We start from the raw sequence: 57,671 nt of genomic DNA on the forward strand, positions 1-57,671 counted from the left end.
TAGGATTCATCTGAGATTATAGAAAAGACATCTACATTACTGATTTTGGGATTAACTACAGTGGACTTTGCTTGATACTTTTCTAAAACTTCAATTTTTTCCTTTATTCGTTGGGCATCTTCAAACTCCATTTTTTCGGCATGAGTAATCATTTGTTTCCGAAATCTATTGAGCGAATCTTTAAAATTCCCTTTAACGATTTCTCGAATTGCATCTATGTTTTGATGGTATTCCTTTTCGTCTTGTAATCCTTCACATCCACCTTTGCAATTTCCTAAATGATACTCAAGACATACTTTATATTTTCCGCTATCAATTTTTTGTTGCGATAAGTCGTAATTACAGGTCCTTAACTGGTATAACCCTTTGATAAGTTCTAATAACGTATTTACTGTTTTAAAATTAGTATAAGGCCCAAAATATTCAGAACCATCTTTAATAAGATTACGGGTAGGAAAAACTCTGGGAAAACGTTCTTTTTTAATGCAAATCCAAGGATAGGTTTTGTCATCTTTAAGCATCACATTAAATCGTGGTTGATGTTTTTTAATTAAGTTGTTTTCTAATAGTAAAGCATCTGTTTCTGTTTCTACAACAATATGTTTTATTGTATTGATTTTTTTAACAAGTACTTTGGTTTTGTAGTTGTCATGACTCTTAGTAAAGTAGGAGGTAACTCTTTTCTTAAGGTTTTTAGCTTTACCTACGTATAGTAATTTATCGTCTTTGTCATAATATTGATAAACACCAGGATCAGTTGGTAACGTTTTAACTTGTATATCTAAAGAGGGTTTCTGCATATTCTAAATGTAAATTTAGTGCTTTACCTGAATTATTAAATATACTTAACGGGAATATTATGTTAAAAACAAAAAAAGTGAATTTAGCTATTAAAAGGTGTTATAGTATAAAATGCATCCGGTTTTTTATTACTTTAGTAATTATATTATTTCAAAGACGTTTTTTTGGAAGATCATAAAAAAATAATTGGTAGGACAGATAAGGTGGATTTTCCTCTTTTGGATTTACAAGATATAGATGCAAAAATCGATACAGGAGCATATACTTCCTCTATACATTGTAAGGAAATCAAGGAGGTTGGTCAGATTCTGGAATGTCGTTTTTTAGACCCTACTCACCCCGAATATAATGGCAAAAAATTTACTTTCAAGAACTACGATATAACAGCAGTTAAGAGTAGTAATGGAAAGGTAGAAGTTAGGTATGCTATTAGAACTAAAATCACATTGTTTAATAAAACTAATTCTATAACACTTACATTGTCTTCTCGTGATGATATGCGTTTCCCATTATTAATTGGGCGTAAATTTCTTAGCGGAAAATTTTTGGTAGATCCACAGTTAGAAGATCAGTCTTATAATTTAAAATCCTAATGAATATAAAAATTCTTTCTCGCAGTGCGAGTTTGTTTTCTACTGATGCTTTGGTTCAAGCTGCAGTAAAACGTAAACACAATGTACAAGTTATAGATCCACTAAACTGTGATATTGTTATAGAGAAAAAAAAACCAGAGATCTATTATAAGGGGAAAAAGCTAGACCATGTTGATGCTGTAATTCCTAGGATAGGCTCTTCTATTACTTTTTATGGTACAGCTGTGGTAAGACAATTCGAAATGATGAATGTTTTTACTACGGTTCAATCTCAGGCATTGGTAAATTCTAGAGATAAATTAAGAAGTCTTCAGATTTTGTCAAAAGCTGGATTAGGATTACCAAAAACAGTGTTTACGAATTACTCCAAAGATGTTTCTGAGGTGATCTCACATGTAGGAGGCGCTCCGCTTATTATAAAATTATTGGAAGGAACGCAAGGATTAGGTGTGGTTTTAGCAGAAACTAAAACGGCAGCAGAATCTGTATTAGAAGCTTTTAACGGACTACAGGCCAGAGTTATTGTGCAAGAATATATTAAAGAAGCCAAAGGTGCTGATATTAGAGTGTTAGTAGTAGATGGTCAGGTGGTTGGAGCGATGAAAAGACAAGGGAAAGAAGGTGAGTTTCGATCGAATTTACATAGAGGAGGTAGTGCTAAAATTATTGAATTATCTGATGAAGAAGAGAATGCTGCTATTAAGGCTGCAAAAGCATTAAAATTAGGAGTTGCAGGCGTAGATATGTTACAGAGTGAAAGAGGTCCTTTAATTTTAGAAGTTAACTCTTCTCCAGGACTTGAAGGTATACAAACTGCAACTGGTAAGGATATTGCCAAATCAATTATTCGCTTTATAGAGAGAAGTGTGTAGATCAATATGACGAAAACAGGAGAAAAAGATATCCTAAATATTTTAGGAGAGTATATTCCATTAGGTACAAGCAAAACGATTAATTTTAACATTGCCAATTTATATACTTCAACAAAGGTAGAAATCCCAATTATTATTGAACGGTCAAAGAAGATTGGCCCTACAATATTAATAACTGCAGGGATTCATGGAGATGAGATCAATGGGGTGGAAGTTGTACGCCAGATTATCGCTAAAAAAATAAATAAACCTGCAAAAGGAACGATTATTTGTATTCCTGTTCTTAATGTATTTGGTTTTCTCAGTATGAATCGTTTTTTTCCGGATGGGAGAGATTTAAATAGAGTGTTTCCGGGGACAAAAAGTGGATCATTAGCAAGCCGGTTTGCATATCAATTTGTAAATGAAATTTTACCAGTTGCGGATTTTTGTTTAGATTTTCATACAGGAGGAGCAAGTAGATTTAATGCTCCACATATAAGAGTAGATGGTAAAAACGAAAGGTTAGTAACATTAGCTAAAGTTTTTAATGCTCCTTTTACGCTGTTATCAAAAAATTTGGATGGATCATATCGTGCTACTTGTACTAAAAAGGGAGTAGATATTTTATTGTTCGAAGGCGGAAAATCTCAGAATAGTAATAGAGATATTGCAAAAGAAGGTGTTCTAGGGGTGATGCGAATACTTAGATATTTAGAAATGTTAGGAGCTTCTTTTTCAATACCTGAACCAGAACAAGACACTATTGTTGTAGAAAAGAGTTTCTGGATTAGGGCTAAATATAGTGGGTTACTTCATATTAAAATTCCTTATGGAAAACTTGTGGAAAAAGGAGAAATTCTTGCAACTATAACAGACCCTTATGGTAAAATGAGACATGAGGTAAAGGCAACCAATCCGGGATACATAATTAATGTAAATGAGGCTCCAATAGTATATAAAGGTGATGCTATTTTTAGAATTACTACACAATTAGTTTTGTAGAAAATGAATAAAAAAGAGTTGAGGATTAAGTATAAAAACGTGAGATCACATCTTAATGAAGAAGAGATTGATGATCTGAGCATGGATATCGCTAATAATCTACTGAGTTTGCCAATTTGGGAGCAATCTTTCTATCATATTTTCTTATCTATTAAGAAGCAAAGGGAAATAAATACAGAGTTTATACTTCATATTCTTCAAGGAAAAGATAAAAATATTGTGGTGTCGAAAAGTGATTTCGAAGAAAATACTTTAGAACATATATTGCTTACTGATGGGACTATTCTTAAAACAAATCGCTATGGAATTCCAGAACCCACGGATGGAATTCCTATTCCTGAGTCTAAAATTGATGTCGTTTTTGTTCCCCTATTAGCTTTTGATAAAAAAGGAAATCGCGTCGGGTACGGAAAAGGTTTTTACGATAAGTTTTTGTCTAATTGTAATCCGGAAACGATAAAGATTGGTCTTTCTTTTTTTTCGGTAGAAGAAGAAATAGGGGAAATTTCACAGACTGATATTAAATTAGACTATTGCGTAACTCCAGTTAAAATTTACAGTTTTAACGATTGATGAACCCTTATTAATTGGAAGAGTAGTTATATTGCAATAAGATTTTAAATATTACCCCAGCATGCCCCAGAATACTAAAAGTGTTTGCATCATAGATGATGACAATATGTACATTAATTTAGTGAGTAAAATTATCAAGTTAAAAAAATTATCGAAGAATGTTATAGTCTTTAAAAATGGTAAGGAAGCTTTAGATTTTTTTATAACATCTATTAATGATGATATCAATAATAGGATCCCTCAGGTTATATTCCTCGACCTTAATATGCCTATTATGGACGGTTGGGAGTTTCTTCAAGAGTTTGATAAAATCAAAGATAAAATAGAGGAGTCGATAGATTTATACGTGGTAAGTTCATCTATTGATAGTAGGGATATTAATAAGGCTAAATCAATTGATTTGGTGTCAGATTATTTGACTAAGCCTATTAAGTTAGGTGATTTCGAAAAGATCCTAGTTTAAAACCTAAGATACTTCTTCTTCTTTCTTAGGAAAAGCTCTTTTGTTAAAAATAAGTAATAAGAAAACACCAATACTAATTGCAGAATCTGCAATATTGAATACAGGATCAAAGAATGAGAAATGTTCTCCTCCCCAAAAAGGTATCCAATCTGGTAAGATGTCATCATAAAACGTAAACTGAATCATATCTACTACTTTTCCGTAGAATACGCTTTCATATCCACCACCTTCTGGAAGAAACTGAGCAATCTGTGTAGATGTACTTTCATTAAAAATTATTCCATATAGAATCGAGTCAATAATATTTCCGAAAGCTCCTGCAAATATTAAAGCAATACAAAATGTAAGAATTCTAGAACTATTTTTACGAACAGAATCATACAACCAGTACCCAATTCCAGTGATTGCTACCAGTCTAAATAATGTAAGTATAAGCTTGCCATAATTTCCTGGAAGTTCAAAACCCCAAGCCATTCCTTTATTTTCTACAAATACAATTCGAAACCAGCTAAATACTGGCACTTCTTCATGTAATGAAAAACTAGTTTTGATATATATTTTGGAAATCTGATCAATTAGCAGAACTACGATTATAACTAAAATAGACTTCTTGAGGGACATAAATTTCTCTTATTTCATACAGTGACGGACAAAAATAGTGTTTTATTTTGTTTTGTAGACACTTATATCTCCACTTATAGATTTTAACTCAATGAGATGTTCTCCAAAAATTTTTTCAGCAGAAAGAATCCCCTTTTTTGTTGATGCATTTATTGTAGCATTTTTTGTGTATATCGTAATAGATCCGTCTAAAGTATTGATTACAGCATTCCCTATAAAATCGTTCAAGAAACAATCTCCAGAATTAAGTTCTACAAACAAAGATTTGATTTTAGCGTTTAAATTTAATGATGCAAGCCTGGAAATGATAACAACATTTAGATGTTTGGGTAATTGTATTTTAACCTTTAATACAATAACTTTATGAGCACTTAATTTATCATTGTGATTTTCTGAAAATGGTTGGATGTCGTCGATTATAGAAAGTGAATTTTCGTTTCTTTTTGTGTTGATAAACACATTGTTTTGATATTCTCCCTCGGAAACAGCAGTTACTATGATTTTGTTTTCTGAAGTATTTGTAACTTCTATTTGAAATGTGTTATCTAGAGTTATAGAAACTTCGGTTAGATCCGTAGCATCAATACTTTTGTTAAAACTTGATTGTGATTGCATCCAATTAAACACAAACAAAAAGATTAAAAAGAAAAAAGACTTCCTCATATTTTCTAAGGTAGCCTTTTTCCTGATTTTAATTTATATTTTAAACTTGATTTTTTTAGAATAGAAGGTTAAATTTATAAAGCGTGTTTCATTATTGTTTTCTTATAAAAATGTCACCACTTACTGTCTGAAGTGCCAACTGACTTTTAGTATCTCCAAAAGTACCTGTTACCTTGCTTCCTACTATTCTGTTTTTTCCTTGATCAAATTCTAATTCTTTGTCAGAATAGATCATTCCTGTAACAGTTTCTGCTTTTAGTTTGGATTTTGCAATATGAATATCGATAGTACCGCTTATTGTCTTAAGACTTAAATCTCCCTGATATTTTTTAATATCAATATCACCACTTATGATATCAATTTCTAGTTCTCCTTGATAGTTTTCTGATGCAACACTTCCTGATATACTTTTAACTCTTAGGCTCATATCTTCTGGCAAGTATAATGTGTAATTGGCATCCATATCTAGATTATTACAAGGGCCCCAGTTATTGTTTTTGTTTGATCCTTTCTTTTTGTTCCATTTTTTGAATAAATCACCATAACTTGATTCGATATCCAGGACAGCATCAGCGTTGTTTATTTTTAGATCAAAATAGTCATCAAATTCTCCATCGTTAATACTTACTTCGGCTTTAAGGTAGACAGTGCTTTTATCCCAAGTTTTGATAACGATATCTTCGGCAAATTTAAATTCTACCCGAACTTCATTGGAAGAAGGAGTGATTTCTTTTTCTATTACTTTTTGTGCACTTACTTGAGATAAAGTGAAGCATACTGCGATTAGGTTTACTAAAATTTTCATGATTTTCTTGTTTTGATTGATGATTGACCTCTTTATTGTTTTCTTAGATATATATTACCGGTGGCTGACCTTAAGCTAATTTCTACTCCACCTTTATTAAGTTTTGTTTTTATTGTCCTTCTTGATCCCACAATTTTCATATTATTTTCTTCTTTAGGGAAGGCAAGTTCAAAGTCTGTAAAGATTTCACCCATTGTAGTTTTGAGTTCAAGGTTTGTTGCTGTATTTGAAGGAAGACTAACATCTATAGAACCTGCTGCAGATATTAAAGAGATAGGAGATTTTTGGCTAACTTTCTCAAAAACAACATTGATTTCTCCTGTCGCTGTTCTAGCTACTACAGGTCCGGTGATATCTTTAAGAGTTATCTCTCCTATATTAGTAGAAGCTTCAATTTCTGAGGAAAATCCAATTAATTTGATATCTCCGAGATTACTCCTTTCAATAGAAATGTTGACGTTTTTTGGAAGGTATATTTTTAGAGTATTACTATGCATACCTTTTAGGTTTTTTACAATCAATGTTTCACCTTCTCTTTTAGTAAAAATACCAACACCGGTATTGTCAGAACCACCCGCATATACTGCTTTGAGACCTTTTGCTTTCTCAGGTAAGCGTCGGTTTTCTCCGATTATTGTTATTTCATTCTTGTCGTGAGCAGTTATCGATAGGCTAGCGTCTGAACTAATTTTTACCTTTTTAACACCTTTTAAAGGTTGTGTATAGTTCTCTTGTGCTTTTAGTTGCCCTATAGTAATAAAAAGTACTATGGCGATTGCTATATTTTTCATCTGTTCTGTTTTAATGTTTTTTGATTGAAATTTTAAATTAAATTAGGGAGACCAATGTTTACTTGATCTTTTACATAACTTGGAGTTTCTTCATTTTGAAGTAACTTTTCCATAGAAGGAACTGCGCGTTTTTCCTGTATGGATACTAATATTTGAATTAATTCAATTTGCATGCCTGGATCTTGTTCTGTTTCCAGTGCATTTATAAATGATTTACGTACCATTTCTAAATCCGAAAATTTAGCAAGTGCTTCTGCTGCAGCTAGTCGCACATTGATATGATCATCATAAAACATTTTACTTATTAAAGCTTCTAATATGTCATTACCTGGTTTTTCGAATTCTTCAGCATAGTTTACAGCTTGCAAACGTTTACTTGCCGATTCATTTTCTATTAGAGAAATAGTAACTTCTTGTTTTAGTTGTATTTTTTCTTTCTCCAATACGGCCATTTCTTTATAAAAAGATGCATTGTTTTGTTGCTTTCCATAGAAATATGAAGAAATGATTAGCGCAATTGTTGCCGCGATTTGTAAAGCTGTTTTCCAATATTTTTTTGAAGAATTATGAAGCGATATTACTTTAGATTCTGACAATAACTTTTTTTCTTGCTCAAGCATTTTTTCAAAACCTTCTTTCAGGGTTTTATTTGGTAATTCTTGGTCAGTATTGTCTATTCCATTAAGAATGAGACGTAATTCATTTAATGATTCTTTACAGCTATTACAGTTTGTTAGATGAGCTGTAATAGTTTCGCGTTCTTGTTGATCTAAGTTGTCATCAAGATAATCGATGAATTTTTCTTCTATTTGTTTACAGTTCATAATACTATATATTTTGTAAGTAATGATCTTTTAATTTATGAATTGCACGATGTACTTTGGTTTTAACGGCTCCTGTTGTGGATCCTGTAATTTCTGCAATTTCTTGATACTTGATTCCTTGATATCGATTCATGATTACTAATTCTCTATCGTTAGGGTTTAGCTCTTTTAATGCGTTATCAAGTTGTTCTTTAATTTCTTCTTTTTCTATATGATCGGTTTCTTTTCGTTCTATTTTGTATTCGATTTCATCTAATCGCTGATCTTTATTTTTCTGATTTTGATAGTGATCAGAAAAGATATTCCTAGCAATTGTATAAATCCAAGATGAAAACTTACCTTTTTTATAAGACTTTCTGTATTTGATAGCTTTATAGAAAACCTCTTGAGTGATATCTTGGCTGACATCTTTATCTCGAGTCATTTTCAATAAAAAATTAAATATTCTTATATGGTATCGATCAAAAAGGATACTCATCATATCTAAATCATCATTAGATACTAGAATCATTAATTCTTCGTCAGTTAGATTTTTCAAGATGTTACTCTTTTTGGTTAGTCTCTATAAGTAATACCAGAATTTTTTAAAAAGGTTACATTAGGGTATAAAAAAAGTGCTTTCCGATTGAGAAAGCACTTTAAATTTACAATATTTTGATATTTATTTCTGCATATTCTTAGCTTCAATACTAAGAGTAGCGTGCGGAACTAGTTTTAACCTTTCGGGATTAATAAGCTTTCCAGTAACACGGCAGATACCATATGTTTTATTTTCTATGCGTAAAATCGCATTTTTTAAATCACGGACAAATTTTTCTTGTCTAATAGCTAATTGAGTGTTTGCTTCTTTAGACATAGTTTCACTCCCCTCTTCAAAAGCTTTGAATGTAGGTGAAGTATCATCTGTACCATTGTTACCGTCGTTTTTGTAAGCGCTCTGAAGTAATTCTAAATCCTTCTGAGCTTTTTCCATTTTTTCAACGATGATTTCCTTGAACATCGTTAAATCGGCGTCGCTATACCTTACTTTTACATCTTCTGCCATACTCTTATTGTTTTTTTATTACCAATTGGGTTGCAATGTCGTCAAACGCAATTTCTGTACCATTTATTACATCTGTTGCAAATTCAATTGTATCGGTTAAGGTTTCATTCTTGATGTATGCTTCATTAGTTGCAACAGCTTCTTGTATAGATTTGTTTTCTTTTATTACAACTTCTATACGATCAGTCACTTCTAATCCACTATCCTTACGAATATTTTGAATTCTATTTACAAGTTCCCTTGCGATACCTTCTTTTCTAAGCTCTGGAGTTATGGTTATGTCCAAAGCTACAGTAAGTGATCCAGAATTTGCAACTAACCAACCCTCGATATCCTGAGAACTGATTTCTACATCATCGGTACCTAATGTAATAATTTTATCATTAATTTCTATATCAAAACTACCAGTTTGTTCAAGAATTTTAATTGATTCTTGATCAAAAGATTGTATCTTATTGGCTATCAGTTTCATGTCTTTCCCGAAACGAGGACCTAGATTTTTAAAATTTGGCTTAATTTGTTTTACTAATATACCAGAAGCGTCATCTAATAGCTCAATTTCCTTAACATTAACTTCACTTTTAATCAAGCCAGCGATGTCATTTATCTCAGCTTTGTCGGCTTCATTTAATACAGGAATCATAATTCTCTGTAGTGGTTGACGTACCTTAATTTTTTCTTTTTGACGTAAAGAAAGTACTAAAGAACATACGGATTGCGCTTTTCTCATTTTGTGTTCCAAAACTTTATCTACGAAAGAACTATCATATTTCGGGAAATTCGATAGGTGAACACTTTCAGAAGATTCTTGAGCTGAATTAGAAACAAGATCTTTATAAAGACGATCCATAAAAAATGGTGCTACTGGAGCTCCTAATTTAGCTACGGTAACCATACATGTATATAGTGTTTGGTATGCCGATATTTTATCTTTCTGATAATCACCTTTCCAATATCTTCTTCTGCTTAAACGAACAAACCAATTACTTAAATTTTCCTGAACAAAATCAGATATGGCTCTAGAAGCCTTAGTAGGTTCGTATTCGTTGTAATATTCATCGACACTTTTTATTAGCGTGTGTAATTCACTTAGAATCCATCGATCAATCTCTGGGCGTTCAGATAATGGTATATCCGCTTCTGCATAAGAGAAATTATCAATATTTGCATACAATGTGAAAAAAGAATATGTATTGTATAAAGTTCCAAAGAACTTACGGCGTACTTCAGCTATTCCTTCTAAATCAAATTTTAGATTATCCCAAGGGTTAGCATTACTAATCATATACCATCTAGTAGCGTCTGGGCCGTAAGCTTTAAGGGTTTCGAATGGGTCTACTGCATTACCAAGTCTTTTAGACATTTTTTGACCATTCTTGTCTAGTACAAGTCCATTAGATACTACATTTTTGTACGCAACATCATCAAAAATCATAGTTCCAATAGCGTGTAAGGTGTAAAACCATCCACGAGTTTGATCGACACCTTCTGCAATAAAGTCTGCTTTTCTTTCTCCAGATTCTACTTTTTCTTTATTTTCAAATGGATAGTGCCATTGTGCATATGGCATAGATCCAGAATCAAACCATACATCAATCAAATCACTTTCTCGCTTCATTGCCTTCCCTGAAGGAGAAACTAAAGTGATTTTATCAACAACATTTTTATGAAGGTCTATTTTGTCATAGTTTTCTTCACTCATGTCCCCAGTCACAAAATCTGCAAAAATATCTGCTTCCAGAACACCAGCTTCTACCGCTTTTTGCATTTCAGTTTTCAACTCTTCTACAGAGCCGATCATTATCTCTTCTTTACCATCTTCCGTTCTCCAAATAGGTAATGGAATTCCCCAAAAACGAGATCTAGATAAATTCCAATCATTAGCATTTGCTAGCCAATTACCAAATCGTCCTTCTCCCGTAGCTTTTGGTTTCCAGTTGATGCCAAGGTTTAACTCATGCATACGATCCTTAAAGTCGGTTACTTTTATAAACCAAGAGTCTAAAGGGTAATATAAAATAGGCTTGTCTGTACGCCAACAATTAGGGTAACTGTGAACATATTTTTCAACCTTAAATGCTTTGTTTTCTATTTTTAATTTGATAGCAATCTCTACGTCAATGGACTTTTCCGGAGCTTCACCATCATTGTAGTACTCGTTTTTTACATATTTTCCACCAAATTCTCCAACGTGTTTTGTGAATTTACCTTGTAAATCAACTAACGGAACTAAATTGTCGTTATCATCTTTAACGAGTAAAGGTGGAATTTCTGGAGTTGCTTGTTTGGCAACCATAGCATCATCTGCACCAAACGTAGGAGCAGTATGTACAATACCAGTACCATCTTCGGTAGTTACAAAATCACCAGATATTACTCTAAAAGCATTTTCTGGATTGTCATAAGGAGTTGCATAATCTAGTAGTTGCTCATAACGGATTTCTACTAGATCAATTCCTTTAAATTCTTTAAGGATGTAATATGGAACTTTTTTATCTCCTTCGTTAAAAGCATCTACTTCGTTTTCATTTTCCACTAAAACAAATTTTCCACCAAACTGTTTTCCAACTAGATTTTTAGCCAGAATCACATTAATCGGTTCGAACGTATACTGATTGAAAGTTTTTACAACTACATAATCAATCTTGGGCCCAACGGTTAATGCAGTATTCGATGGTAATGTCCATGGAGTAGTTGTCCAAGCTAAGAAATAAATATCACCAACCACATCTGTTAAGAAAGAAGGCAGTGTTTCTTTTTTAGATTTGAACTGTGCAACTACTGTTGTATCCGTTACATCTTGGTATGTTCCTGGTTGATTAAGCTCATGTGAACTTAATCCTGTTCCCGCTTTGGGAGAATATGGTTGTATTGTATATCCTTTGTATAATAACCCTTTCTTATAGATTTCAGAAAGTAACCACCATACGGTTTCCATATACTTAGATTTATAAGTAATGTATGGATCTTCCATATCTACCCAATATCCAATTTTTTGGGTAAGATCATTCCAGATGTCCGTATAACGCATTACGGCTTTTTTACAAGCTTCGTTATATTCTTCAACGGTAATTTTCTTGCCGATATCTTCTTTAGTAATACCTAATTCTTTCTCGACTCCTAATTCTACAGGAAGTCCGTGAGTATCCCATCCAGCTTTACGCTTTACTTGAAATCCTTTTTGAGTTTTATAACGACAAAAAATATCTTTAATAGCACGAGCCATTACGTGGTGAATTCCGGGTAATCCATTCGCTGATGGTGGTCCTTCAAAAAATACAAAAGGAGTTGCATCTTCTCGCTCAGAAATACTCTTTTCGAAAATATTATTCTGTTGCCAGAATTCTAGTATATCGTCTGCCACTTTTGGCAAGTCAAGTCCTTTATATTCAGGAAACTTCGTGCTCATTTGATCGTTCTTTCTGTTAAGTCTGCGAAAATAAGGATTTTCTATAAAAAAGAAGAGCGAAACAATACATCGATATGAATTATTTCGTATCGATGTATTGTTTTTTAACACCACCTTTACTATTTGTTAAAAAAGCAGGATGTATTTATGATCTTTTTAGTCTTTTAAAAATCTATAACAATTCCAAGACTAGGTATGATTTGGCCAGTTTCTGTTTCTATCTCGGTTAAACTTCTGGGCTCTACAATAGTTCCATTTGTATTACGAGTAAGCCCAAATTGGGTAGGTTGTGGAGCTTGCTGGGCTAATATGTTTTGTGCCTCTATAAATACATTCAGGGATAAGTTTTTAAAATTCCATTTTTTATCAATTCGTAAATCAAGTTGACTAAAGACATCTAACTTTTCCTCACCTAGCCTATCATAATCTAATATAACTTCTGGATAATTGGCAAGTGTGGCATCTTGATCTGTGGGTACAAAAGGAGTTTTACCTGCAAAACGATATCGAGCACTTATTTCCCAATTTCGTTTTAGTTTATATCCTCCCGTAAATGAAACTAGATGACTACTGTCCCATACCGAGGGGAGATATACATCTCGGTTGAAACCTGTAAATTCGCTATGAAACCAGGTATATGCAAAAATTCCGTAAAAATTGTTAGAAAGCTTTTGCTGAAATTGAAGTTCTGCCCCATAGCTTCTTCCTCTGCCAACTGTAGCAACATCTTCACTTCCTAAAATTTCAAAACCTGCTCCCTTGTTGGCAAGTGACACCCCGTCTAAAACAGAAACTGGATAATCATCATAACGTTTGTAAAACCCTTCTAAAGAGATGCTTGAAGAAGGACTAAAATCGTGTTGAAGTCCTAAAACATAATGATCGCTTACTGTATATTCTACATCTTGATTTATAAGTGTATTGTCATTGTTTCTAAAGCCTAAGATGGTATATGGAGGTATTTTATAATATCTTCCTAAAGAACCATTTAGTCTCCAGTTTTCTTTAAATTGGTATGAAAAAGAGAATCTGGGAGAGAATGTGGAGAGTAAATTATCCTCTTTCGTAAAATTATCATCATCTATTCTAAAACCAAACGATAGATCTAACTTATCATTAAAAAATGATTTTGTCATATTTGCAAATAGACCATATTTAAAGAAGTCAATTTCTGTATTAAAAATATTATTATCTGTTAGATTTATTGTTTCGTTACTATAATCAGAATATTGTGCATTAAATCCTGTGGTTAATTTCCAATCACCAAAAAATTTCGTTAATTGATATCTAAGTTTTGTTTCAGATTCAGTAGCATCATTGCTAAAAATTACACCCGTTTCGTTTTCAGGATCTTCATATCGGGTAAATTTATTGATTAATGTATTGTTACTTAGGGTAGTTTCCATAAAACCAGAGCCATCTTTAAATCTATTTTTCCAGGATAACCCAATCGCATTAGTGCGTTGGTCAATAAATGGAGCTTGTTCTAACTGAGCTTGTTGTTCAGCATCAAAATCTTCAGGTGATTCGACAGAGAAGTCATCGATTGATCCTAAGCCGATAAGACTGATATCATTGTATTTATTAATCTTATGGTTTATTTTATATTGATAATCCCAATAATTAGGTCTAAAAGGAAGTCCAATCACTTCGAATAAAAATTGAAGATAACTTCGTCTTGCAGATACTAAAAATGTAGTTTTTGATTCTTCATTTTTCTTTCCTTTAAAAAGAGGCCCCTCTAGTGTTAGTGCTGCCTCACTAGCACTTATTCTAAAATTACCACTAAAATCCTTGCTGTTTCCTTTGCGTTGACTGAATTGTAATACGCCAGAAAGTGGGTTGTCATACTGAGCACCAAAGGCAGAAGTAGATAAGGTGACATTGTCTATAAAAGATACATTAATAAGCCCCACTGGACCTCCAGAGCTTCCTTGTGTGCTAAAATGATTAATATTTGGCACTTCCATTCCGTCTAGATAGTAAACAGTTTCATTTGGAGCACCACCGCGAATTATCAAATCATTACGAAAGCCACCAATGGAAGGAGAAACACCTGGAAGTGTTTGAGCAACCTGCACAACATCATTATTACTTCCTGGATATGTAGCGATTTCTACTGCTGAGAGCGTTTGAATGGAAAGCGGTGTTTCTTTTGGTCTACTAATTCTATTTATGTTGCTGATTACAACTTCATCTAAAGCTTCTGCGGACTCCTTTAAAACGAAGTTATAAGCAGGAGTTCCTTTTGATTTAACAATGATATTAAATTTTGTTTGTGTTTGAAACCCGATATAACTGATGGTTAGGTTATAGGAACCAGGAATAATGTTTTCGATGCGATAATTACCATCAAAATCTGTTTGTGCACCTTTTTCAGTACCTTCAATAAGAACAGAAGCCCCTAGAACGGGTAGGCCTGTTTGATCTACAACATTACCGGATAGTTCCCCATATACCTGAGCTCGTATCTGATTTATAAATAGTAAAGAAAGTATTAAAGCAGTATTTTTGATATTCATGACAATAGGTTTAAAATGTTTTAAAATACATTTGTTTAATTTTTTAATACAAATATTAAACAAATAGGTATTATATAATAATAATTTTACACAATTTGGTGTTAAAAAATAGTTTTAATGAAAATTTACGAATTAATTAAGCAGTTGATAGATCTAGTAGGAGAGTTTGTGAATGAGCGAAAAAGCAATGATATACATCTAAAATCCTTTGTGAATTGGATGTCTAAGCGTATGGATCAAACTAGTGCTTCGGAAAATTATACTATTACGGGGCATAGTAGAGAAGCAGAAATAGCCGCACACATTGGTAGATTAAGTAGATATTCTAATACGTATATTAAATCGGCATTAGTTGATTTGCCATTTACTACTGATATGGATTTTGCTTTTACTGCTATTCTTCATCGATCGGGAGAGATAGGAAAAACGGATTTAATAAGAAAAATGGTGTATGATAAATCTTCTGGAATGGAGGTAATTAAGAGACTTCTCAAAAATGAAATCATAGAACAATTTCCAAATCCCGATGATAAAAGAAGTAAACTTTTGCGTCTTACAAAAAAAGGAGAAGAATATGTAATTATGGCATATGGTGAAGCAAGTAAAGCTGCAAAGGTAGTAAGTGGTTGTCTTACAGAAAATGAACAGATATCATTATTGAATACTTTGAAAAAATTAGATGATTTTCATTTACCTATCTATCTGGAAGAAGAAAAGGATTTAGAAATAATTAGGGGGAAGTATTTTTTATAAAGTAAGATAAATCTAATCTTTAAAAATCTTAGTTGTAATATCCTAATGAATTAAATGTGTAAAATCTAAATCAGTATGTTTATCGTTCCAAATGAAAAGTTATTTTTGAAATCTAAATTATAATGATGGGTTTAAAACATTCAATTCTTAAAGTACAAGCTGCCTTGGGTAATGTTAGGGCTATGGAAAAATTACACGTTGATAGCCATACAGAGGATATAATCATTAAAGTTGAAGGTACGCGGTTTGCTACCTCACAATTAAATGAAATCTATATGGACATTGTGGAGTTGGCAGGTTATTATTATGTAAAGACTATTGTCTTAGGTAGTTTTCATATTAAAACTTGGAAAGGAGCTAATCTGTTAATTGGTGGAAGGGATTTTGAGTTGAATTTGGTTTCGGATATGCAGGAGATAGAGTCTGATTTTTCAAACGTATCGAATAGAAGTATTACCCAAATAGATTTTATTATTGAAGAACAGGATCTTGATAAAATCAAACCATCGAAAATAAATTCAATAACGTTAACCTCAAAAAAGAAAACTGCTCATTTTGAAAACATTGTAATTCACGATGAAGAAGAATAGTTCGTTAAATCTTTTTTGAAAAAATGTGATTTCACTATTTTTAAACTATGAATACTACCTTAAATGTTGTTTTAATCCAATCTCATTTGGCCTGGGAAAATCCCATACAAAATAGAGCTGTTTTTGAACAAAAAATAAATGCTATTGATCAGGAAGTAGATTTGATTGTTTTGCCAGAAATGTTTACTACTGGGTTCACAATGAATGTTATCGATGTTGCTGAGTCTATGAAAGGAGAAACAATCAGTTGGCTCCAGAGGTTAGCTAAAGAAAAAGAGAGTGCAATTGCAGGGAGTATTATTGTAAAGGATGGTGAAAATTATTTTAACCGTTTTTTGTTTGTAAGTTCTGATGGGACTATTCAGAAATATGATAAGCATCAATTATTTACCCTGGCTAAAGAACAAGAAGTTTTTACGGCAGGTAATGATGAGGTAATTATCACATATAAGGGTTGGAAGATTAAACCACAAGTATGTTATGACCTTAGATTCCCTGTTTGGGCCAGAAATACTTCTGGATATGATGTGTTACTTTATGTAGCAAGTTGGCCAAAGCCGCGAGTAAATGCTTGGGATGCTTTATTAAAAGCTAGGGCAATCGAAAACATGTCATATTGTATAGGTGTTAATAGGGTAGGTCTTGATGGTAAAGGATATGAATATAATGGACATTCTGCAGTCTATGATGTGTTAGGACATTCTGTTTTAGAAGAAAACCCTGTTGAAAAAGAAACTATATTATATACAACTTTAAGTAAGTCTTATATAGAGAGAGTTCGTGAAAAATTACCATTTTTAGAGGATGCAGATTCCTTTCAGATTACTCCAAAATAAAGGTTTGTTTTAACTCCCAATTAGCTCGTACTTCTATTGCTTCTGGGAAATAAACCACTTTTTCTGGCTGGATTCCTTTAAGAAAATTACCAGTATCCCATATTCCATTTTTATTGGTATCTAAGATTACTCGTAAGTTATATTTTCCAGGGTCTAAGTTATCAAAAACAGTAGTCTCTTGTTTTGCAACTATTTTTTCAGATATAAATTTTCCTTGTTCATCAGTAACTTGAATCAATACGGGATACTCCTTTACATTTTCTAATGTAAAAAATATAGTACCATAATCTGCCAATTTCTTAGTTCTGAAATTAATACTGATAGTGTCGTTTACATTTCCTATAAAATCTTTAACAGCTTCTGGTAGTAATTGAATATTATATGCATTGCTCTCTGTTCTTTCGAAAGAAAACCTCGCCTCATTATTAATTTTATCTACTTCCATAGAAAATGGAACTTCTAAGGTATCTTTATCGGTTAATTTAATTAATTTCTCATTAACGGTTTCTATAGGTGTACTAGAATAAAGCGTAAAATCTTGGTTAAAAGCTAGGTTTCCTTTAACATTACTGCTAAGCTTTATAGAATCTTTATATTGATCTTTAAATCTTGCAACAAGGGTATCTCTGTAATTTCTGGTATTAGTCACTTCAAAAAGTAAAGAATCGGCTTCAAAAAAAGGTCTAAACCAGTAGTTCATTGTATCCTTTACTTTATCAGGAAAAATTCTAGTTTCGAAATTTTCGGGTGCCTTACTTATTAGATTAATTTTCATGTCTTCTAATTCACCTTCATATCCAAAGATAAATGCGTTTTTAGAAACTTGTTTTGGTTTAAGCGCTTTGAAATCCAAAACTTCTTCGAACAAATTTATCTTAAATGTTTTTGCTGTATCTGCAGGCAGTGAAATAATTTCATCATAAAAACCAATTTTATCTTGCTTAGGTTGATAGGTATAATTAGTAGCCGCGTCTTTAATCGCAATCAATTTATATGTTCCTTCTTTTAGGTTTTCTAAATCAAAATTAATGCTATCTAAAGTACTTGTAATATATCTTGGTACTTCATTAAAAACTAAAGAATCAGAATATTGTTCGTTTACTTCATACAAGGCAACTGTAATAAAAGGGTCTGCTTTTTTTTCTAAGGCATCTGCAATAACTCCTTTTATACTAAGTGAATCTAAAGAATCTCCTGTAGAGAATACATATTTAAAAAAAGGATTAGGATTTCCCTCATTATTGTCAACGATACTTTGACCAAAATTGATACTATATGTTGTGTTTTCTAATAAAGTATCTAAAAATTTAATTTTAAGGTATTTACTAGCTCCTCCCAAAGGTGTTATTTCTGGTTTAGGATCCATAGGAGGGGATATGATGATTTGTTTTTGTGGATCCTTTAGTTTTACATACTCATCAAAATAAATTCTAATTTCATTTCTATTAAAATTGGTTGAGTAGTTTGGAGGAATGGCTTTTACAAATTTTGGAGGGATTTCATCCTTTTCTCCACCTGTTATGGTACCCTTTTTGGCACAACCAACGATCAATAAGAAAGAAAAAGCAGTTAGTAATAACGTGTGGGATCTTTTATACATAGCTCCGTTACAATTTTTAAAGACACAAAGAAACGACTATTTATAACAAACAAAAAATCTATAGAGTGATAGCCATAGTCGCAATGCTTATTTTAATACCAGGTATTGATTTAAGAACTTGTATGCAAGCTTCTAAAGTAGCACCTGTAGTTACAATATCATCAACAATCAAAATATGTTTGTTTGCCAATAAAGACTCATTTTGTATTCCAAATGTTTCAGAAGTGTTTATCCAACGTGTATTACGACTATTTTTTGATTGTTTTTTATTGTAGGAATTTTTTTTCAAAACAAAATCAACATATTCTGCATTCAATTTTTCTGCAATCTCTTGTCCAAACTTTTCCACCTGATTGAACCCTCTTTCGCGTAATCTCTTTGGATGAAGAGGTACTGGTATTACAGTATCAATATTCTGATAAACAGAAGATTGACTTAGTTCTTGACCTAGCCAAACACCGAGTTCTTTTCCTATTTCCTCTCTACCTCTATACTTAAGATTATGAATCAAATTTTGTACTAAACTATCCTTCTCAAAGACCAATAAAGAGGTTGCATTTTCTATTTTAGCACGCCCATAAAATACTTTTTCGATCTTTTTAGCGTTAACCTTATGGAAATTACCTAAAGGAAGTTTATGTCTACAAGAAGTACATAAAATTCTTTCGTTTTTGTATAACGGGTTGTCACAGGCAGCACAATATATAGGATAAAATAAATAAGCTAAGTCGCTTAACATATTAGGTGAATTAACATTAATTATTATATTTAACTAAATTTACTATTTAACGTAACCATCAAAAATTAGAAATTTATTATGACAACTCAAAACAATAACTTGACCCTTAAGATACTAATCGGTGTTCTGGGAGCTCTTTTATTAATTCTGGGGATCTTCACGTATAAGTTTTACAACGAAGAAAAGAGAGAAAAAGCAATTTTGCAACAGGAAAAGGATTTAATTGAGAGTGAGCTTGGGGAATTAATTACAAAATATGATAATGCTATTGCTCTAAATGAAGTAATGGATGATCATTTATTAAAAGAAAAACAGCGTGTTGTTGTTTTGCTAGATAGTTTAAAAGACTATGATGCTAACGTAGCTTTGATCGCAAGATATAGAAGAGAAGTTAGTAAGTTGAAAAAAGAACGAGAAAGGTTATTTAAACTAGCGGATAGTTTAACAACTGCAAATGCGCAGTTAGCTACCGATTTAGATAGTACTTCTACAGCATTGACAGAAAGAATTGTTTTTTCCGATTCTTTAGCAACACAGAATAGTAAATTAGCTGAAATAGTAGAAAGAGGTTCTGCTCTTCAGGCTTCAGGAATTAAAGCCGAAGGAGTTAGAGTTCGTAATAGTGGAAAAATCACTACTACTTCTAGATCTAGTAGAGCAGAGAAGGTAAGAGTTTGTTTTACACTTTCACCAAATAAGTTAACCGAAAAAGGAGATAAAGAATTATTTGTTCAGGTAATCAATCCAGAAAATAATCTAATTGGAGATAAAATTTCTGTAAATTTTGACGATGCTGTATTAACATATAGTGGTCGTAATAAGGTATTTTATGAGAATGACGCCTTAGATGTGTGTGTTTTAGTAGATACTGCAGAAGGTGAATTGATGAAAGGTAATTATGTAGTAAATTTATTCTCTGGACCTAGAATGATATCTAATACACAGTTTGAATTGAAATAAGATAGTTAAACATATAAAAAATGAACCACCATGTTATTATTGATATGGTGGTTTTTTTATGTTTTTGTCAGAAATTACTTTATACGGTCATTAATTAAATAAATTCGTTTCCAATTCTTGTAAATTCGGTTATTTTTGCGCAATGGCAAATCAAGAAGATAAATTTAAAAAAGTTATAGCCCACGCTAAGGAGTATGGGTATATTTTTGGTTCTAGTGAGATCTATGATGGATTAAGTGCGGTATATGATTACGGGCAAAATGGAGCAGAACTTAAAAAGAATATTAGAGAATATTGGTGGAAAAGTATGGTGTATATGCATCAGAATATTGTAGGTTTAGATGCAGCCATATTTATGCACCCTACAACATGGAAAGCTTCAGGGCACGTAGATGCATTCAATGATCCATTAATAGATAATAAAGATTCTAAAAAAAGATATAGAGCAGATGTATTGTTGGAAGATTATGCAGAAAAACAATATCAAAAGGCTCAAAAAGAGATAAACAAAGCTAAAAAGCGATTTGGAGATTCTTTTGACGAGGAGCAATATGTTACAACGAATCCTAGAGTTGTAAAATATCTTTCGGAACAACAAAGAGTGTTGAAACGTATGGCGAAGTCTTTAGAAAACGAAGATTTAGCTGATGTAAAAGCATTGATAGAAGAGTTAGGTATTGCAGATCCCGAAACAGGATCTAAGAATTGGACAGATGTTAGACAGTTTAATTTAATGTTTGGGACAAAACTAGGAGCATCTGCAGAATCTGCTACAGATTTATTTTTAAGACCTGAAACTGCTCAAGGTATTTTTGTGAATTTTTTGAATGTTCAGAAAACTGGTAGAATGAAGATTCCTTTTGGAATCGCACAAACAGGTAAAGCATTTAGAAACGAAATAGTAGCACGACAGTTTATCTTTAGAATGCGTGAGTTTGAACAAATGGAAATGCAGTTTTTTGTTCGCCCAGGAGAAGAAATGAAATGGTATGAGTACTGGAAAGAAACACGTTTAAACTGGCACTTATCATTAGGATTAGGAAAAGAAAATTATCGTTTCCATGATCATGATAAATTAGCGCATTATGCAAATGCGGCAGCTGATATAGAATTTAATTTTCCATTTGGGTTTAAAGAATTAGAAGGGATTCATTCTAGAACTGATTTTGATCTAAAAGCACATGAAGAATTTTCTGGTAAAAAATTACAGTTTTTTGATCCTGAATTAAAAGAAAGTTATGTGCCATACGTGGTAGAGACTTCTGTAGGATTAGATAGAATGTTCTTGGCTGTTTTTTCTACCGCTTTACAAGATGAACAACTAGAAGATGGATCTAGTAGAGTAGTATTAAAACTACCTGCTGTTGTTGCACCTGTAAAGGCTGCAATTTTACCACTAGTTAAAAAAGATGGTTTACCAGAGGTTGCAGAGCAAATTGTAAAAGATCTTAAATGGAAATTCAATGTTGCTTACGATGAGAAAGACGCAATAGGACGCCGTTATAGAAGGCAAGATGCTGCAGGAACTCCAATATGTATTACTATAGATCACGATACTTTAAATGATCAGACAGTAACTATAAGAGATAGAGATACTATGGAGCAGAAACGTGTTCCGATTTCAGAACTTAAATCTATTATTTCTGAAAAAGTTGATGCAGAAAATTGGTTGAAATAAGAGTTTAACATAAGACATTTCAATACTGGAATTAAATAAATAAAAAGAGGTCTAAAAATTCAATTTTCAGACCTCTTTTTTGGGTTATAATGTAACTACAATTATCTAACTATAAATCTTTTTATTTTAGATTTGTTTTGCTTGTCTTTAATTCTTACCAAATATATACCAGCAGAAGCATAAGACATATTAAGGTCATATACATAACCAATGTTGTTTGTTTTATTTAGTCTATAATTTAATAGCCTTTGACCATTTAGGTTAAAAATATCCATTTCTAATTGATCTGTAACAGCGTCAGAATCAAATCGTATTTCGAATTGATTATTTTCTCTATAAATAATTTTTAAGTCAGTATTTGGATCTAGGTTTTCGTTAATACCAAGTGTAATATCTTCAACTTCACAGAATTCAATAGCCCAATCTAACAATTGTCCACCATCCTGATTTGCTCCATCCGCTATGGTAAGTGTCCAAGTTCCTGCAGAAGATAATCCGTTAAAATCGGCAAGATTTCCTTCTGGCTGAAAGGTTCCTGTAAAAGGTCCCGTTCCTCCTGTAATTGGATTTCCTGCTTGGTCATCAAACATAGTATTTGTGTAATTATCACTATTACCTCCGTTAACACTTGTTAATTCAACTATAGTTGTGTTATCTGGCGCTGTTAATGTAATAGTAAGATCTTCATTCCAAGTGTGTTCTATGTTAAGAGATACATTTATGTCAGAAATTATAACACTCTCTGTTATTTCTATTTCAGAAGTTATCGTTGGAGTACCACTTTCACTTATCGCAACAGGTGTTGTATTGTTTTCCGAGTTACAAGTGAAATTTTCTACAGTGGCGGTAAAACTATCATTACTAGTATTAGTGTCATTCGATAGCACTGTAGTAGCAACTATTTCATAAGACCCTGATTGTGATAGATCTGCAGTTTCTGTAAAAGTATAATCTATTGTGCTATCCGCTGCAAGTGGTCCTGCTACTGTTTCCGTAACCACAGTTCCACCGTTAATAACATAGGATACATTAAAATTTGATTGTTCTCGAGTACCGAAATTCTCTATAGTTATTGTTATTGCTTCTGTTCCCAATCCATCACTGGATATAGGTGCTGGTATGGCGATAATTCCTATATCGTTTTGAGCTAAATGATTAACTACAATAGAAGTTTGATCATTTGTGTCTAATTCATCGTTTGTTAAATTCGTAGATGCTGTGATTGTGTAAGTCTGACCTTCAGTAGATAAATCTGCTGTTTGCGTAAATGTATAAGTAGCTATACTGGAGGATTCGATAGTGCCAGTAAATGTTTCAGTTATTATAGCACCACTATCCACTTGATAAGTTACATCGAAATTAGAAATTGGAGCACTTCCGAAATTACGAATTTCAATAGTGATATCTTCTGCGTTAGTGAAGCTTCCCTCCTGAGGTATATCAATTGATACTACGCCAACATCATTTGTGTTGCTAGGAGCAATCTGAAAAACACCTGCAACATTAGCTCTATTACCTGTGGTATTTACATATTCAGTTACAAACCAGAATTTTTCTCCATTGGATGGATCTAGATCAATTTTACTGTAATCCCCATATCTTTCGGAACCAGGTATGTTTCCACCACCAGCTGCAATTAATGTTTCATCTATGGTCATTGTCCCTAAGGGATCATCTGCAAACCTTCCAGTATAATAGGAGCTTACAAAGGTATCGGTAGTACCACCCATACCAGTGTATCCCATTCCTATATTTCCGTTGTCATCCATAATTAAACTAGCGTTCCAAGCATTTTTCCCATCAGGTGAAGTATAGGTGCCTTCTTGGTAGATAGTCCACGGTTGACCATCACCAGATTGCCTTAATTCGAACCAACGTACTCCAGCAATTTCTCCAGCTCCACCATCTGTATCTACAACAAAATTGAATAAGGCCGAGTTATGAGTAGGAAATTTTCGAAACTGTGCTTGATTCATGATTGTATTTTGTAAAGCATCGATATCTTGTCCACCTGGCTGAGTAAGATTTGCAAAGGAGCCTCCATCAAAAGCTCCAATGAAAGGCGTAGTAGTTAATTCCGTGGGTTGAGAAATAGTAGAATTGGCAGGAGTTGTAAAATCTACATTAATTGTCCATATTTTGATATGATCTTCTGTAATTCCATTAAAAGCATCATCCTGCATATATACGATTGGTGCGTTTCCTGTTGCAGGTAAGTTATCATCACTAATATTAAAAGCTTGAGGAGCGTAAAAACCATCAGTAGCTATTCCTGGTAAAGGAAAACCAATAATCTGTGCGCTGGTTGCTCCCGCTAACATAGCATCTCTTTCTAGAGCAAAAACTGAATTTTGAGTATCTGCAGAACCGGAGTTTACGTTGGCAGTCATATAATAACCATCTGACCATACAGATACTTTTTGGTAATCGTCAATACCTGCGAATGAATATACAGACCAAGCGTCATTAATAGGATCTGGTCCTTGAGATACAGCGACTTCTACTGATCCATCAAAAAATAATATAGACATAACCCATCGATCAGCTGCGTTGTCATAGGATATAGTAAGGTCACAACAAACATTAGCTGCTGTAAAAATATTATTAGAAGATAAGTTACCTGTAAGTGGATTACCATCTTTATCAAAAATTCGATAACCAGTATTAAATACAGCAAGTACATGATTAGGTCCAACTGCTAGAGATGGGTCTGTAGGTTGACTATTTTGTTCTGTGGTATCAAAAACAATCTCAGGATCAAATCCAGGAACACGGGTTGTGTTGGATTTTTGTACTTTAGCTAAGATGTCATCTCCTGTAGATCCTTTACCGATAATGATTTTACCTTTAGAAGATCTGTTATCCTTGGAATATCTACCATCTCTAATCTCTTCATTTGAGTCTTTAGCTGGGATAAGTGTTTTTTTTGATCCAATAGGGGACACCACTCTCATAGAGGTGGATTTTGAATAAAAGTTAGGTTTTGCACTAGGTTTTGTTTGTGCAAAAGTCCCAAAACTAAAAAGTACGAGTAATGGGATTAATAAGAGTGAATTTTTAAACATGATTTATATTTCGTTTGATTTGTTATATAATAAACACGTATGTTGTTAAAATCCCTACCCCAGTTTTGGTTTTCATTGAAAAAATATTCTCATTCTATAATGTTTGATTATAATTATTAGGAATATGATTATTACGAGTTTTTTACATTGATAATTATAGGGTGTGGTGAAAATATTTGCACTAATGTATTCGTTAAATAAAATAGAGGCTTTATATTATTAATATCAAATATTGCAGTATTAGTTGTATTTTGACTTAAAAATTAGGATATTCCGTCATTCAAATCTTGTTATTATGCTATTGAAAAGGATCATTTTCTTTTCTTTTTTCTTTTTTTGTATAGTTGGTTTTTCTCAAAATAAAAAGACCGCTAAGGCAACTTTGGTTACTTCTTCTAATTATATGAAAGAAGTAGAGCCTTTGATTGGTAAAAAACTAATTCCTGAGATACCAAGAGAAGGAGAAGTAAATCCTAAGAGAACGGATGCGAATAAAATTGTACCCGGTAAAGGACTTCCAAAAGGACAAGACGCGCTAATAGTAAACCAAAAAAGTGCAAGTAATACTAGAAGTAATAGATCACCTTCATTGGTTTTTGAAACCAATTCTAGTACAACTTCACCATCAGATCCTACGGGAGCAATCGGTCCTAATCATTATATAAGTGCTAAAAATTCTGCTTTTGCTATTCATGATAGAAATGGAAATGTATTAGTACCTTCTACTTCTTTAGCAAATATTTTTCCAGGAGAATCACTGGGAGATCCAATAGTATTTTATGATAATTTTGCCGATCGATTCGTTATTACTCAGTTTAGTGATACACCTAATGGTTTTTTGGTTGCTGTATGTAGAGGGTCAGATCCAGTAAATGATGGTTGGTATACCTATCGTTTTAATACCGGTAGCTTTCCTGATTACACGAAATTTTCAATTTGGTCTGATGGATATTATATAACTGCTAATAAAGATCAAGGTCAACAAATGACAAGTGAAGTAGTATATGTTATAGATAGAGAACAAATGCTTGCTGGAGTTGATACTGCACAAATGGTTGGATTTCCTCTTCCAGGAGCAAGAATAGGTGGTTTTTATAGTCCGGCGTCATTCAATGCCATAGGAAGCACACTTCCTCCCGTAGGAGATGCTAAAATTATTTATTTTCAGGATGATGATTGGCAAGGAGTAAATGAAGATGCATTAAAGTTATGGACTATTAATGTGGATTGGATTAATCCACAACAATCTACAATCTCAGAGGCCGAAGAGTTAACCGTAAGTAATGGTAATATCACTTCTTTTGATTCTACATTTGATGGAGGCTCCTTTGCAAATCTTCCACAACCAGGATCAGATGGTCAAAATATTGATGTATTACAGGGAACTGTAATGTTTGCTACTAATTATAGAAGATTTTGTGATTATAATTCAGTAGTATTAAATTTTCCAGTAGATATTGATAGTCGTCAGGATTCAGATAATATAGCTGCGATCAGATGGTATGAACTTCGCCAGAGTGGTGATAATCAACCATGGTCTGTTTTTCAAGAAGGAACCTATACTTCACCTGATGGGAAAAGTGCTTGGTGTGCGAGTATGGCGATGGATATTTTTGGAAATATTGGAATGGGATATACTACTATGGGGACCATAGATAATGGAGCAAGCCAAAATAGTTTTGCTTCTATTAGGTATACTGGTCGATTAGCAGATGATCCTTTGGGAACCATGACTTTTGCCGAAGAAACAATTGCCATAGGTACCGATGTTGATAGAACTACAAGAAATCGTTATGGGGATTATGCACAGATGACTGTGGATCCATTAGATGATCAAACCTTTTGGCATATTGCAGAGTATTTTGAGAATTCAGGAAATAATGCAAGAAATATTGTAGGGGTTTTTAAAATTGCAGATAATATACCAAATGATGTCGGAGTTGTTAGTATTGATGCTCCAGAAGATGCTACTTTTACAACATCTGAAGTTATTACAATTACAATTAAAAATTTTGGGACAACAGCACAAAGTAATATTCCAGTAAGTTATTCGGTTAACGGAGGAAGTACAGTGGATGAAATTTTTACAGGATCTATTGCAGCAGGACAAACTGCATCATTTACATTTAGTGCTACGGCCGATTTAACAGTAGGAAATAGTTCTTTTATTTCTGCAGAAACGAATCAAGTGGGTGATGTAACTCCAGAAAACGATTGTACAACTAAAGAGGTTTCTAATTTGTTTTTGAATGATGTAGGAGTGATAAGTTTGGTTTCTCCTGTGTCAGGAGGAGGTCTTTCTTCTACAGAAACTGTTACGGTTTTAATAAGAAACTATGGAGGTTCTCCGCAATCTAATATTCCTGTTTTTTATGCACTTGATGGAGGAACTCCAGTTAATGAGGTTTTCACTGGAACTATTGCAGTAGGAGAATCGGCAGAATATACGTTTACAGTTACCGCTGATTTGTCAGAATTTTCAAATTATTCATTTGAAATTGGTACTGCTTTAACTACAGATGAGGATACTCTTAATGATGCCATTACAAGAGAAGTTGTTCATCAACTATGCTCACCAACATCAGATTGCTTGAGATTTGGAGATGGTTTGTCTTCTTTCGAGCTTTCTAATATATCAAACCAGAATATTGAATGTGGAGATGGTTATGAAGATTTTACCAGTATGGTAATTAATCTTGATAAGTCTATCGGTGTATACGCGCTTACTGTTCAAGCAGGTTTTGCAGAAGGTGATGCAGAACAATTATCGTTATGGATAGATTTTGATGATGATACGGTTTTTGAAGATGAAGAATTAGTAATTAGTAATCAAGTGATTTCTGAAGAAAATGTAAATCAGACTTTTCTTTTTTCATTAAATAATGACGCGCCATTAGGCACCCATTTATTAAGAGTTAGAGCTGGAGATACGAATACAAATAATGGATCTGATCTTAATGATCCTTGTGGTTCTATGCAGTTTGGTACAACTCATGACTATACTGTAGAAATAGGAGAAAATACAAACCCAAATTCTGATCTTATAGTGATTAGTCAGCCTAATAATCAATTTTTGATTACGATGAGTGATGTTAATGCAGATGATATCCTTAGGCTGAGTATTTTTACAATTACAGGAAAAACAATTGCTTCTAATCTAGTAGAAAAAGATGCTAATAGCAGATTTACGTATTTATTGGATATGTCATATGCTAGCACGGGTATTTACTTTGTTAGATTAGGAGGTGGCAAAACTGGAAAGTCCGCCAAGTTTTCTGTAAACTAATCAGTACGCTTACTTATTTCCTGTATTGATACAGGTCTTGCTTCCTTACATCTGCTTTTCATTCTTAGATCACTATATTTAACCCATACTTTTTCTGGCATGTCGTCGGTTTTAAAGAAATCTTGAATATTAATTGGATCTAACTTATCCGCATATTTTTCTACTGTAAGAATATATGAGCAGTCTTTTGATTTATTGATAGACAATGTTCCTTTGATAAAACCTTTTTCAATCATTTCTTTAGAATCTATAATTTGAGCACTTTCTTTTCCATCTTCACCTTTTTTTCCATCTGCTCCTTGAGTTGTAACGCAGCTATACGAAAGTAATGAAATTAACACGACACAAATTTTAAGAATATTTTTCATTGTTAAGTGGTTTTAGTTTTAAGAATTACAAATTAGATTTTTTTATTTAAAAGATGAACAAAAAATTAGAAATATGCTCTAAGTTGCACGCTTCCTGTATGAATTGTACTGGTTGTTTCACTTTTTCTACCTAAATAAGATATGTTAAGATCGAGATATTTAGTTAATTTTTTTTGGGCTAACATAGACCAGGTGTAATTATCTCCCGGTTGCAAACCATTAAGTAATTGATAGCCCACCGGAGAGAAAGCATTTCCTGTAAAATCATTATTAAAATAGTTAAATTCACCAGAAATGGATATCTGTTGTTTATTTGCATATGCAAAAGAAACACCTAGTTTTTGTTGGGTCAGTACTTCTTCTCCAGAATTGTTTTCTTGATCATTTAAAAGATAAAAAATGCTAAACTGTGTTTGGGGAGATAATAAGTAGGATAATTTGGGTTCTATTTTATAACCTTCGAGAAGGTAGTTTCTATTGATAAAATTTTCTGAGATACTTTCGGTTTTAACAAGTTCATTTTTTAAATCAAAAAGCCAAGTCTTTGCCATTTTATGTGCAAATGTTAGTTGGTGACTATCTATAATATTTTCCTGAAGTCCGGTAACCTGTAAATTAGTGTTTTTAGTAGAAAGAAAAGTGTATGAAGTTGTGTAACGTTGTTTTCCTCGATTAAAGAATAAGGTATTTCTAAAACTTAGGTTTAATGCTAATTCGTTATCATTTTTTTTAAATGGGTTGAGATCAAAAGAACTGTCATCTCGAAGGTTTTTTCGATCAATGATATAAGATGTTTGATTATAAAAATGTGATAATAACTTCTTTGTTTTGTTATCTGATCCAGACCAAGAAAGAGGATTTAGAGTTATAATCTGGCTTAGTCGATTTTGGTGAGTTTTTATAAAGAGCTGGTTGGGGAGTAATACTCTTAGGTAAATGGCTTCATCTGTAAACTGAGCAATTTCAAACTCTTCTAATTCTTGTATGCCATTATTGTTGTAATCATTCCACGTATACGTTCCTTGTCCTGGATCTACTTGGACATACGTAAATTCTTGCTGAGGTAAAGTTCCGCTATTTGTTTCAAAAACCGTATTCCAATTTACTTTACCATTAAAAAATTTCTGATTGTATAATAATCTCGAATTTAGAGACTCTTCATTTTCTCTATTTTGATCTTCATTATTTAATGTTCTATAGTTAATAAATAAAGATAATTGAGTATTTGTTGTATTTAGTAGGTTGGATTTAAGAAAATAGGTATTAGAGGTACTTACTTTATTTAAAAGATTATTTCTAACACTATCATTAATACGATGCCTATATCCAATTTCTGTATATATTTTTGTGCTATCGCCTACTCCACTGTAGATCTCATATGATTTAAACCGTTGCGTATTTAATGTAAAAGTTTGATCACTTAGATTGATTTCTTTATTTTCCTCGATTCCTATTTTGGTTCCGATCCAATTTTTTGGAAAGCTATAGGTTAGAATATTATAGATTCTGAAGAATCTTGAATCTAAGTTCGAATTCTTACTATTTAATAAACTAGAATATAAAGAAACACCAAGTTTATTTAATTTTAGTTCTGTACTTAGTAAATGTCGATTTCCATTATAGTTTTCAGAAAAATTAAGATGCTGAAATGAGTATCGAGTAAACCCTTTTTGGGGATGAAGTAGCTCCAAACCAGATGTAAAAAACTGCTGGTCTCCTAGAGGGTTGTTTAAATTCCAATCACGGTTAAATTCTACATTATAAATTCTTTCTATACTCTTAAACTCTTTCTGGATATAATCTCCATTTGCAAACGCATTCATGGTCCAGCTACTATCTCTAGAAAAAATATTTTGCCTTAGTTGTAATCTCCCTGCTACTCCATCATTATCATTATCATCAATATCAGAAAATAGATTCAAATCATTTTTACTTCCTGAAATTTCAAATGCTACAGATGTTTTTTCGTTTGGAGTATAAGAACCTTGAACCACAGCTGTTTGAAGTTTGGTAGGAGCGACTAATTGAATTATTGGTGCATAATTACCTTGACGTATTCCATTAACAGGTGCAACGTATTCAAAAATTCTACTAATTGTGGTTACATCTCCTACAATATAATCACCTTGATTATCTCCAACCAAAGAGAACCTAACATTAAATAATTCATCCTCTGGATTACTAGAAAATACAAAAACTTCTTGACCGTTTATCATATCCCTTCTATAAAGAATTTTGTTTTCACTAAAAACATCTGGAACAGCAGATGGTGAAATCATTTGAGAAGTGTCATCACCAGCATTGGATAGCGTTTCTTTTTGTTCATCGCTTAAGTTTTGCTGTAGTGGTTGGTTTTTAGCATCATTTTCTGAGTATACAAAAGCCCCAATTTTTAGTTTGTCACTTTTGTGTTCGCCTCCACCATAAACGATGATTCTAGAGTAATTACGTTCTGTGGTCTGATATTCTATAGATATTCTCATATCTGATGTAATAGGATATGTAGGATTAAATCGAACTTCTCCGGCATTGTAATCAATAATATAATCTTTATTCTCACCTCTTTCTAGGAGTAATCCATTTACATATACACGTTCACTTCCAGAGACTATGAGAATAAATAATTCTCCATTAGGACCAGTTAATTTATAAGGTCCTTGATTACCTTCTTGGCCAGTAAATTGACTTCTGGTAAAAACGCCTCGTACCAAAGCTCCAGAGGCAAATAAATCGGTCTTAGATTCGGGATGATTTAAAGTTCCATTAATGGATATACCTTGTACGTTTTTAGTGAATCTATTAAAATAACTCGTGGTGTTTTGCAGTTGCACATCACCTGCTCTTACATTCCAATTTTTGCTATATAATTCTATAAAAACTTGATCAAATTCATCTAAATTTTGTGAATATCCACTTTGCTGTACTGGTACGTTTGCGTCTTGTATTGATGCACGTAAGGATATATTATCACTTATTTTACCAGAAATCTGTAAATCTAGTTCAGAGTTTAAAACGGTATTTTGATTACTACCTACGGTAACACCTCTTGATATACTTCCGTTGGTGGTAAGTCCATCAAAAGGAGTGAACTCTTTTTTATTATTGGCTTCCGATAAGCTATATAGTTTTTGTAGGTTACCATTCTCTTCAACAATGATAGAAGAATCGAATTCAAAATACTTTTTAGTTAAAAAATCAGGATAGCGAAAATAATGTATGGTAATTGAATCATTTTGTGATTTTACTTGTGATGATAAGACAACAGAGGCATCTTTAAAACTTACGTCATATAATGTACTGTCTATAGCAATTCCTTTTTTGGAAAGTAATTTGAATTTAAATGAGTTGATACTTACAGAATCAATACGGATAGTATCAGTAACATGTACTTTTTTACTTCTGAAATTACCAAAAGTATCTTGACCTAGTAAACTACTGGTGCTAAAGAATAATAAAAAACCTAAAACCGTAAAAATACGCATCGATACAAAACTAAAGTTTTTCACTTACAGAGACTTGCTAAGCTTCTTAAATTACTATGATTTATGCAACAACTATTGATTGGAAAGGTTTTTATAATAGCAATAACGATAAAAGTAAGATTAAGTTTTATTAGTCCGAAATAATTTAAATAAAAAATTTATGACTGATTATATAGATAAAAAAAGTTGGTGGCATAAGAATAGAAGTTGGTTTTTAGGGCTTTTAGCATTGATTAGTGGATTTGTCCTGACCTTATTGGTGCTTTTAGGGAAACCAATAGGTGATTTTACCAAAGCTATGGTAGATCCATCTGTATATGATAATGCTTTTGATATGGTACAAGATGACGAACGTGTTATTGCACTCTTGGGAGAAGTACAGCCAATTAGTGTTTTTGAGCTTCTGGAAGGGGAAGTTCGATATGCCGAAGAAGGTAAAGCGATTATAACGGTTGGGATAAAAGGATCTAAGCAAAAAGGAAAAATGGATGTCGTAGCAAATAAAAGAAATGATGGTTGGCAATACCAAACGATCAGAATACGAACTAAAAAACCAAAGAAGACTATTGAGGTGTTGGATGTCTATTAATAAGAAGTCTATTTTGTAGTTTTTAATATATGTTAGAATCTATATTTGTGTAGGTATCATTACCAGAAAAAGTAATTTTAAAATATCTTAGCTAATGTTTTTTAAAATATACTATGAAAATAATATCATACAACGTAAACGGAATCCGTGCAGCGCTAAAAAAAGGATTTATAGAATGGTTGATACAAGCAGATCCGGATGTGATTTGTTTACAAGAAATCAAGGCAAATAAGGAACAATTAGATCTCGATGTTTTTGCAGATGCAGGATACAAATATAATTATTGGTATAGCGCACAGAAAAAAGGATATAGTGGTGTCGCTATTTTATCTAAAACAGAACCAGATCATATAGAGTACGGAACAGGTATCGATTATATGGATCATGAAGGTCGTAATCTTAGAGCCGATTTTAATGGTGTTTCTATTATGAGTTTATATCTACCAAGTGGAACGAATATAGAACGTGTAGACCATAAACTTAAGTTTATGGATGACTTTCAGGAATATATTAATGAGTTAAAAAAATCACATCCTAATTTAGTAATTCTAGGAGATTATAATATTTGTCATCAAGCAATTGATATTCACGATCCGGTACGTAATAAAAATGTATCAGGGTTTTTGCCAGTAGAGAGAGAATGGATCGGTAATTTTATAGAAAGTGGATTTATAGATTCTTTTAGGCATTTTAATACTGAACCTCATAATTATTCGTGGTGGAGTTATAGGGCAAATGCTAGAGCTAATAATAAGGGTTGGCGTTTAGATTATGGTATGGTCGCGCAATCATTGCAAGATAAATTAGAAAGAGCCGTTATTTTATCAGAAGCAAAGCATAGTGATCATTGTCCGATCATGGTAGAATTAAATATGTAAGAAATTGTCAAACTGAGCCTGTCGAAGTGTTAAGACCTGTCTAGTTTTCGACAAGTTCAGAATGACTTAAACAGAAAAAATTATGATAAAAAGAATTGCGATACTAATGTGTATAGGAGTTTTTGCAACTTCTTGTGTTTCTTCTAAAGTACATAAGGAATTAGAAGGTAAATATGCTCGATTAAAAAGAGATAATAGAAAGTTGCAGGATACCTATAAAGCTTTACAAAAAACTAGTGATGCGGATAAATTGGCATTGGATCAGCTCAATAAGGAGTATGAAAAGACAAGGGTAGAAAGAGATGAATTACGAACCAAATATGATGCGCTTTCTACGAATTATGAAAATCTAAAAAACTCATATGATGCATTAGGAAAAAATAGTGCAGAAGCTCTAAATGCAAATAATAAGAGAAATAGAGAATTATTAGCGCAACTAGAGGAAAAAGAAAAAACCTTAGCTGCAGAACGAAATCGATTAGAAAAACTGCAGAGAGATTTAGAGAGTCGTTCTAAAAGAGTAGATGAATTAGAAGGATTGATTGCAGCAAAGGATGCTAAAATGCAAGCTCTAAAAAGTGCTATTTCTAAAGCTTTACGAAATTTTGAAGGAAAGGGATTAACGGTCGAAGAACGAAATGGTAAAGTGTATATCTCTATGGAAAATAAACTGTTATTTGCTTCAGGTAGTTGGGCGGTAGGAACGCAGGGAAGACAGGCGGTAAAACAATTAGGATCTGTTTTAGGAGAAAATAATGATATTGCTGTACTTATAGAAGGTCATACGGATAATGTACCATATACGGGTAATGGCCAGTTAAAAGGAAACTGGGATTTATCTACCAAGAGAGCAACGGCGATTGTAAATCTTTTATTAGAGAATCCACAAATAGATGCACAGAATCTCACCGCTGCAGGAAGAGGAGAGTTCTCTCCAGTAGCATCTAATGAAACATCAACAGGTAAGGCAAAGAACAGAAGGATAGAAGTAATCTTAACTCCTAAGTTAGATGAAATATCTAAATTGTTAAACGATATATAATAGTAAATAGAACGTATAAAAAAAGCGCTCAAATGAGCGCTTTTTTTATATAAAGTACTTAATAGGTTTAATTGAATAAACTATTAAGTATATTTTCTACGTCTGCATCTTGATTCACTCTTAATTCTTCTTTTAGTTTTAAAAGTTTAGATTGAAATGTCTCAATTACACGTTCAGCATTCATTTTATCTAAAGCAACTACTTTCCCAGCAGAAGTTAACAGGTTGTAGTTATAATGTTTTAATTCTTTTGCTTTCTTAGGATCTAGTTTTCTTTCAACAGATACGGTACCTTTTCCTGTTACAATAGAAATTACACTTCCTTGAGCGGTAACTTTTTCAGTTTGTTCATTAAGATCTGTAGCAAGACTATATACCTGATCGAATATCTCAGTCATTTTGGTCCAATCTTCCTGAGCTTGGGTGGTTAATCCTGCGCCTACCATAAGTAAAAGTAGAAATAATTTTTTCATAATATTTGGGTGTTATAATAATTTAGTATCAAAACTACGTATTTGATTTCACGTATTCCAAAACGGAATAAATATAAATTTAGTATTAAAGTTATCTTAAAAACCGCTTTAAAATAACTATTTTAATTTGAAGTTTCCAAAAAGTATGCCACGAATTTAGGAAACAAAAATAAAATCCTTAATTATGCATAGCGTAAAATTCTTAAAAATAAAGGAGATAGATAACAAAAGAACATTCTCGTACGTTTATAATACCCAAAATTAATTTAAAACCATACAGCAAATGAAGAGGTTATCCATTTTTATAATAGTAGTATTATCTGTGATTAAAGGTGTGAGTCAGGAAAGCGAAGAAGAATACTACGAGGAAGAAGAAACGCAAAGTGATGAGTACTCAGAAGATGGTGAAGAGGAGGAAGAAGACCAAGGCACTTATTTTGATTTTTATCAATATTTTGATTTCACCAATGATCAGTATTCCAATGTTTTGGATAAAGTGAGTGATATGGATTCTGAAGAAGAGAATTTATTATATGAATTTGTGGTAGCGGTTAATCAAGATAAAGTACTAAAAGGTCGTTTATTTGGCGAATTGGTTACGAAGCCTAAAAAAAAGAGTCATTATAAAGGTAAAGACAGTCCTGGTTTTATTTGTGTTTTACGTGGTCTTATAGAAAATAAAACTGTGTATGATGCAATAATTAATGATGGTCGCGCCTCTGAGAATCAGGCAAGAAATGCAGCGGCACTTTCCGAAAGAACGGTTCGCAGAAAATGCGGTGTAACCAAAAAAGTAAATGAAGTAGAAGAGCAATAAGGATTATTAAAAAACACTTATCTTTGTGATGTACTTAGGTACATGTTCTTTGTAAAGCCATACTCCATAGTTTTTGAATTAAATATTAATTTTTAAAACTATGATTATGAATTGGAAAATTCAAAAGCTATTGAATGGAGAGACGATTGTCTCCAAAGAACCAGGTAATTCTATGTTACCAATCTTACGATCAAAACAACCCGTTGTATTGGAACCCGTAAACTGGGAAGATTGCGAAGCGGGAGACATTGTTTTCTGTAAAGTAAGAGGAAATTGTTTTACACATTTAGTCAAAGGCAAAAATGTAAAACGAGGATTATTGATCGGTAACAATCGAGGTCGCATCAACGGATGGACCAAAAATGTATATGGTAAAGTAATAGAGATATTACCGATATCATAAGAGCAGCGCGGTAAGCGCTTTTTTTGTTTGTAAAAACAACCTCTATAAAATATCCTAAAAGTCATTTTCAATTAAAATTAGAGTTTGATTGTTTTCTAAAATCGATTTTAGAAATACTAGCTTCTTTTCACTACGACATATATTACTGCATAATAAAACTGACTATTTCCCTAATTAAAAGCCTTGCTTCCCTCATTATTGCTTTTATCAATCACAGAAAGACAATACTTTTATATCAATCTAAAGAATAATAAGTGTTGGATGTGTGAGGAATTAATTTTTAGGTTGGTTAGTTGTGAAACGGATGTAGTAATGGGGTAACTGCATCCGTTTTTTATTTTGCTAAGAGATGTTCTTTGCGTATTTCGCGAATAAGTTTCTGGTAAGAATTACGATTAATTACAATTCTGTTTTGTTGTATTTCCATTAAGGGGTTATAACGTTGTAATACTTTTTGAACTATTTTTGTGGTAAAGAGTGTTTTAGCGGCAATTCTGTGGACTGCAAACTGTTTGTTTTCTTCACTAAGATCCTTATAATGAGTGTTTAACATGAATTTGTATTAATGATTATGCATGAGTTGTGTTAAAATGTATATAAAAATATACAAAATGCAATTAAATATATATAAAAATATATGATTTTTTAAGCTAAGAATGATTTTATATAAAAAAAAGAGCTCCTATTATAGAAGCTCTTTTTCCGGTTAAAAAAGTATAGGGTGACAAAAATGGACCCTTATTTTGAGGTTGTCAATAAACCTCCTTTTGGTTGGTGTAAATTTGTTTAGTTGTTTTATTCATCATCTCAAGAATTTACTGCTTTCTTGGATATATAATCTACTGGAATAATTATACCACAAAACAAAATTTATCATAAGTATTTAATAATCAATATGTTGATTATTTGCAAAGTGTTTTTTGACTTATAATTATGTAGATGTTTTAAATCACTACTGTGGATAATGTTCTCGCATTACAGTTTTATTAAGATAATTTTTTGAATAACTAAAAAGAGAGTTTTTATTTTTGAGTCTTTATGTATCTAGAAAATTAGCCACAATTAGAGAATGAAGTATACAACGTTACCAAATACAGATATTAAAGTTAGTAAAATATGTTTAGGCTCTATGACTTGGGGCGAGCAAAACACCGAGTTAGAAGGTCATCAGCAAATAGACTACGCAATTAATCAAGGAGTAAATTTTATAGATACTGCTGAGCTTTATTCTGTACCTGCCAAAAAAGAAACTCAAGGAAGTACTGAACGAATAATTGGTAGTTGGTTAAAAAAATCAGGAAAAAGGGATAAGGTAGTAATAGCTTCAAAAATTGTTGGTCCTGCGGATTTTTCTAAACATATTAGGAATAAAGGTTTTACTAAAGAAGAAATTAGAGATGCAGTTCATAAGAGTTTAGGAAGATTACAAACTGATTATATTGATTTGTACCAGTTGCATTGGCCAGAAAGACATACTAATTATTTTGGGCAACTCGGATATACACATGATGAAGAAGATGCTTGGAAAGATAATTTTGCTACAATTTTAGAGAGCCTTAATGATTTTATAACAGAAGGTAAGATAAGAAATATTGGTGTTTCTAATGAGACTGCGTATGGTATGATGCGTTATACCGAAGAAGCTAGAAAAGGAGCACCTAAAATGATTACAATACAAAATCCATATAACTTATTAAATAGAAAAGATGAAATAGGACTTGTAGAAGTTTTACATCGCGAAAATGTAGGACATCTACCGTATTCTCCACTAGGATTCGGGATGCTTACAGGTAAATATCTAGAGGAAATACCTAAAAACTCTAGAGTTGACCTTTTTCCTAACTATAATCGATATATGAATGAGAATAGTTATAAGGCAACTAGATTGTATAATGAGATTGCTAAAAAACATAATATTAGTCTGACACAATTATCACTAGCATTTGTGAATCAGCAACCTTTTGTAACTAGTAATATTATTGGTGCAACTTCTATCGAGCAACTAACCGAAAATATTAATAGCATCGATGTGATTTTATCAAACGAAATAATCAATGAAATTAATGAAGTTCACGCGCAAATACCCAATCCAGCTCCTTAGTGGTTGGATTTTAACCAAATAAATACTCAACTACATCTTCAATTTTGGCAACAAGTTGAATGTTGATTGCGGTATTTTGATTAGAAATTTTATTGTATTTAGAAACGAAAATGGTCGCAAAACCTAATTTCTCCGCTTCCTGAATTCTTTGTTCTACTTTATTTATAGGTCTAATTTCTCCTGCTAACCCTACCTCTGCTGCAAAGCAAAAATCTTTAGCTATAGGAATATCTTCATTAGAAGATAATATGGCTGCAACTACAGCTAAATCAATTGCTGGATCATCTACAGAAATACCACCAGTTATATTTAAGAATACATCCTTAGCTCCTAATCTAAATCCTGCACGCTTTTCTAATACAGCAAGGATCATGTTTAAACGTTTCAGATTGTAGCCAGTAGCACTTCTTTGCGGTGTTCCATAGACTGCAGTACTAACTAGTGCTTGTATTTCTATCATCAATGGTCTCATGCCTTCGACTGTAGCGGCGATTGCAGTTCCGCTTAGCTCTTCTTCTTTTTTAGAGATCAGAATTTCACTAGGATTGGAAACTTCTCTTAACCCACTTCCTAGCATTTCATAAATTCCTAATTCTGATGTAGATCCAAAACGGTTTTTTAGAGCTCTTAAAATTCTGTACACGTGATTTCGATCCCCTTCAAACTGAAGTACAGTATCTACCATATGTTCGAGAATTTTAGGTCCTGCAATATTTCCGTCTTTTGTGATGTGACCAATTAGGATAACAGGAGTAGCAGTTTCTTTAGCAAACTTTATTAGTTCTGTGGTACATTCTCTAATTTGTGAAATACTCCCAGCACTGCTTTCTATATAGTCGCTATGTAGTGTTTGGATTGAATCTATAATTACGATATCCGGTTCAGTAGCTTCAATCTGTCTAAAGATATTCTGAGTTTTAGTTTCAGTAAGAATTAAACAATTATCTGTTTTAGATCGAATACGTTCTGCACGCATCTTAATTTGTTTCTGACTTTCTTCTCCCGAAACATATAAAGTTTTATATGGTAGTTTTAAACTAATCTGTAATAATAATGTACTTTTTCCTATACCAGGCTCTCCTCCCAATAAAGTAAGTGAACCAGGTACAATCCCGCCACCAAGAACCCTATTCAGCTCTAAGTCATCAGTATTATATCTTGCTTCATGACTAGTATCAATTTCTGAAATTTTTAATGGTTTAGAAATTCTATTTTCTTTGGAAGATGTGTTAGGGTCTTTCCAGTCATTTTTTGAAGCTTTCTGCACTACTTCCTCTGCGATGGTATTCCATTCTTTACATGATGTGCATTGCCCTTGCCATTTGGCATATTGAGCACCACAATTTTGACAGAAAAAAACAGTTTTAGTTTTTGCCATAGCTTATTAATTGGAGTAAAAATACTATTATTTAAATTGGTTTTCTAACGATGTAGAAAACAAAAAGATCCTAGTTTAAGGATCTTTTCTAAGATATTTTAAAAAAAGAAGGTATCTTAATTAGTAACCAAAATCTTCTTTAATTTTATTCACCTTTTCCAGCATATAGTCTTTAGTAAGAAAAGCTATTTCATTTAATAAGAATCCATTCTCGTATGCTCTCATTGCTTTTTTAGGTTCTCCAAGTTGTTCGTATCCTAAACCAAGATAATAGTATCCTAGCATAGTTTCTGGATGTTCTTTGATAGCTAATTTTCCTAAAGGCTCTAACTCCTCCCATAATTCCTTTTTTTCTATCGCGGTAGAAATAGCGATAAAATCATTTACTCTTATCTGTCGTTTAAACCCGTATAATTTTTCTGTAGTATCGTATATATCTACTAGATAATCATAGAGCGATGTTTCTAAAGTAAGAATGTCTTCTTTATAAGTTTTCTTACTAATCGGGCGGTACATTTCGAAAATTGTTTCTAATGCCTTTGGAATAGCACTACCTACTAGAGTATAATGAGAGGATTCGTTAAAGTTATCAAAGAAATAATTAACTTCTGGATTTTCAATAGTAGCTAATTTCTCGTCTACAGCTATCAGGTTTTTCTTAATATTATCGGCATCATTTGTAGCTGTGGCTAGGTAGTACCATACATCTGATTTTGCATTGCTAAGTACATTAAAAATTCGCTCTTCCATTGGAGGGGTTAATTCTGGACTTAGATTTATATATGCTTGAAAAATCGGGTTATCTTTAAATAAGAAGTAATTAATAAAATTAGAAGTATAATCGTGACCAACGATCATTTTAAGTTGAGCTGTTCTATATGTCTCGTCAATATATGGTAATAATTCTTGGCCAATAAACTCAAAAAATGCAGCTCCTTTTCCTTCAGGTAGGTAGCTAGCTAAGTCATATCTGCAATCATCCTCTCTTGTTTTTCTTTGTAAAACTCCTACTACGATTGATTCTGGCATGTCTTCCCAATAGGAAAAATAATCAACATTACCTGCTACGGGTTCAAATAAATGATCTCCATCTAAAACAATGATAACAGGATATATTTTATCCTCATTTTTCTCATAATTTCGAGGTAGTTGGATTTTTAAATCGCGGTTTTGATCTAACTTTATAGATCTAAATGTTTCGTATTTTACCTGGCCAAACGATATGGAGGTAAAGAAGGATATAAGAATTAAAAATATACTTTTCTTCATAAGTAGTAAGATTAAGGTTAAGCGAGTGACAATATATAAATTATTTTAAACCTTTAAAATTTGATAACAATAAACAATTAATACATTGTTTATAAAGGATTTAATATTTTTCTTTTTATGTTGTTTTTCCTCTGTTTAAAAGGGGGAGGAATAAAAACGATAACGCTCCAACAATAATATTTATTGCTGTTTGCGAGCCCCAAAGAATCCATCCAAAAGCTTCTCCATCACTTTTTTCGAAGCTAAAAAAAACGAAAACAGCACCAACTACAATTGGAAATGGTAAAATACCAATCCCGCCATTAGTAGTAGACATCGAAAAAGAACCAACTACAAATGCTACTAGAATTACTCCTAAGGAAGCACTGTGTAAATTAGGGACAGCAAATTTTACTACATAAAACATTAATATATATAGGAACCATATTAATAGTGTATGAAATAGAAAAGCCCATTTTTGTTTCATTTTGAATATACTTTTCATTCCGTCTAATAAACCCATACCAAAATCTCTAATTTTAACTATCCACTTATTAGATGATTTATGAAGGATCTTAAGTCCTAAAATTCCTAAAAGAATTAATCCTAATATGATTCCTAGAGTAAGTAAAGGATTAATATTTTTCTCTTCTAGAAAATTAAGTAAATACTCAGTTTGCAAAATACCAGCTCCAGTGGTTACAATAATTAGCATGATAAGGTCTATTATTCTTTCGGAGACGATGGTTCCAAATGCTTTTTCGAAAGGAATTTTTTCATAAGTTGATACAGTAAAACCTCGTAGTACTTCTCCTGATCTAGGTACGCCTAAGTTCGCTAAGTACCCAGCCATTATTGCCATAAAACTATTGTACAGTTTTGGGTTGTACCCTAATGGATTTAATAGAAACTTCCAACGATACGCTCTGGAAATATGGGAAATAATACCAAGTCCGAGAGATAATAATACCCAAATTGGATCAGCATTCTTTATGTTTTCCAATAATTCTTTTCTGTACTCTGGAGTTGCAGAGCTTAGAAAATACCATATTAAAAAAACTCCCAACATAAATGGGAGTATTATTTTTAAGATTTTTATAAATTTAGGGTTCACTCTTTTACTTTAGTAAATTATTTTCCTCATTAGGAAATAAAAGAGATGGTTTAAATTTTTTAGCTTCTTCGATATCCATCATTGCATAAGTAATAAGGATTAATATATCTCCTTTAGCTACTTTTCTGGCAGCAGCTCCATTAAGTGTTATTTCTCCACTGTTTCTGGGTCCTGGAATTGCATAGGTTTCTAGTCGTTCGCCATTGTTATTATTGACGATCTGGACTTTTTCACCTTCTACTATATTAGCAGCATCCATTAAATCTTCATCAATGGTTATGCTTCCTATATAATTTAGGTCTGCGCCAGTTACCTTGACGCGGTGAATTTTTGATTTTACAACGTGTACAAACATGTTACAAATTTAGTTATTTTTAATTTAGGGCTATGTTATCAATAAGTCTAACTTCTCCTGCAAAAACTGCTATAAAAGCTCGATATTTAGTGTTCTTCCGTTTTCTTCGGATTGATTTCAGGTCAGAAACTTTAGCGATCTCAAAATATTCTAGTTCTAGAAGATCATTGTTTTTAAATTGTTTCGAAACCCAATCTGTTAATTTCTTTACACTTTTTGTGCCAAAATCATTTTTGATTTGACTTAATGTTTTGTAAATCAAAGGAGATGTTAGAAGTTGTTCCTGGGTTAGTCTTTTGTTTCTAGAACTTAGCGCTAAACCACTTTCTTCTCTATAAATTGGACAACCTATAATTTCTAATGACATTTTTTCGATTGCAACTAATTTTCTGACAATTTGTAGTTGCTGAAAATCTTTTTCGCCAAAATAGGCTCTAGTTGGTGAAATGATAGTGAAAAAATGTTTAAGTACGGTTCCTACTCCATCAAAATGACCTGGTCTAAATTTACCTTCCATTTCATTTTCTAACCCTTTAAAATCATAATTAATGGATTTTGTTTCCTCTCCGTATATTTCCTTCGGTAGAGGAGCAAACACAATAATATCATCAGATACTTGAGATAAAAGTGCTATATCAGACTCCAAAGTACGTGGATAATTTATTAAATCTTCAGAATTATTAAATTGAGTAGGATTAACAAATATGCTGACTACTACAATTTGATTTTCATCAATTGCTTTTTTTACTAGAGCAAGGTGGCCAAGGTGTAAAGCTCCCATTGTGGGGACAAAACCAATGCTTTTTTTTTGTTTATGTAAGTCTGCAACATCTTGTTCAACGTCCAGTCTTTTCTCGTATACCCGCATTTATCTAAAAGTTAAAGGCGTGCAAAAATAAGATATTACTGGCAGACTACATAAATTTTCGTAATTTTGCAAAAATTTATTCCGAAGGAGACGAGAAAAGTAGATCATATGAAAGACAAGAGGATATTGTACGTATCATCAGAAGTAATACCTTACCTACCAGAGACAGAGATTTCATCTATGTCTTTTGAAGCACCACGAATGGTAAATAGTAAAGGCGGGCAAATTAGAATTTTTATGCCTAGATATGGAAATATTAATGAACGAAGACACCAGTTACACGAAGTAATTCGTTTATCTGGGATGAATCTAGTCATTAATGACCTAGATATGCCTTTAATTATCAAAGTTGCTTCTATTCCTAAAGAAAGGATGCAGGTTTATTTTATTGATAATGAAGATTATTTTAAAAGAAAGGCAACGCTAACTGATGAAGAAGGAAACTTGTTCCCTGATAATGATGAACGAGCAATATTCTTTGCAAAAGGTGTAATTGAAACAGTTAAGAAATTAAATTGGTCGCCAGATGTAATTCATGTTCATGGATGGCTAGCGTCAATGCTGCCTCTATATCTTAGAAACTATTATGCGAATGAACCTTTGTTTAATGATAGTAAGATTGTAACTTCTGTTTATGATCATGGATATAAAGGAACATTGGATAAAAACATGCTGGAGAAAGTAAAATTTGATGGTATTGATGAAGATAAGATCACTGATTTAGCAAAACCAACGTATAACAATGTTATGAAAGTTGCGATTGATAATTCTGATGCGATTATTATTGGGTCTGAAGAAATTCCAGCAGAACTTTCTAAACATTTAGAAACTATCGACCAACCTGTATTAGAATATAAAAAACCAGATGAATTTGCAGATGCCTATGAAGCCTTCTATCAGACAGAGGTGTTGGTATAGCAATAGGAACTATTATGAATTTGAAAAATGTATTGATCAAAATAACAGTTATAGTAACTGTTATTTTTACTATTGTATCTTGTGACGATGATTTTAATTCGGTTGGAAGTGAGGTGATTGGAGATGTGAACTTCGAGGATAATGAGTATAATGCGGTTCCTGTAGCCTACAGTAAGAGATTCGAAAGAGTACAAACCAGTGGTTTGCCTAACTATTTACTAGGTGTTTACAATGATCCTATATACGGACAATCTACATACAATGTGTTATCACAGGTATTGCCTGCTAGAGTAAGTCCTACTTTTGGAGATAATGCAGTTTTAGATAGTGTAGTACTTAGACTGCCTTATTTTAGTGAGTTAGTAGAGACAGTTACAGATGATGATGGAGAAGTAACGAATACATTTGAAGTTGATTCTATTTATGGATCAGGAACTGTGAATTTATCACTTTATAGGTCTGAATATTTTCTAAGAGATTTTGATTTAGAAGAAGGATCGGAACAAAGACAAGTATATTATTCTAATGATATAAGAGAAAATTTTGGGCCAACCGTAGAGGGTAGATTGTTGTTTGAAATTAATGATTTCAGACCAGATGAAAATGAAGTTTCGCTTCTTACAGAGGATAACGATACAGATGAGGATACAGATCCTCAAGTAAGTACTACAATACCAGCATTAAGACAAGTATTGATTTCTGATGCAGCTGCCTTAGAGGCGACAGAGCTAAATCCAAGTAATGCTAGAGTGGGTAATCAAGAGCTTATAGATTATTTTACTACTGTATTTTTGGATATGGAGGGTAGTATTGAGTTAAGTAATGTGAATAATTTTAATAATTATTTTAGAGGTGTTTATTTTAAGGCAGAATTAAATAGTCTCGACGGAAGTCTTGTGTTTTTTGATATAGCTGATGCAAATATTACACTTCATTATTCTTTTGATAAAGTTGATACTTTAGATGAAGACGAGGATGACGATACAACGGATTTAGTAAAAGATACAGGAGAGTTAGCGTTGAACTTTTCTAATAATATAGTTAATGGTATTAATACAGATTTTAATACTACTATTGAAGATGAGTTAGCTGATCAAGATGAGATCAATGGGGAAGAGAATTTATATCTTAAAGGAGGAGAAGGATCATACGCTATTATAGATTTGTTTTCTGGTACCGTAACTAATGAAAACGGAGAGTTAGAAAATGAGTTAGATTTTTTAAGAAGACAGGATTGGTTGATTAATGAAGCAAGTATTAAATTTTATATAAATCAAGATGAAGTAGCTTCGGGAGATGCAGAGCCGGAAAGGATTTATATTTTCAATTTGGATACAGGAACGGTTCTTATTGATTATCAAGCTGATCCAACTTCTAACCAAGCCGAGCCTATTATTTCCGTTACAGAACATTTAGGAGTTATTTCCAGAGATAGCGACGAAAATGGTGAGTTTTATAAAATTAGATTAACAAGACATATAATTGATGTTTTAAATGAAGGTGATGATAATGTTAAATTAGGATTGTCAGTTTCTCAAAATGTTAATATTACGGCAAATGCCGAAGGATTTACCCCCACGAATACTGAAGATGAAATTATCCCCTTTTCATCTATAATATCCCATGAAGGAACAATTCTTTATGGAAATGGAACCAATGTTCCAGAAGAAAAGCGTTTAAAGCTTGATATTTTTTATACAGAATCAATAAGTAATTAACTGACAAAAAAATTAAACCATGTGTGGAATAGTAGGGTATATAGGTCATAGGGAGGCTTATCCAATTGTGTTAAAAGGATTAAAGAGATTAGAATATAGAGGGTACGATTCAGCAGGAATCGCTCTGTACGATGGAGAGGATATTAAATTATCTAAAACCAAAGGTAAAGTTGCTGATCTGGAAGAAAGATTAGTGGACGAAATTTCTACTAATGGGAGTGTTGGTATTGGCCATACAAGATGGGCTACTCATGGAGTGCCAAATGATGTGAATTCTCATCCGCATTATTCCAATTCTGGTGATTTGGTAATCATTCATAATGGTATTATTGAAAATTATGAATCTCTTAGAAAGGAATTAATAAATAGAGGATATACTTTTACATCAGAAACAGATACAGAAGTATTAGTAAACCTGATAGAAGATGTAAAAACTAAAGAGGGTGTAAAATTAGGAAAAGCAGTTCAGATTGCTTTAAACCAAACAGTGGGGGCGTATGCAATTGCTGTTTTTGATAAAAGAAAACCAGACGAAATTGTTGTGGCTAGATTAGGAAGTCCCTTAGCTATAGGAGTTGGAGAAGATGAGTTTTTCATTGCATCGGATGCATCCCCATTTATAGAGTATACAAACAATGCTATATATCTTGAAGATGGCGAGATGGCAATAGTTCGTAGAAAAAAAGGTATAAAAGTAAGAAAAATAAAGGATGATAGTCTAGTTGATCCTTATCTTCAGGAGTTGCAAATTAATTTAGAGCAAATTGAAAAAGGTGGTTACGATCATTTTATGCTTAAAGAGATTTATGAGCAACCAAGTGCAATTAGCGACACATATAGAGGTAGGATAAGAGTTGCTGAAGGGATTATTAAAATGGCAGGAATTGATGATAATTTGGCTAAATTATTAAATGCCAAACGTATTATTATCATTGCATGCGGAACCTCATGGCATGCTGGTCTTGTAGCGGAATATATTTTCGAAGAGTTAGTACGAATTCCAGTGGAGGTAGAATACGCTTCTGAGTTTAGATATAGAAATCCAGTAATCCATCAAGATGATGTTGTTATAGCAATATCCCAAAGTGGAGAAACAGCTGATACTATGGCTGCTATTAAATTAGCCAAAGAAAGAGGGGCTTTTGTTTTTGGAGTTTGTAATGTGGTAGGATCTTCTATTTCTAGAGAGACCCATGCAGGTGCATATACTCATGCAGGACCTGAGATAGGTGTTGCTTCCACAAAAGCATTTACCACTCAGATTACCGTACTTTCTTTAATTGCGCTAAAATTAGCAGAAAGAAAAGGAACTATTTCTAATAGTGACTTCCATTATTATCTTCAGGAGTTAGAGCGCGTTCCAGAAAAAGTAAAGATTGCTTTAGAGTCCAATGAACATATAAAATTAATTGCAGATACGTACAAAGACGCTAAGAATTTCTTGTATTTAGGAAGAGGATATAATTTTCCAGTAGCTTTAGAAGGTGCTTTGAAATTAAAAGAAATTTCATATATCCACGCAGAGGGATATCCTGCTGCAGAAATGAAACACGGTCCTATAGCATTAATTGATGAGCAGATGCCAGTGGTAGTGATTGCAACTAAAAAAGGGCATTATGATAAGGTTGTTAGTAATATTCAAGAAATTAAATCTAGAAAAGGAAAGATTATTGGAATCGTAACTGAGGGTGATGAGACTGTAAAAGGACTTGCGGATCATGTAATTGAGATACCAGAAACTATTGAGTTTTTGACTCCCTTACTGACTACAATACCACTTCAATTATTGTCATATCATATTGCAGTTATGTTGGATAAGAATGTAGATCAGCCAAGAAATTTGGCAAAATCTGTAACCGTAGAGTAGTAGATGTAAATAGACGAAATACATATTTTAAATGCAAAAAAGTACGATATATCGTACTTTTTTGCATTTAATCGATAAAAACTAATGCAAAAATTGTTATTTGACAACTTTTTTTAGTAGTTTCGCGGCCGAAATTATAAAGATTTCGTTTTTACAAATTTAAGTTGCCCCAACAAACTTAAGCCTTAAAAATAACCTATTTATGAAAAAAATTACTTTTATAATAGCGCTATTTACATGCGTTATTAGTAATGCTCAAACTGCAATTAGCGGTAGAGTAGTTGATGAATTTAATCAACCAATTCCAGGAGCCAATATCTCGTTGAAAGGAGATGCAATAGGAACAGTTACAGATTTTGACGGCCTTTTTACGTTAAAAGTAACAAAAAAACCACCTTTTACAATTATAGCAAGTAGTATTGGATATGAAGCTAGTTCTGTAGAGGTAACTTCAGAATCAGAAGAAGTGGTTATAGTTCTAACGGAAGGTAACGTTCTTGATTTGATAGTAATATCGGCTTCCAGAGCACCAGAACGTTTATTTGAATCACCAGTAAGTATTGAAAGATTTGGTGTTAAAGAAATTAAAAACACACCATCTGTTGATTTCTATGATGGTTTGGAGAATTTAAAAGGAGTAGATGTAAATACAAATAGTTTAACTTTTAAGTCTATTAATACCAGAGGTTTTGCTTCTTTTACGAATACTCGTTTTGTTCAATTAATTGATGGAATGGATAATACTTCTCCATCGTTAAATTTCGCATTAGGAAACCTTATCGGAATGAATGAGTTGGATGTGGAAAATGTCGAGCTTCTTCCTGGAGCCTCTTCTGCATTATATGGAGCGAATGCCTTTAACGGTATTTTATTTATGACTAGTAAAAGTCCTTTCGAGAAGCAAGGTATTAGTGCTTATGCTAAAGGAGGTATTACATCTCAGGATGCTGCGGGTAATAATGAATTTTATGATGTAGGTGTAAGAGTAGCTCATGCTTTTACAGATAATTTTGCAGCTAAGGCAAACTTTTCATATTTAAATGGTACAGATTGGTTTGCAGTAAGTCGAGATAATATAGAAAACCCGGGATTAAGTAGAGAATTAGATCCTGCTTATAATGGATTAAATGTATATGGTGATGAGGTAAGAGCACTTCTTCCTGGAGCAGGAGTTGTTACCAGAACTGGATATAATGAATCTGATCTTACTGATTACAACGCTGAAAGTATTAAGTTTGACGGAGCGGTTCATTACAAACCTTTTAATGATGATTTTGAGATTATTTATGCAGGTAAATTAGGAAAAGGACAAACGATTTTTCAAGATTCAAACAGGTTTTCTTTAAAAGATTTCTTTTTTCAGCAACATAAATTAGAGGTAAGAAATGATAACTTCTTTGTAAGAGGATATATTTCTGCAGAAGATGCTGGAGATACTTACGATTTAAGATTTACTGGTATTAATATTAACAGAAGCTGGAAAAGCGATGAAGATTGGTTCGGAGAGTACGCGACTACATTTGCAACGGCAGTGGGTACGGATCAGGAAAGACATCAAGCTGCAAGAGCTTTTGCAGATAGAGATCGATTAGAACCTGGCTCAGTTGGTTTTGAAAGTGCTTTTAATGAAGTAACTAGTACTCCAGATTTTCAAACGGGATCAAGATTTAAATCTAAAACGGAGTTAAGACATGTAGATGCTAATTATAATTTAGGTCATATCACAAATAATTTTGCTGATATCCAAGTTGGAGGATCGTTTAGAGAGTATTCCTTAAACTCTGCTGGTACGTTTTATACTGATTTTGATGGAGCAATTAACTACTCAGAAATTGGTGTGTATTCACAAATTCAGAAAAAATTATTAGACGATAGATTAAAGTTAACAGGGTCGGTTCGTTATGATAAGTCACAATTATTTGATGGTAACTTCTCTCCAAGATTTTCAATAGGATATACGCTTGGTAAGAATAGAAATCGTAATCTTCGTGCTTCTATCCAAACAGGTTTTAGAAATCCAACTACTCAGGATTTATATTTGGGACTTGATATTGGTGAGGGAGCAATTGTAGGTTCTGCACCGGATAATTTAGATCGTTTTACAAGGACAATAAATGGTACGGCGATAACAGGTCGTGCAGCTTATGAAAATTCGTATACCGCAGAATCTGTAGAAGCATTTATCAGGTCTGGTGGAACTGCAGATTTAGAAATCGCTAATCCAGATATTGTACAGCCAGAAAGAGTAACAGCTATTGAAATAGGATATAGAGCGGATTTTGGTAAATTTTTATTAGATCTAAGTGGTTACTATAATATGTATGAAGATTTTATTTCTACAATTGATGTAGTTAGCCCTTTAGCTGGGGACGTAGGTACTCCAGAAGCTGAAGGAGCAATCGGAACAGGAAACTTCGCAGGTTTTCAAGCGATTACTAATTCTGATGTAGATATTAACTCTTATGGTGCTGTATTAGGTGTTAGTGCTAAAGTATTTGGAGATTTTGATTTAGGTGCAAGTTATACCTATGCTAAACAAGATTTTGATCAAAATGAAGATCCAGGTTTTAGAACGAATTTTAACACACCTGAGCATAAGGTGAAATTAAATTTCGGACATGATAATTTATTTAGAAATTTTGGTTTCAATACAGCTGTTAAATGGAGTGAAGAGTATGTTTGGGAATCTGCATTTGCTGTAGGTGATGTTCCATCATTTACTGTTTTTGATGCGCAGGTTAATTATAGAATACCATCATTAAAAACTACTCTTAAGCTTGGTGGAACTAATATAGGAGGTAGTGAGTATTTTACTGCGGTGGGAACTGCTCCAATTGGTTCACTATATTACTTTGGATTGACAATTAATAATTTCTAGTTCAAATGAATACATTAGTGATAATAATGTAATTGACTTTTGATAAAGCATCTGTAAATCAGTTGTTTGTTAATTAAAAATAAGATTATTAGGAAGCCTGTCTTGATTTTAAGACAGGCTTTTTTATGGATAAAAACAAAATAACATCATTAAATAATTGAGCACTATTTAATGATGTTATTTTATTTGAAAATCAATTATTAAAGAAACAAATAATGAAATAATCAAAATATGAGTATTAAGTTTATGAAAAACACATGATTTTAACTTTTTTTTAAAGAATTGACAAAAAAACGTATATTGTTGTCATAACATAAAAACTAATTTAGGATATGAGGACAATTACGTTAGTGATAATGCTTTTTTTAGGCATTATTTCTACTGCACAAACAACAATTAGTGGAAAGGTCGTTGATGATAATAATCAACCAATTCCTGGAGCGAACATTGCTTTACAAGGGGCTTCTGTAGGTACTGTTACCGATTTTGATGGATTATTTACATTAACACTGGAGGAAACCCCTCCTTTTACTATTATAGTAAGTAGTGTTGGTTTTGAGTCTATAAATGTAGATATTACATCTAGCTCAAATGATTTAACGATTACTTTAAAAGAAGGAACAGAATTAGATGAAGTTATTATCTCTGCTTCTAGAACACCCGAAAGAGTGTTTGAATCTCCAGTGAGCGTAGAGCGTTTTGGTATTAAGAAAATAAAAACTACACCAGCTGCTGATTTTTATGACGGTTTAGAGAATTTAAAAGGTGTTGATATTAATACTAATAGTCTGACGTTTAAATCTGTAAATACTAGGGGATTTGCGGATTTTGCTAATACTAGGTTTGTGCAGTTGGTAGATGGAATGGATAATTCTGCTCCTGCATTAAATTTTGTTCTTGGTAATCTATTAGGGATGACAGAATTGGATGTAAATAGTATAGAATTACTTCCTGGGGCATCTTCTGCATTATATGGAGCGAACGCTTTTAATGGAATATTGTTTATGACCAGTAAAAATCCTTTTGATCATCAAGGAATAAGTGCATATTTTAAAGGAGGTATTACTTCTCAAGATGCTTCAGGGGATAACGAGTATTATGATTATGGAATTAGAATTGCGCACGCATTTTCTGATAAGTTTGCTGCAAAAGCTAATTTCTCGTACTTAAGAGGTACAGATTGGTTTGCAACGAGTGAAGTAAGTGTGTCGGATGATAATATTACAGGTACTAGATTAGATCCTAATTATGATGGGCTTAATGTTTATGGAGATGAAGTAAGTACTAATATCAGAGGAGTTGGTGTGGCTTTAGTAAATCTTGGAGTGTTACCAGCTGGAGCAGAGAATTTATTACCTAATGAAGAAGTAAGTAGAACTGGTTATTTAGAAAGTGATCTAAATAATTACAACGCGGAAAGTATCAAGTTTGATGCGGCTTTACATTATCGTCCTTTTGCAGATGATTTCGAAATTATTTATTTAGGAAAAGTTGGTCGGGGAACGACGATTTACCAAGGAGCAAACAGGTACTCTATTCGTAATTTTTTCTTACAACAACATAAATTAGAGATCAAAAATGATAACTTTTTTATTAGAGGATATATTACAGATGAAGATGCAGGAGATTCCTATGATTCTAGATTTACAGGAATTAATATAAATAGACTATGGAAAGATGACTTAACTTGGTTTGGAGAATATGCGGGGGCATTTGCCCAAGCAACTCTTGCTGGTCAGTTGCCAGAACAAGCGCATTTAATCGCTAGACAAACGGCAGACACAGGAAGATTATTACCGGGAACACCAGAATTTGAAAGTGCATTTAATACAGTGACTACAGACCCTGATCTTGCTACAGGATCTAAATTTCAGGATGAGAGTCAATTGAGACATGTAGACGTTAATTACAATTTTAGTCATATTACAAAGAGCTTTGCAGACATTCAAGTAGGAGGGTCATTTAGAGAGTATAAGTTGAATTCTGCAGGTACTATATTTACCGATTTCGATGGTCCAATTCGTTATTCGGAATTTGGAGTTTATACACAGATCCAAAAGAAGTTAATTGATGATAGATTAAAAATAACAGGATCAATAAGATATGATAAATCCGAACTATTCGACGGAAACTTTTCTCCAAGATTATCTTTAGGATATACTGCTGGTGCTGATAGAAATCATAATATTCGTCTATCTGCGCAAACTGGCTTTAGAAATCCAACAACGCAGGATTTGTTTATAGGACTTAATGTTGGGAGAGCAATTCTTGTAGGATCTGCTTCGGAAAACTTGGATAGAGATGTTAGAACTTTTGATCTAAGTGGTGATGGTCAGTTATTAACTGGAAGTAGCACTGCAGACGTAGTTGGAAGGCAAGCTTATGAGAATTCATTTTCTTTAAACTCTGTGTTAGCAGGCACTCCTACAGTTTCAAATGTTGATTTAGTAGAGCCTGAAAAAGTTGTTGCGGTAGAGCTTGGATACCGAGGTAAGATTGATAAGTTTATAATTGATTTAAGTGGTTATTACAACCTTTACACTGATTTTATTTCTACAGAGAATGTCTTAGTTCCTCTTTATGGAGAGGTAGGAGATGGAACATTATCTCTTGCGGCTCTACAAAATGGCGATACAGAGGTATATCAGGCGTACACTAATTCTGATGTAGATATTAAGTCATTTGGAGGAACCATTGGAGTCGATACTAAGGTATTTGGTAATTTTGATATAGGTGTTAATTATACATTTACAAAGCAAGATTTTGATGAAAATGAAGATCCTGATTTTAGAACAAATTTTAATACTCCAGAACATAAAGTAAAGGCATCTTTTGGTAATACGAGATTATTTAAAAATTTTGGATTCAATACTAGTTGGACTTGGAGTGATTCTTATTTCTGGGAAGCTTCTTTTGGTGACGGAGATGTTCCGTCTTTTAATGTTGTGAATGCACAAATTAATTATACTATTCCTAAATTAAAAGCAACAATAAAAGGAGGTGCTACCAATATCCTAGGAGACGAGTACTTTACTGCTTTTGGTACTGGATTTATTGGATCTCAATATTATATCGGGGTATCTATAAATAATTTGTAAAATAATATAAACGATTTTAAGAAATAATAGATTATGAATATTCAATATAAATGGTTATTAATCTTAATAGTTTTTGGGATTATAGCTTGCGAATCAGATGATGATTCTGCAACCACAGAAGAAGTGGTACTGACTTCTGGAACAGCCGATTTTTCTACCTATATTGCACTAGGAAACTCCTTGACTGCTGGCTTTACAGATGGAGCTTTATTTATTGAGGCACAAGAAAATTCTATGCCCAATATTCTGGCGCAACAATTTGCGTTGGTAGGAGGAGGAACATTTACCCAACCTTTAATGAGTGATAATATTGGTGGCTTTCTTTTTGGTGGTATGCCAATGGCGAATGGTAGTTTTGGACCTAGATTATATTTTTATAGTGATGTTAATCCAGATGATGACTTTGGTTCTGGACCTTATCCTTTGGGGATTGTTCCTGATATGTTAGACTTTACACCAGAAACGCCAGGAACAGAGGCTACAACAAATCTTGGTTCGAGCTTTAACAATATGGGAGTTCCTGGGGCTAAAAGTTTTCATTTATTAGCTAATGGATATGGTAATGCAGCTGGTTTAGCTTTAAACCCACCACTTGCGAATCCGTATTTTGTACGTATGGCATCAGAGCCAAATGCATCTGTAATAGAAGATGCGATGGATCAAAACCCTACGTTTTTCTCTTTATGGATCGGAAATAATGATGTGTTAGGATATGCATTAAGTGGAGGGGATGGAACAGATCCTATTACAGATAGCGGTACATTTGATGGTGCATATAATGCATTGATAGCTAGCTTGACATCTGGCGGAGCAAAAGGTGTAATCGCAAATATTCCAGATGTGACATCAATTGCTCATTTTACAACAGTACCACATAATCCAGTTCCATTAGATGCGGCAACTGCTGGTTTTTTAAATAGTGCTGGTGCTTATGGGGCATATAATGGTGGATTAGATGCAACTTTAGCTTTTTTAACTGCTAACCCAGCAACTCTAGGTGCTCTTTTTCCTCCTACCTCAGATATGACTTCTTTAGAATTAGCAACAGCTGAAGTAGCGAGAAGAAAAATTACCTTCAGTGAAGGTGAAGGCAATGCCGTTGTAATTATAGATGAAGATTTAACTGATTTAACGTCTATAAACGCAGCTCTTACGAATATGCGTCAAGCAACGGCGGAAGATTTATTAGTTTTAACTGCATCTTCTTTTATTGGTACAGAAGCTATTCCTGGAAATCCACAAACAGTAAATGGAGTAGCAATTCCTTTAGCGGATAGATGGGTGTTGACTCCAGAAGAACAAGAGACGATAGCTATAGCAACAGCAGGGTTTAATAATACAATTTCTGCTGCTGCGACACAAGCAGGACTAGCATTGGTAGATGCTAATGCTTTATTGGTAGAAGTTGCTTCTACAGGAATTACTTTTGATGATTTTCTTATACAGGATGATCTAGTATTTGGTGGAGCATTTTCATTAGATGGAGTGCATCCTACAGCTCGTGGATATGCTCTCCTTGCGAATGAAACTATCAAAGCAATTAATGCAACTTATGGTTCTAATTTGCCAATGGTAAAAGCGGTAGATTATCCTACGTTTTATTCGCCGATGTTACAATAGAATTCAAATGTTTTAAATAGAAAGCCAATAAAGAAATATTCTTCTTTATTGGCTTCTTTACATTGTAGGTCTACTTGTTCTAGTAACATACTTTCTTTCGATAAATTGAAAGTAAATTGATATTATAAATGATGAAATAATATATATGAATATTATAGTTGTCATTCCTGATAGTATTGCATCAATTCCAAACCAATTACCTTGTTTAGCAATGAAATATATCCCAAGGCTAAGTTTTATAAATTCTACGTAAATAGAAATAATGTTTCTGTCCATTAAGGAAGTATATGCGAATATCGAAACAACTAAAAAGATTGCGTAGTTTATAATTTCTATAAAGTCAAGATCACCAAAGCTTATTAATAAGTAATATAGTAGCGCTATGGTAATTATTAATTGTATCCAAGACCATATTTTTAGTAATAATGAGCTCTCTGTTTGATACTTTTCTCTTGTATAAGGGTCAGTAATGAATTTAATAGGATATTTTTCTTTAACATCTTCTGGTCTCCAACCAGTTGGCATATACCAAATTCTAATTTTATCAAAAGTATTTTTAGTTCTCCAAGCATCTTTAAGTATGCCCCAAACATGTATGAAATTAATTAGAAACGGATTCCAGGTATTTACTTGTTTTTTGACACCATATACCGGTGGTTTCTCAAGAATCTCTTCTTGAAATGTTCCGAAAATCTTATCCCAAAAAATAAAAATTTGAGAATAGTTCTTGTCAAGATACTCATCATTTATTGCGTGGTGAACTCTATGGTGTGATGGAGTAACAATGATATGTTCTAAAAGGCCCATTTTATTTATTAAGCGAGTATGATACCAAAATTGCGCGAATAAATGTATCGGAGCAACAAGAGCTACAACGCTTGCAGGGATGCCTAATAAGGCTAATGGTATATAGAGAAAGAAATAAATAGAAACTATAGCAGAAATACTTTGACGAAGCGCACATGCCAAGTTAAATTCTTCACTACTATGATGTATAATGTGTCTATTCCAAAATAGATTTATAGTGTGATTAAAACGGTGAGACCAATACCCTACAAAATCTAACCCTATAAATGTTAAGATATATACTAAAAGAGAAGATTCGATCTTAATTAATGCAATATGAGCTACCATCCAATCATAACTAATAATAATTACTGCTAGACCTGTTAAACTTCTTAAACTATCCGTAATACCAGAACTAATACTAGAAATGGTGTCCATAGATTGGTTTACCTGAACTCCTTTCCATCTACCGATTAAATACTCTATAAAAATTAAAACTATGAAACCTGGAATAGCATAAGTTAACGCTTCGGCATATGTTTCCATAGTTTAAAAAAATTAGAAATAGACTTTATGTTTGTAGGAAAATTACAATTTTATGATTTTAAAATCAAATAAAACGGTACTAAAATCAATACTTTTTAGACGGTATATAAACTTTAGATTTCAACATTGAAAAAACAAAATAAAAGAGGCTATTTTATTCATTTTAAAAGCCTATATTTGCAGCCTGAAAAAAGGTCGTATTCGATACATTCGGAAAAAGGGTCTTTTTAAATAGTTAAATACTAAACATTAAATAGTTATATAATGTCTCAAGTTACGGGTAAAGTATCACAAATTGTAGGTCCGGTTATAGACGTAGCATTCGCTGCCGGTACTGAATTACCAAAAATTTACGATTCGTTAGAAATTAATAAAGTAGACGGTACCAAGTTGGTGTTAGAGATTCAGTCTCACATTGGTGAAGATACTGTTCGTACTATTGCGATGGATTCCAGTGATGGATTAAGCAGAGGAATGGAAGCTGTTGGAACAGGAGCTCCAATTCAGATGCCTATCGGAGGAGATGTATACGGACGTCTATTTAATGTAATTGGTGACGCAATTGATGGTTTAGGAGATCTTCCTAAAGCAGGAGATAGTGGTCTTCCTATCCACCGTCAAGCACCAAAATTTGAAGATTTATCAACTTCTA

Annotated in this window: 47 protein-coding genes (2 of these 47 only partly in view); 24 read left to right on the plus strand and 23 right to left on the minus strand. The window is 32.8% G+C overall.

The window, feature by feature from the left end; translation table 11 throughout:
• Positions 1–800, minus strand: partial view of an excinuclease ABC subunit UvrC gene (uvrC, locus tag J8L88_RS02220; protein ID WP_118388055.1) — the 5' end (the start) only. 1,000 nt of this gene lie to the left of the window's left edge; only the first 800 of its 1,800 coding nucleotides appear in the window; the start codon lies at positions 798–800; its stop codon lies beyond the left edge, outside the window.
• Positions 801–965: 165 nt separating this feature from the next.
• On the opposite strand from uvrC, the gene J8L88_RS02225 reads away from it, so the two are divergent.
• The 5 genes from J8L88_RS02225 to J8L88_RS02245 all read left to right on the plus strand — a co-directional run bounded on the left by J8L88_RS02225 (position 966) and on the right by J8L88_RS02245 (position 4,286).
• A complete protein-coding gene (locus J8L88_RS02225) occupies positions 966–1,394 on the plus strand; it encodes a RimK/LysX family protein (protein WP_027394723.1) in 429 nt (142 codons plus the stop codon).
• Positions 1,394–2,266, plus strand: coding sequence for a 30S ribosomal protein S6--L-glutamate ligase (rimK, locus tag J8L88_RS02230; protein ID WP_027394724.1), 873 nt, complete (start codon positions 1,394–1,396; stop codon positions 2,264–2,266). Before J8L88_RS02225 ends, rimK begins: the two co-directional genes overlap by 1 nt.
• 6 nt (positions 2,267–2,272) lie before the next feature.
• Positions 2,273–3,250, plus strand: a complete 978-nt coding sequence (locus J8L88_RS02235) for a succinylglutamate desuccinylase/aspartoacylase family protein (RefSeq protein WP_211059824.1) — start codon at positions 2,273–2,275, stop codon at positions 3,248–3,250.
• A 3-nt stretch (positions 3,251–3,253) separates the two neighbouring features.
• Positions 3,254–3,823: a 5-formyltetrahydrofolate cyclo-ligase gene (locus J8L88_RS02240; RefSeq protein WP_027394726.1), complete on the plus strand. Its 570-nt coding sequence runs from the start codon at positions 3,254–3,256 to the stop codon at positions 3,821–3,823.
• Positions 3,824–3,884: 61 nt separating this feature from the next.
• Positions 3,885–4,286, plus strand: a complete 402-nt coding sequence (locus J8L88_RS02245) for a response regulator (RefSeq protein WP_027394727.1) — start codon at positions 3,885–3,887, stop codon at positions 4,284–4,286.
• A gap of 3 nt (positions 4,287–4,289) precedes the next feature.
• On the opposite strand, the gene J8L88_RS02250 is transcribed toward J8L88_RS02245, so the two are convergent.
• The 9 genes from J8L88_RS02250 to J8L88_RS02290 form a co-directional block, all read right to left on the minus strand.
• Positions 4,290–4,907, minus strand: a complete 618-nt coding sequence (locus J8L88_RS02250; RefSeq protein ID WP_027394728.1) for a lipoprotein signal peptidase — start codon at positions 4,905–4,907, stop codon at positions 4,290–4,292.
• 42 nt (positions 4,908–4,949) lie between these two features.
• Positions 4,950–5,570, minus strand: a complete 621-nt coding sequence (locus J8L88_RS02255; protein WP_211059825.1) for a hypothetical protein — start codon at positions 5,568–5,570, stop codon at positions 4,950–4,952.
• A gap of 91 nt (positions 5,571–5,661) precedes the next feature.
• Positions 5,662–6,375, minus strand: coding sequence for a DUF4097 family beta strand repeat-containing protein (locus tag J8L88_RS02260; protein ID WP_211059826.1), 714 nt, complete (start codon positions 6,373–6,375; stop codon positions 5,662–5,664).
• Between the two features lie 32 nt (positions 6,376–6,407).
• A complete protein-coding gene (locus J8L88_RS02265; RefSeq protein ID WP_027394731.1) occupies positions 6,408–7,166 on the minus strand; it encodes a DUF4097 family beta strand repeat-containing protein in 759 nt (252 codons plus the stop codon).
• Positions 7,167–7,198: 32 nt separating this feature from the next.
• Positions 7,199–7,990: a HEAT repeat domain-containing protein gene (locus tag J8L88_RS02270; RefSeq protein ID WP_211059944.1), complete on the minus strand. Its 792-nt coding sequence runs from the start codon at positions 7,988–7,990 to the stop codon at positions 7,199–7,201.
• A gap of 4 nt (positions 7,991–7,994) precedes the next feature.
• Positions 7,995–8,528 carry an RNA polymerase sigma factor gene (locus J8L88_RS02275; protein WP_051336257.1) on the minus strand — a complete coding sequence of 178 codons (534 nt, stop codon included), beginning with the start codon at positions 8,526–8,528 and terminating at the stop codon, positions 7,995–7,997.
• 123 nt (positions 8,529–8,651) lie between these two features.
• On the minus strand, positions 8,652–9,035 hold the full coding sequence (locus J8L88_RS02280; protein WP_027394734.1) for a TraR/DksA C4-type zinc finger protein: 384 nt from the start codon (positions 9,033–9,035) through the stop codon (positions 8,652–8,654).
• 4 nt (positions 9,036–9,039) lie between these two features.
• On the minus strand, positions 9,040–12,444 hold the full coding sequence (gene ileS / locus J8L88_RS02285) for an isoleucine--tRNA ligase (RefSeq protein ID WP_211059827.1): 3,405 nt from the start codon (positions 12,442–12,444) through the stop codon (positions 9,040–9,042).
• Positions 12,445–12,608: 164 nt separating this feature from the next.
• Positions 12,609–14,966 (minus strand): TonB-dependent receptor, encoded by a 2,358-nt coding sequence (locus tag J8L88_RS02290; RefSeq protein ID WP_211059828.1) that lies wholly within the window; start codon positions 14,964–14,966, stop codon positions 12,609–12,611.
• Positions 14,967–15,083: 117 nt separating this feature from the next.
• Between J8L88_RS02290 and J8L88_RS02295 the strand changes: the two genes are divergently transcribed.
• From J8L88_RS02295 to J8L88_RS02305, 3 genes are all read left to right on the plus strand, one after another.
• The gene (locus J8L88_RS02295; protein ID WP_118388039.1) at positions 15,084–15,719 is read left to right on the plus strand and encodes a MarR family winged helix-turn-helix transcriptional regulator; all 636 of its coding nucleotides are present in this window, start codon (positions 15,084–15,086) and stop codon (positions 15,717–15,719) included.
• A 122-nt stretch (positions 15,720–15,841) separates the two neighbouring features.
• Complete coding sequence (locus tag J8L88_RS02300) at positions 15,842–16,309, plus strand: hypothetical protein (protein WP_035086132.1); 468 nt, start codon at positions 15,842–15,844, stop codon at positions 16,307–16,309.
• Between the two features lie 47 nt (positions 16,310–16,356).
• Entirely contained in the window at positions 16,357–17,145 is a 789-nt protein-coding gene (locus J8L88_RS02305; protein ID WP_118388037.1) for an amidohydrolase, read from the plus strand.
• Here J8L88_RS02305 and J8L88_RS02310 read toward each other — a convergent pair.
• Complete coding sequence (locus tag J8L88_RS02310; RefSeq protein ID WP_211059829.1) at positions 17,132–18,745, minus strand: Ig-like domain-containing protein; 1,614 nt, start codon at positions 18,743–18,745, stop codon at positions 17,132–17,134. The genes J8L88_RS02305 and J8L88_RS02310 overlap by 14 nt on opposite strands.
• A gap of 58 nt (positions 18,746–18,803) precedes the next feature.
• Positions 18,804–19,484: a ComF family protein gene (locus J8L88_RS02315; RefSeq protein WP_211059830.1), complete on the minus strand. Its 681-nt coding sequence runs from the start codon at positions 19,482–19,484 to the stop codon at positions 18,804–18,806.
• A 78-nt stretch (positions 19,485–19,562) separates the two neighbouring features.
• Between J8L88_RS02315 and J8L88_RS02320 the strand changes: the two genes are divergently transcribed.
• Entirely contained in the window at positions 19,563–20,444 is an 882-nt protein-coding gene (locus J8L88_RS02320; RefSeq protein WP_035086134.1) for a hypothetical protein, read from the plus strand.
• A 142-nt stretch (positions 20,445–20,586) separates the two neighbouring features.
• A complete protein-coding gene (locus J8L88_RS02325; RefSeq protein WP_027394741.1) occupies positions 20,587–22,122 on the plus strand; it encodes a glycine--tRNA ligase in 1,536 nt (511 codons plus the stop codon).
• A 101-nt stretch (positions 22,123–22,223) separates the two neighbouring features.
• Here the strand turns inward: J8L88_RS02325 and J8L88_RS02330 are convergent, their stop codons facing one another.
• The gene (locus J8L88_RS02330) at positions 22,224–25,187 is read right to left on the minus strand and encodes a proprotein convertase P-domain-containing protein (RefSeq protein WP_211059831.1); all 2,964 of its coding nucleotides are present in this window, start codon (positions 25,185–25,187) and stop codon (positions 22,224–22,226) included.
• A gap of 295 nt (positions 25,188–25,482) precedes the next feature.
• On the opposite strand from J8L88_RS02330, the gene J8L88_RS02335 reads away from it, so the two are divergent.
• Positions 25,483–28,473 carry a GEVED domain-containing protein gene (locus J8L88_RS02335; protein WP_211059832.1) on the plus strand — a complete coding sequence of 997 codons (2,991 nt, stop codon included), beginning with the start codon at positions 25,483–25,485 and terminating at the stop codon, positions 28,471–28,473.
• On the opposite strand, the gene J8L88_RS02340 is transcribed toward J8L88_RS02335, so the two are convergent.
• Together J8L88_RS02340 and J8L88_RS02345 are read right to left on the minus strand one after the other, a co-directional pair.
• A complete protein-coding gene (locus J8L88_RS02340) occupies positions 28,470–28,841 on the minus strand; it encodes a hypothetical protein (protein ID WP_118388027.1) in 372 nt (123 codons plus the stop codon). The genes J8L88_RS02335 and J8L88_RS02340 overlap by 4 nt on opposite strands.
• Before the next feature lie 65 nt (positions 28,842–28,906).
• A complete protein-coding gene (locus J8L88_RS02345) occupies positions 28,907–32,323 on the minus strand; it encodes a hypothetical protein (protein WP_211059833.1) in 3,417 nt (1,138 codons plus the stop codon).
• Between the two features lie 160 nt (positions 32,324–32,483).
• Here J8L88_RS02345 and J8L88_RS02350 point away from each other — a divergent pair, with 160 nt between their 5' ends.
• From J8L88_RS02350 to J8L88_RS02360, 3 genes are all read left to right on the plus strand, one after another.
• Entirely contained in the window at positions 32,484–32,912 is a 429-nt protein-coding gene (locus J8L88_RS02350) for a cytochrome c oxidase assembly factor Coa1 family protein (protein WP_118388023.1), read from the plus strand.
• Positions 32,913–33,025: 113 nt separating this feature from the next.
• Complete coding sequence (locus J8L88_RS02355) at positions 33,026–33,790, plus strand: exodeoxyribonuclease III (RefSeq protein WP_118388021.1); 765 nt, start codon at positions 33,026–33,028, stop codon at positions 33,788–33,790.
• Positions 33,791–33,872: 82 nt separating this feature from the next.
• The gene (locus tag J8L88_RS02360) at positions 33,873–34,832 is read left to right on the plus strand and encodes an OmpA family protein (protein WP_211059834.1); all 960 of its coding nucleotides are present in this window, start codon (positions 33,873–33,875) and stop codon (positions 34,830–34,832) included.
• A 67-nt stretch (positions 34,833–34,899) separates the two neighbouring features.
• Here J8L88_RS02360 and J8L88_RS02365 read toward each other — a convergent pair whose 3' ends face one another.
• Positions 34,900–35,304 (minus strand): hypothetical protein, encoded by a 405-nt coding sequence (locus J8L88_RS02365; RefSeq protein WP_211059835.1) that lies wholly within the window; start codon positions 35,302–35,304, stop codon positions 34,900–34,902.
• A 283-nt stretch (positions 35,305–35,587) separates the two neighbouring features.
• On the opposite strand from J8L88_RS02365, the gene J8L88_RS02370 reads away from it, so the two are divergent.
• Positions 35,588–36,121: a hypothetical protein gene (locus tag J8L88_RS02370; protein ID WP_211059836.1), complete on the plus strand. Its 534-nt coding sequence runs from the start codon at positions 35,588–35,590 to the stop codon at positions 36,119–36,121.
• Positions 36,122–36,227: 106 nt separating this feature from the next.
• The gene (locus tag J8L88_RS02375; protein ID WP_211059837.1) at positions 36,228–36,524 is read left to right on the plus strand and encodes a hypothetical protein; all 297 of its coding nucleotides are present in this window, start codon (positions 36,228–36,230) and stop codon (positions 36,522–36,524) included.
• A 334-nt stretch (positions 36,525–36,858) separates the two neighbouring features.
• Here J8L88_RS02375 and J8L88_RS02380 read toward each other — a convergent pair whose 3' ends face one another.
• Complete coding sequence (locus J8L88_RS02380) at positions 36,859–37,077, minus strand: hypothetical protein (protein WP_027394753.1); 219 nt, start codon at positions 37,075–37,077, stop codon at positions 36,859–36,861.
• 516 nt (positions 37,078–37,593) lie between these two features.
• Here J8L88_RS02380 and J8L88_RS02385 point away from each other — a divergent pair.
• Complete coding sequence (locus J8L88_RS02385; RefSeq protein ID WP_211059838.1) at positions 37,594–38,625, plus strand: aldo/keto reductase; 1,032 nt, start codon at positions 37,594–37,596, stop codon at positions 38,623–38,625.
• 10 nt (positions 38,626–38,635) lie between these two features.
• Here J8L88_RS02385 and radA read toward each other — a convergent pair whose 3' ends face one another.
• The 5 genes from radA to panC form a co-directional block, all read right to left on the minus strand.
• On the minus strand, positions 38,636–40,003 hold the full coding sequence (radA, locus tag J8L88_RS02390) for a DNA repair protein RadA (RefSeq protein WP_211059839.1): 1,368 nt from the start codon (positions 40,001–40,003) through the stop codon (positions 38,636–38,638).
• Positions 40,004–40,123: 120 nt separating this feature from the next.
• Positions 40,124–41,272 carry an alpha/beta hydrolase gene (locus tag J8L88_RS02395; RefSeq protein WP_118388013.1) on the minus strand — a complete coding sequence of 383 codons (1,149 nt, stop codon included), beginning with the start codon at positions 41,270–41,272 and terminating at the stop codon, positions 40,124–40,126.
• A 115-nt stretch (positions 41,273–41,387) separates the two neighbouring features.
• On the minus strand, positions 41,388–42,365 hold the full coding sequence (locus tag J8L88_RS02400) for a lysylphosphatidylglycerol synthase transmembrane domain-containing protein (RefSeq protein WP_255420140.1): 978 nt from the start codon (positions 42,363–42,365) through the stop codon (positions 41,388–41,390).
• Between the two features lie 4 nt (positions 42,366–42,369).
• Positions 42,370–42,720 carry an aspartate 1-decarboxylase gene (gene panD / locus J8L88_RS02405; RefSeq protein ID WP_118388009.1) on the minus strand — a complete coding sequence of 117 codons (351 nt, stop codon included), beginning with the start codon at positions 42,718–42,720 and terminating at the stop codon, positions 42,370–42,372.
• A gap of 19 nt (positions 42,721–42,739) precedes the next feature.
• Positions 42,740–43,588 carry a pantoate--beta-alanine ligase gene (gene panC, locus J8L88_RS02410; RefSeq protein ID WP_211059840.1) on the minus strand — a complete coding sequence of 283 codons (849 nt, stop codon included), beginning with the start codon at positions 43,586–43,588 and terminating at the stop codon, positions 42,740–42,742.
• Positions 43,589–43,696: 108 nt separating this feature from the next.
• On the opposite strand from panC, the gene J8L88_RS02415 reads away from it, so the two are divergent.
• From J8L88_RS02415 to J8L88_RS02440, 6 genes are all read left to right on the plus strand, one after another.
• Entirely contained in the window at positions 43,697–44,506 is an 810-nt protein-coding gene (locus J8L88_RS02415) for a glycogen/starch synthase (RefSeq protein WP_027394760.1), read from the plus strand.
• A gap of 14 nt (positions 44,507–44,520) precedes the next feature.
• Positions 44,521–46,224 carry a DUF4270 domain-containing protein gene (locus J8L88_RS02420; protein WP_211059841.1) on the plus strand — a complete coding sequence of 568 codons (1,704 nt, stop codon included), beginning with the start codon at positions 44,521–44,523 and terminating at the stop codon, positions 46,222–46,224.
• Between the two features lie 19 nt (positions 46,225–46,243).
• Positions 46,244–48,091, plus strand: coding sequence for a glutamine--fructose-6-phosphate transaminase (isomerizing) (glmS, locus tag J8L88_RS02425; protein WP_211059842.1), 1,848 nt, complete (start codon positions 46,244–46,246; stop codon positions 48,089–48,091).
• A 202-nt stretch (positions 48,092–48,293) separates the two neighbouring features.
• Complete coding sequence (locus J8L88_RS02430; RefSeq protein WP_211059843.1) at positions 48,294–50,969, plus strand: TonB-dependent receptor; 2,676 nt, start codon at positions 48,294–48,296, stop codon at positions 50,967–50,969.
• A 332-nt stretch (positions 50,970–51,301) separates the two neighbouring features.
• Positions 51,302–54,067 carry a TonB-dependent receptor domain-containing protein gene (locus J8L88_RS02435; RefSeq protein ID WP_027394764.1) on the plus strand — a complete coding sequence of 922 codons (2,766 nt, stop codon included), beginning with the start codon at positions 51,302–51,304 and terminating at the stop codon, positions 54,065–54,067.
• Between the two features lie 33 nt (positions 54,068–54,100).
• Positions 54,101–55,687: a G-D-S-L family lipolytic protein gene (locus tag J8L88_RS02440; protein ID WP_211059844.1), complete on the plus strand. Its 1,587-nt coding sequence runs from the start codon at positions 54,101–54,103 to the stop codon at positions 55,685–55,687.
• 57 nt (positions 55,688–55,744) lie between these two features.
• Here J8L88_RS02440 and J8L88_RS02445 read toward each other — a convergent pair whose 3' ends face one another.
• Positions 55,745–57,019: a sterol desaturase family protein gene (locus tag J8L88_RS02445; protein ID WP_211059845.1), complete on the minus strand. Its 1,275-nt coding sequence runs from the start codon at positions 57,017–57,019 to the stop codon at positions 55,745–55,747.
• A 264-nt stretch (positions 57,020–57,283) separates the two neighbouring features.
• On the opposite strand from J8L88_RS02445, the gene atpD reads away from it, so the two are divergent.
• Positions 57,284–57,671, plus strand: the start of a protein-coding gene (gene atpD / locus J8L88_RS02450; protein ID WP_027394767.1) for a F0F1 ATP synthase subunit beta. 1,121 nt of this gene lie beyond the right edge of the window; only the first 388 of its 1,509 coding nucleotides appear in the window; its start codon is at positions 57,284–57,286; the stop codon falls past the right edge of the window.

The sequence above is a fragment of the Aquimarina sp. MMG015 genome (assembly GCF_018100855.1).
In the GTDB taxonomy this organism is placed as follows: Bacteria; Bacteroidota; Bacteroidia; order Flavobacteriales; family Flavobacteriaceae; genus Aquimarina; species Aquimarina latercula.

Excerpts from the sequence above, each read along its gene's own strand:
- rimK (WP_027394724.1), top strand. The coding sequence starts at position 1,394 with ATGAATATAAAAATTCTTTCTCGCAGTGCGAGTTTGTTTTCTACTGAT.
- J8L88_RS02235 (WP_211059824.1), top strand. The coding sequence starts at position 2,273 with ATGACGAAAACAGGAGAAAAAGATATCCTAAATATTTTAGGAGAGTAT.
- J8L88_RS02240 (WP_027394726.1), top strand. The coding sequence starts at position 3,254 with ATGAATAAAAAAGAGTTGAGGATTAAGTATAAAAACGTGAGATCACAT.
- J8L88_RS02245 (WP_027394727.1), top strand. The coding sequence starts at position 3,885 with ATGCCCCAGAATACTAAAAGTGTTTGCATCATAGATGATGACAATATG.
- J8L88_RS02250 (WP_027394728.1), bottom strand. The coding sequence starts at position 4,907 with ATGTCCCTCAAGAAGTCTATTTTAGTTATAATCGTAGTTCTGCTAATT.
- J8L88_RS02255 (WP_211059825.1), bottom strand. The coding sequence starts at position 5,570 with ATGAGGAAGTCTTTTTTCTTTTTAATCTTTTTGTTTGTGTTTAATTGG.
- J8L88_RS02260 (WP_211059826.1), bottom strand. The coding sequence starts at position 6,375 with ATGAAAATTTTAGTAAACCTAATCGCAGTATGCTTCACTTTATCTCAA.
- J8L88_RS02265 (WP_027394731.1), bottom strand. The coding sequence starts at position 7,166 with ATGAAAAATATAGCAATCGCCATAGTACTTTTTATTACTATAGGGCAA.
- J8L88_RS02270 (WP_211059944.1), bottom strand. The coding sequence starts at position 7,990 with ATGAACTGTAAACAAATAGAAGAAAAATTCATCGATTATCTTGATGAC.
- J8L88_RS02280 (WP_027394734.1), bottom strand. The coding sequence starts at position 9,035 with ATGGCAGAAGATGTAAAAGTAAGGTATAGCGACGCCGATTTAACGATG.
- ileS (WP_211059827.1), bottom strand. The coding sequence starts at position 12,444 with ATGAGCACGAAGTTTCCTGAATATAAAGGACTTGACTTGCCAAAAGTG.
- J8L88_RS02290 (WP_211059828.1), bottom strand. The coding sequence starts at position 14,966 with ATGAATATCAAAAATACTGCTTTAATACTTTCTTTACTATTTATAAAT.
- J8L88_RS02295 (WP_118388039.1), top strand. The coding sequence starts at position 15,084 with ATGAAAATTTACGAATTAATTAAGCAGTTGATAGATCTAGTAGGAGAG.
- J8L88_RS02300 (WP_035086132.1), top strand. The coding sequence starts at position 15,842 with ATGATGGGTTTAAAACATTCAATTCTTAAAGTACAAGCTGCCTTGGGT.
- J8L88_RS02305 (WP_118388037.1), top strand. The coding sequence starts at position 16,357 with ATGAATACTACCTTAAATGTTGTTTTAATCCAATCTCATTTGGCCTGG.
- J8L88_RS02310 (WP_211059829.1), bottom strand. The coding sequence starts at position 18,745 with ATGTATAAAAGATCCCACACGTTATTACTAACTGCTTTTTCTTTCTTA.
- J8L88_RS02315 (WP_211059830.1), bottom strand. The coding sequence starts at position 19,484 with ATGTTAAGCGACTTAGCTTATTTATTTTATCCTATATATTGTGCTGCC.
- J8L88_RS02320 (WP_035086134.1), top strand. The coding sequence starts at position 19,563 with ATGACAACTCAAAACAATAACTTGACCCTTAAGATACTAATCGGTGTT.
- J8L88_RS02325 (WP_027394741.1), top strand. The coding sequence starts at position 20,587 with ATGGCAAATCAAGAAGATAAATTTAAAAAAGTTATAGCCCACGCTAAG.
- J8L88_RS02330 (WP_211059831.1), bottom strand. The coding sequence starts at position 25,187 with ATGTTTAAAAATTCACTCTTATTAATCCCATTACTCGTACTTTTTAGT.
- J8L88_RS02335 (WP_211059832.1), top strand. The coding sequence starts at position 25,483 with ATGCTATTGAAAAGGATCATTTTCTTTTCTTTTTTCTTTTTTTGTATA.
- J8L88_RS02340 (WP_118388027.1), bottom strand. The coding sequence starts at position 28,841 with ATGAAAAATATTCTTAAAATTTGTGTCGTGTTAATTTCATTACTTTCG.
- J8L88_RS02345 (WP_211059833.1), bottom strand. The coding sequence starts at position 32,323 with ATGCGTATTTTTACGGTTTTAGGTTTTTTATTATTCTTTAGCACCAGT.
- J8L88_RS02350 (WP_118388023.1), top strand. The coding sequence starts at position 32,484 with ATGACTGATTATATAGATAAAAAAAGTTGGTGGCATAAGAATAGAAGT.
- J8L88_RS02355 (WP_118388021.1), top strand. The coding sequence starts at position 33,026 with ATGAAAATAATATCATACAACGTAAACGGAATCCGTGCAGCGCTAAAA.
- J8L88_RS02360 (WP_211059834.1), top strand. The coding sequence starts at position 33,873 with ATGATAAAAAGAATTGCGATACTAATGTGTATAGGAGTTTTTGCAACT.
- J8L88_RS02365 (WP_211059835.1), bottom strand. The coding sequence starts at position 35,304 with ATGAAAAAATTATTTCTACTTTTACTTATGGTAGGCGCAGGATTAACC.
- J8L88_RS02370 (WP_211059836.1), top strand. The coding sequence starts at position 35,588 with ATGAAGAGGTTATCCATTTTTATAATAGTAGTATTATCTGTGATTAAA.
- J8L88_RS02375 (WP_211059837.1), top strand. The coding sequence starts at position 36,228 with ATGAATTGGAAAATTCAAAAGCTATTGAATGGAGAGACGATTGTCTCC.
- J8L88_RS02380 (WP_027394753.1), bottom strand. The coding sequence starts at position 37,077 with ATGTTAAACACTCATTATAAGGATCTTAGTGAAGAAAACAAACAGTTT.
- J8L88_RS02385 (WP_211059838.1), top strand. The coding sequence starts at position 37,594 with ATGAAGTATACAACGTTACCAAATACAGATATTAAAGTTAGTAAAATA.
- radA (WP_211059839.1), bottom strand. The coding sequence starts at position 40,003 with ATGGCAAAAACTAAAACTGTTTTTTTCTGTCAAAATTGTGGTGCTCAA.
- J8L88_RS02395 (WP_118388013.1), bottom strand. The coding sequence starts at position 41,272 with ATGAAGAAAAGTATATTTTTAATTCTTATATCCTTCTTTACCTCCATA.
- panD (WP_118388009.1), bottom strand. The coding sequence starts at position 42,720 with ATGTTTGTACACGTTGTAAAATCAAAAATTCACCGCGTCAAGGTAACT.
- panC (WP_211059840.1), bottom strand. The coding sequence starts at position 43,588 with ATGCGGGTATACGAGAAAAGACTGGACGTTGAACAAGATGTTGCAGAC.
- J8L88_RS02415 (WP_027394760.1), top strand. The coding sequence starts at position 43,697 with ATGAAAGACAAGAGGATATTGTACGTATCATCAGAAGTAATACCTTAC.
- J8L88_RS02420 (WP_211059841.1), top strand. The coding sequence starts at position 44,521 with ATGAATTTGAAAAATGTATTGATCAAAATAACAGTTATAGTAACTGTT.
- glmS (WP_211059842.1), top strand. The coding sequence starts at position 46,244 with ATGTGTGGAATAGTAGGGTATATAGGTCATAGGGAGGCTTATCCAATT.
- J8L88_RS02430 (WP_211059843.1), top strand. The coding sequence starts at position 48,294 with ATGAAAAAAATTACTTTTATAATAGCGCTATTTACATGCGTTATTAGT.
- J8L88_RS02435 (WP_027394764.1), top strand. The coding sequence starts at position 51,302 with ATGAGGACAATTACGTTAGTGATAATGCTTTTTTTAGGCATTATTTCT.
- J8L88_RS02440 (WP_211059844.1), top strand. The coding sequence starts at position 54,101 with ATGAATATTCAATATAAATGGTTATTAATCTTAATAGTTTTTGGGATT.
- J8L88_RS02445 (WP_211059845.1), bottom strand. The coding sequence starts at position 57,019 with ATGGAAACATATGCCGAAGCGTTAACTTATGCTATTCCAGGTTTCATA.